We start from the raw sequence: 57,215 nt of genomic DNA, 5'->3' as shown, positions 1-57,215 counted from the left end.
CGAACAGGCGCGCCTGCAGCACGTTGCTGGCCAACGAGCCCAGGCGCAGCACCAGGGTCAGACCTAGCATCAACCCGATGTAGCCGAAGGGGGTTTCCCAGCCGCTAGGCAGGAAGCGGTCCATCACCTTCAGCGCGGCGTCGCCCTGCTTGAGCAGGACCTCGTCCACCAGCAGCGGCAGCAGCAGCGGAATCGGCACACTGCACAGGGTAGCCACCACGGCGATCAGGTTGGCCAGAATCAGGCCCTTGCGATGGCGTAGCGCCAGGCGACGAATCTCCGCCCAGGTCAAACGGTCAGGCATGGGCACGCTGCTCCAGCCAACGCCCCAGCAGCGGCGCCAGTGCCTCCAGCGGCTGATAGCCATTGGTCAGCAGGGCCAGGCGGCCATCGCGTTCGGCCAGCAGGGTTGGAAAGCCGGCGATGCCAAGGTCCTGCACCCAGGCGAAATCGGCCTCGGTAGCGGCCTGCATGGCCTGGCTGTCGAACGCGGCGGCGAACTCGATGCGCGGGATGCCGGCGCGCTCGGCCAGCTCCACCAGCACCTGGGCGCGAGTCACATCACGGCCCTCGGCATAGAAGGCTTCCTGAATCAGCTCCAGCAGAGGCCAGACGCTCTGCTCATCCAGGCCACGTGCGGTGATCAGGGCGCGGCAAGCAGGCTCTGTGTCGTAGACGAAGCCTTCGGGCAGCGCGTCGTTGAAGTTGAACAACTGGCCGGTGCCGGCGTTGACCGCCTGCCAGTGGGAGAGGATGCGCACGCGCGTTGCCGGGTCCAACGCCGCACGCTCGCGGCGCAGGCCGCCGAGCACCAGCTGCAGCGGCACCCCGGCCGCGCCGGCCTGTGCGGCCAGGGCCTGCACCACCGGGGCGAAGCCCCAGCACCAGGAACACATGGGGTCCATCACGTAGAGCAGGCGGTCTGGGCGCACGACGCAGATCCTTAGTCGGCAGGCGACAGGTGGGAATGGCTGCAGTGTACGTACAGAGCAGCCATTTGGGGCAGCGGTTCAGCCTTCCTGCAGTGCCTTGTAGTTGAAGCCGATCGGGTGCGGCAGGTTGCGCGCCTGAGCGATCTCGATCTGTTTCTGCCGTTCGCGGGCAGCCACGCGGGTCTTCTCTGGCAGCGAGTCCCAGCAGTGCGGGCAGCTGATGCCGGGCGAGTAGTGCTGGCTCTGCCGGTCCTCGACGGAAATCGGGTTGCGGCAGGCATGACACTGGTCGTAGTCGCCCTCGCTGAGGTCGTGGCGCACGGTCACCCGGTTATCGAAGACGAAGCAGTCGCCCTGCCACTTGGTCTGCTCCTGCGGCACCTCTTCGAGGTACTTGAGGATGCCGCCCTTGAGGTGGAACACCTCCTCGAAACCTTCGCCGAGCATGTAGCTGGAGGCCTTCTCGCAACGGATGCCACCGGTGCAGAACATGGCGACCTTCTTGTGCTTGGCCGGATCGTAGTGGGCCTTGATGTAGTCGGGGAACTCGCGGAACGACTTGGTCTTCGGGTCGATGGCGCCCTCGAAGGTGCCGATGGCCACTTCATAGTCGTTGCGGGTGTCGATCAGCAGCACCTCGGGATCGCTGATCAGGGCGTTCCAGTCCTGCGGCTCGACATAGGTGCCGACGCGCTGGTTGGGGTCCACGCCCGGCACGCCGAGGGTGACGATTTCCTTCTTCAGCTTGACCTTGGTGCGATAGAACGGCTGCTCGTCGCAATAGGATTCCTTGTGGTCGACATCGGCCAGGCGCGGGTCCAGGCGGAACCAGGCGAACAGCGCGTCGATACCAGCACGGCTGGCGGACACGGTGCCGTTGATGCCTTCCTCGGCCAGCAGCAGGGTGCCTTTGACATCGTTGTCGAGCAGGGTTTGCAGCAGGGGTTCACGCAGCGCTTGGTAGTCCGGCAGGGAGACGAACTTGTACAGCGCCGCGACGACGATCTTGTCGGTCATGCGGACTCTCTCCAGTGGTCGCCCTCGCAAAGGGCGGACCGGGGATGAAATGAAAACGCCGGCTGAGGCCGGCGCGGTGGAGATTCTACCTCAGGCGTGCCATTGAGGGCACGTCGCTGGGATCAATGGCCGGTGCACGCGCCCACAGATACCGCACGAGCGCCGGCCAGCTTAGCGGTTAATGCCCGTGTAGATCGTGCTTGCTGCCACCGCGGCAGGTCGGTGAATCCGGCGCCATGCCCTGCTGCATCCACTCCTCGGGGGTATAGGTGTGCAGCGCCAGGGCGTGGAACTGGCCCATCAGCTCGCCGAGGGTGGCATAGACCTTCTGATGGCGCTTGACCGAATTGAGACCGGTGAACGCCGGGCTGACGATCACCGCCTTGTAGTGGGTCTCCTGGCCACGGCTGTGCATGTGGCTCTCGTCCTGCACGTCCAGATGCTCGGGCTGCAGGTCGGCCAGGGCCTGGTGAATCTTTTCGCGCATGCTCATGTCCGGCGCTCCTTACTGCTTGGCGGGTTGAAGTTCGGCGGTCATCTCACCGAGCAGCTTGTCCACTTCCGGCACCGCCTGCTGCAGACGCTCCTGGGTCAACTGGGCAGCATGGGTCATCAGTTGCGGCATCTGTTCCAGCACTTTGCGGCCAACCGGGGTCTGGTAGAAGGCCAGCAGCTCCTTCAGCTCGGCCTCGGTGAAGGCATCGGTATACAGGCTGACCAGTTCCGACTCCAGCTTGCCCTTGCCGACCACGCGCTCAATGGCCGCATCGGCCTGGGCCTGGTAGCGCTCCAGCACGGCCTTCTTCGCTTCGCTGCCGCCGGCCTGGGCAAAACGCTGGGCGAACATCTGGCGCACCTGCATGTGCGCCGGTACGGCCAGCTTGTCGGCGCGGCTCATCTCGATGAAGCGCTTGGCCTCGGCGGCGTGGCTGGCAGGGGCTGCCATCCGTGTGTCGGCCAGCAGCGGGCCGCTGGCGACCAGCAGCAGGCAGGAAAACAGGGCGCGCAGGCGGGTCATGGGTTACATCCTCGGGAAAATCGCGGGCGGCCATTCTGCGCGCACCGCCCCATGGGCTCAAGTTCGCATTGAAGGCCAGAAGCCCGGCTCAATTGCCATGGCGCACTCCGAACGGAAGCCCTGCAATCCAGGCCAGCTCGTCGCCCCGCATCTCTGTCGGACGTACCAAGACTTGCCGGGAGAGCGGATATCTATGCATTCTTGTCATCCTTTGGAGCTACGGTCGGCGTTGCGGACGACCAGCCCAACACATGGATGTGGCAAATGAACAGTCTGAGCAATCCCCTTCCAGAGCTTCCCCAGCCATTGTGCGACAGCCGCGGTCAATTGGCCGAAGACGCCATCGGCTGGTCGAGCCGGCCTCGAGTGAACTGCGCCCTGCCCAGCCATTGGGGGCGTCGCAAACGCTGGAATCGCTGGTGTGTCACCACCCCGGACTGGATGTTGGCGCTGACCTTCGCCGATCTCGACTACCTGGGCTATGGCGCCGCCTATTTCCTCGACCTGCGCAGCGGCAAGTCAGGCAACCACACCCAGATACGCCCCTTCGGCCGCGGCTGTGACCTGCCCGACTCCCCCCTGGAAAGCCACGAGTTCAACCACAATCGCCTGCAGCTGCGCGCCGATGATCGCGGCAACGCCGTACGCCTCACCGTTGTGGCTCCGGATATCGGCGGCCAGCCTCTGCATGTTTCGCTGGACATCCAGCGCCCTCCGCACCTGGAGTCGGTGAATCTGGTCTGCCCCATGGGTCGGCGCACCTTTCACGCCACCAGTCGCCAGTTGGGCCTCCCCGTTTCCGGCAGCGTGCAACTGGGCAGCCAGCAGTACGCCTGCACGCCAGGACAGAGCTTCGCCGCGCTGGACTTCGCCCGAGGTATCTGGCCACTGAAAAGCCACTGGACCCGCGCCGCCTTCGCCGCGCCGGGAGGCATTGCCGGCAACTTCGGCAATGGCTGGTGCGACTACAGCGGCCTGTCGGAAAACGCGCTGTGGTTCGGCGGCGAGCTGCTGCATCTGGAAGAGCCGGTTCACATCGAGCAGGGGTCACAGAGTTCGCTGGAACCCTGGCGTCTGCATAGCGACGATGGCCAGGTCGATCTCAACTTCTCGCCTCGCCAGCTGCACCAGGCCTGCCCTCGACTCGGCCCCTTCTACGCCGATACACGCCAGTGGTTTGGCCACTTCGACGGCTTGCTGCGCGGCCCGCAGGGTGAGAAGGTCCCGGTCAACGGCGCCTGTGGCTGGCTCGGTTCGACCCACGCCCGCTGGTAGTCGTCTCGATAGAGATGCCGGGGAACCCGTCACACCTCCGGCGGCCTAAACTGCCGGAAACAGTCCGGAGACAGTCCATGAGCCGTATCGAAACCGACAGCATCGGTGCCATCGAAGTACCCGAAGACGCCTACTGGGGCGCCCAGACGCAACGCTCGCTGGTCAATTTCGCCATCGGCGACCAACATATGCCACTGGCCGTGGTGCATGCACTGGCATTGATCAAGAAGGCCGCGGCGCGGGTCAACAATCGCATCGGCGACCTGCCCCCGGACGTCGCCCGGCTGATCGAGCAGGTCGCCGACGAAGTACTGGCCGGCCAGCACGATACGCAATTTCCCCTGGTGGTCTGGCAGACCGGCAGCGGCACCCAGAGCAATATGAACGTCAACGAGGTGATCGCCGGCCGCGCCAACGAACTGGCCGGAAAAGGGCGCGGCGGCAAGAGCCCGGTGCACCCCAACGACCACGTCAACCGCGCGCAGAGCTCCAATGACAGCTTCCCCACCGCCATGCATATTGCTGCCGTGCAGGCCGTGCAGCACCAGTTGCTGCCAGCCATCGCCGAGCTTTCCGGCACGCTGGCGGAGCAATCGCACCGGCACATGCACCTGGTGAAGACCGGTCGTACCCACCTGATGGATGCCACACCGGTGACCTTCGGCCAGGAGCTGTCGGCTTTCGTCGCCCAACTCGACTATGCCGAGAAGGCCATCCGCGCCACCCTGCCTGCCGTCTGTGAACTGGCCCAGGGCGGCACAGCCGTCGGCACCGGGCTGAATGCCCCGAAAGGCTTCTCCGAGGCCATGGCCGCCGAGCTGGCGGCACTGTCCGGCCTGCCCTTCGTCTCGGCACCCAACAAGTTCGCGGCGCTTGCCGGCCACGAGCCGCTGACCGCGCTCTCCGGTGCGCTGAAGACCCTTGCCGTGGCACTGATGAAGATCGCCAACGATCTGCGCCTGCTGGGCTCCGGCCCACGCGCCGGCTTCGCCGAAGTCAAGCTCCCGGCCAACGAGCCGGGCAGCTCGATTATGCCCGGCAAGGTCAACCCGACCCAGTGCGAGGCGCTGTCCATGCTGGCCTGCCAGGTGCTGGGCAACGACAGTACCATCGCCTTCGCCGCCAGCCAGGGCCACCTTCAGCTCAACGTGTTCAAGCCGGTGATCATCCACAACCTGCTGCAGTCCACGCGCCTGCTGGCCGACGGCTGCCGCAACTTCGCCCAGCACTGCGTGGCCGGGCTGGAACCGGACGCCCGGCAGATGGCCGAGCACCTGGAGCGCGGACTGATGCTGGTAACGGCACTGAACCCTCACATCGGCTACGACAAGGCCGCCGAAATCGCCAAGAAGGCCTATGCCGAAGGGCTCAGCCTGCGCGAGGCAGCGCTAGCGCTGGGCCACCTGAGCAACGAGGAGTTCGATGCCTGGGTTCGTCCGGAAAACATGCTGGAGTCCGGACAGAATGGTTGACGAGGCGAAGAGCGGCGCGACTCCGCTGGAGGGGGATGGCAAGCGCATTCTGATGATTCTCGGCACGCCCAAGCAGGACAGTCTGTGCCACGCAATCGCCGAGGCGTACTCCAATGGTGCGCGCGGAAAGGGCCATGTAGTGCGCCAGATCCGACTCGGCGATCTGCAGTTCGACCCCATCCTGCGCGAGGGCTATGGGCAGAACCAGGCACTGGAGCCGGACCTGCTGGAGGCGCAGCGGCAGATCCACTGGGCCGAGCACCTGGTGTTCGTCTATCCGGTCTGGTGGGGCGGCATTCCCGCGCTGCTCAAAGGCTTCTTCGACCGCACTTTTCTGCCCGGCTTCGCCTTCAAGTACCGCAACCGCTCGCAGCTGTGGGACAAGCTGCTGACCGGTCGCACCGCCGACCTGCTGGTGACCCTGGATACGCCGCCCTGGTACTTCCGCTGGATCTACGGCGCGCCGGCGCACCGGCAGATGGTGCGCACCATTCTCGGTTTCTGCGGCATCAAGACACGCCGCCTGACCGAGTTCGCGCCGGTACGCCCCTCATCCGAGGAGCAACGCCAGGGTTGGTTGCGCAAGGCGGAGAGCCTCGGCGTCAGGGCCTGACGAAGGATGTACGGGCCCTGCGGGCTCGCCAGCCGGCCAGCAACGACGGGCCGAGGGCAGTCAGTGCCGAGCCCATCACCACCAGCAGCGCGCCACCGTAGCCGAGCAGATTGATCTGCTCCGGCTGCACGTGGTCCGGCCACCAGACGGCGGCCAGGGCCACGGCGACGAAGGTGACCAACGGGGTTATCGACAGGGTGGCGCTGACCCGCGACGCCTCCCAGTGCGCCAGCGCCTCGGCGAAGGCACCGTAGGCCACCAGTGTGTTCAGACAGCAGGCCAGTAGCAGCCAGCCTTGCAACGGACTGAGCTGCAGCACCTGCATGGGGTGCGCCCAGGGTGACAGCAGCAAAGCGCAGGCCAGATAGATCACCATCATGATCTGCTGCGAGCTCCATTGAGTCAGCAGCTGCTTCTGCGCCAGGCCGTAGAACACCCAGAGGAATGCTGCCAGCAGGATCACCAGCACACCGGCAGTGTAGGTGGTCAACGACGTGAACAGCTCTTCCAGACGCTGGTTGAAGAACAGGCCGAAGCCCAGCAGCAGGATGCCCATCCCGATGGCCTGCCCGACGCTGAAGGACTCGCGGAATACGATCAGGCTGGCGACCAGAAACAGTATCGGCGCCATCTGGATAACCAGTTGGGTAGTGCCGGGACTGAGCATGTTCAGGCCGATCAGGTACAGCACGTAATTGCTGGTCAGTCCGGCGATGGCCAATACCAGCAGACCGTGACCGCGGCGCCCCAACGGAGCGAAGCGCGGCAGGCGTCTGGTAGCGGTCAGCCAGACCAGCAACAGCAGCCCCGAGACCAGCAGGCGATACCAGGTGACGGTGACCGGATCCATCACCTGCAGCACTTCCTTGAGCTTGATCGGCAAGATGCCCCAGAGCACCGCTGTGGTCAGGGCGAGCAGCAGGCCATAGAGCCAGCGGCCGGAGGAAACGTGCATGACAGCCTCGAAACGCGACAGCGCAAAAGGCGACCATTGTAGGCGCAGGCACTACCAGCTCACAGCCACAGTTGACCTCGCGGACAAGAAGAAACTGTGCCGTGAGCGGAGAAAAGTGGCTAAAAAATGACCACCCGTCGTTTACCCCGATGCGCTCGACAGCCCCCACTACACTAAAAACAGTGCACCCTGACTACAGGAGGTTTCGTCATGTTCGGTCAACGTACCGTGGACCCCAGCCCAAGCACCCACTACCGAAGCGAACGGATCAGTGCCGTCAACGGCCAGTACTTCTTCGCCACCCGCGAGGGCACTCTAGAGGGGCCGTACTTCACTCGCATCGACGCCGAGCGGGACATCGCCCTCTACATCCGGCGCCAGCAGCAGGCCGACGACATCCTCGAAACCCGCGCCTACTGATCCTCAGTCGGCAGCGAAGGCCTTTTCCAGCGCATCGTTGATGGTGCGTAGTACCTTGCCCCGGGCAAAGCGCTTGTCGTTGGCCTCGACCAGGGTCCAGGGTGCGATGGAAGTACTGGTTCGGTCGACCATGTCACCTACCGCGTCGCGGTAGTCCCCCCATTTCTCGCGGTTGCGCCAGTCCTCGTCGGTTATCTTGAAGCGCTTGAAGGCTATCTGCTCGCGTTCCTTGAAACGCTTGAACTGTTCGTCCTCGTCGATGGCCAGCCAGAACTTCACCAGCACCACGCCGGCATTGGTCAGCTGTTCCTCGAAATCGTTGATCTCGCCGTAGGCGCGCAGCCAGTCCGCCGGCTCACAGAAGCCCTCTACACGCTCCACCAGCACCCGCCCATACCAGGAGCGGTCGAACACGGTGAACTTGCCACGCGCCGGGATGTGTCGCCAGAAACGCCACAGATAGGGCTGGGCACGCTCCTCTTCGGTCGGCGCGGCGATAGGCACGATGCGGTACTGGCGCGGGTCCAGCGCTGCCGCCACCCGCCGGATGGCCCCCCCCTTGCCAGCAGCGTCGTTACCCTCGAACACCGCAACCAGGGCATGTCGGCGCATTCGTTTGTCGCGCATCAACACGGCCAGGCGTGCCTGCTCGGCCTCGAGCATGTTCTTGTAGGCATCTTTTTCCAGCCGCTGCGACAGGTCCAGGCTGTCCAACAGGCCTCGGTGGTCGAGGTTGGCAACCATCGGTGCCAGGTGCGGATGGGAGACGATGCGAACCTTGCTCTTGAGCGCGGCCTGCAGGCCGTCCAGCAGAATGCGACCCACCGTCAGGTTGCGATAATTCTGGTCGCACCCCTCCACCACATACCAGGGCGCGAAATCCCGACTGCTACGACGCAACACCCGCTCGCCATGGCGCACGAACTTGTCGTAGGTCTTCGACTGCTGCCAGTCCAGCGGGCTGATCTGCCAGGCGCGCTGCGGGTCGCCGTGCAACTCCTCGAGGCGCTTCTTCATCTGCTTCTTGGACAGGTGAAACCAGAACTTGAAGACCAGTGCCCCCTCGTCACAAAGCATCTGCTCCAACGCCAGGGCACCATCGATGGCCTGATCCAGTACCGCATCCTTGAAGTGGCCGTGCACACGGCCCTGGATCATCTGGCTGTACCAGTTGCCGAAGAAGATGCCGATCCGCCCCTTGGGCGGCAACTGACGCCAGAAGCGCCAGGCAGGCGGCCGCGCCAGCTCCTCGTCGGTCTGCACATCGAATGTGCTGACCTGGATGAGCCGTGGGTCCATCCACTCGTTGAGCAGCTTGACCGTCTCACCCTTGCCGGCACCCTCGATGCCGTTGATCAGGATGATCACCGGAAAGCGCCCCTGCTGCTGCAGCTCGAACTGTGCCTCCAGCAACGCCTCGCGCAATGCCGGCACTTCTTTCTCGTAATCGTCCTCGTCGATCTTGTGCCCCAGTTCGGCGGATTCGAACATGCTTACCTCCGTGCGTCGATTTGCCCAGCCTAGCGGATCACCGCCGGTTTGGGCATGTCGTTACAATGCCGCACCTCCTGCCCGGGTACCCCGATGACCGACTCCCCGCATGCCCAGATCGACTGGGACGAACAAGGCCAGCCATTGTCACGCCAGTTCGGCGACGTGTACTTCGCCCATCACGATGGGCTGGGCGAAACCCGTCATGTATTCATCGCTGGCAATGACCTGGCCACACGCTTCGCCGCGCTGCCTGCCGATGGTCGCCTGGTCATCGGCGAGACCGGATTCGGCACCGGCACAAACTTCCTCTGCACCTGGCAACTGTTCGACCAACTGGCCCCCGCTACCGCGCAACTGCATTTCGTCAGCGTCGAGAAATATCCCCTGACGCCGACGGACCTGGCCCGCGCCCTGACCCTGTGGCCGGAGCTAGCGCCTTGGGCAGATCAGTTGCTGGAGCAGTACGTGGCGATTCATCCAGGCTTCCAGCGCCTGGTGCTGGCCGGTGGCCGAGTAGTGCTGACCCTGCTGATCGGCGATGTGCTGGAACAGCTGCCACAGCTGGATGCACGCATCGATACCTGGTTCCTTGACGGCTTTGCACCGGCGAAAAACCCGCAGATGTGGAACGACGAGCTGTACGCCCAACTTGCACGGTTATCCACCGCCGACACCAGCCTGGCAACCTTCACCAGTACCGGCCATGTACGCCGTGGGTTGATCGCTGCCGGTTTCGCCATGCAGCGAGTGCCCGGCTACGGCAAGAAATGGGAGATTCTCACCGGCCTCTACCAGGGCCAGGCCAGCAATGAAACCAAACCCTGGTATGCCCGCCCACCGCATCCCGCACGACGCGAAGCGCTGGTAATTGGCGCCGGCATGGCCGGCTGCGCTACCGCTGCCAGCCTCGCCGCCCGTGGCTGGCAGGTAACCCTGCTCGAGCGTCACGACCAGATTGCCCAGGAGGCTTCGGGCAATCCTCAGGGGGTTCTCTACCTCAAGCTCTCCGCCCACGGCACCGCGCTATCGCAATTGGTGCTGTCCGGCTTCGGCCATACCCGCCGCCTGTTGCAACGCCTGCAGCCTCAGGATTGGTCCGCCTGCGGCGTCTTGCAACTGGCCTTCGACGCCAAGGAGGCCGAGCGCCAGGCCAAACTGGCCGGGGCCTTCCCAGCAGATCTGTTGCAGTCACTGGACCAACAGCAGGCCGAAGCCATTGCCGGCATTGGCCTTTCTGCAGGTGGCCTGTTCTATCCGCAGGCCGGTTGGGTGCATCCACCCGCGTTGTGCCGCACACTGGCCAACCATCCGAATATCCGCCTGCAACTGCACAGCGAAGCCCTCGACCTGCGCCGTGTCGCGGGCCAGTGGCAGGCCCTGGACGGCGAGCGCCTGCTGGCCGCCGCACCCGTGGCGATCCTGGCCGGTGCCGCCGAGGTGCGGCGCTTCGCCGACCTGCCGCTCAAGCGCATTCGTGGACAGATCACCCGCTTGCCACAAACCGAAGCCAGCGCCGCACTGAACTGTGTACTGTGCGCCGAGGGCTACGTGGCGCCAGTGCGCCACGGTGAACATACGCTGGGCGCCAGCTTCGACTTCCACAGCGAAGAAACCACCCCCACTGCCGCCGAGCATGCGAGCAACCTCGATCTGCTGCGGGAAATCTCCACCGATCTGACCGAACGCCTGCAGGCCGACCGACTCGACCCCGAGCAGTTGGAAGGCCGTGCCGCCTTCCGCTGCACCAGCCCGGACTACCTTCCGATCGTCGGCCCGCTGGCCGATGCGGCCACCTTCGCCGAGGCCTACGCGGTACTGGCCAAGGATGCCCGCCAGGTACCGGAGACTCCCTGTCCCTGGTTGGAGGGCCTGTACGTCAACAGCGGCCATGGCTCGCGCGGGCTGATCAGCGCACCGCTATGCGGCGAGCTGCTGGCCGCCTGGCTGAACGATGAACCGTTGCCCGTGCCCCGCGCCGTTGCCGAAGCCTGCCACCCCAACCGTTTTGCCCTGCGCAAACTGATCCGCAACGCCTGAACCGCCGTGCCACCGGCAGGGGCTATGATCTAGCGCCTGGCGGTTGGCAATCGGGTCGATGGCTACCACGATCATTCGCTCCAGTGCTGCTTCCCAGCACCGTTGACCACAGGAATCTCCAGGAAACGTTTGCGTGCCAATCCGTACTCCCACAAAAGAGCCGGAATCGATGGGTATTTGTCTGCCAATGAAGCGCCACACCCGTGGGCGCCCCTCTACCGGCATCCGGGTCAAAACGCGCTGATGGAGGCGTTGTTGCTCGAAGCCATCGGCATCGGCGCCGTGCTCGGCCTGCTGCTCGGCCTGACGGGGGCTGGTGGCTCGCTGGTCGCCTTGCCACTGTTGCTCAGCCTGCACCTGCCCCTGCGCGATGCCATCGGTGTCAGCCTTGGCGCCGTGGCGCTTACCGCGCTGATCGGTGCCGTGCCGCGCGCCTGCCAGGGCCAAGTGGCCTGGCGACCTGTCCTGCTGCTGAGCGTCGCCGGCCTGCCCGGCAACGCCATCGGCCAATGGCTCGGGCAGTACATTCCCGAGGCCGCGCTGATTCTCGGCTTTTGCACCCTGGTGCTGTGGACAGCCTGGCGCATGTGGCGCAGCGCCAGCCTGGCACGCACCGGCAGCAGCACGCTGCGTAGCCTGCCACTGGTGGCCATCGGCCTCGGCGTGGGCGTGTTCTCCGGACTGATGGGCGTGGGCGGCGGCTTCATGGTGGTGCCAGCCCTGCTGGCATTCACCCCGCTCGGCATGCTGGCCGCCACCGCCACCTCGATGATGGTGATCGCGCTGGTGTCCGGCGGCGGCTTCCTGCTCTACCTCAGCGGCGCCCAACCCTCACTATCGTTGCTGGCCGGCCTGGCCCTGGGTGGCGCCGCTGGCGTCCTGAGTGGCAACGCCTTGTCCCAGCGTCTCGGCGGACGTCTTCTGCAACGCCTGTTCGCCCTGCTGCTGGTGGTGGCCAGCCTGTCACTTGCGACGCAGAAGCTGCTCGGCGGCGCCTGAGCGCACGGCTCGGCAGCGCGTAACTTCACCACCAGATGCCCAATCTAAAGCGGACCAGACCTGCACGAACGAGCACGACAGCGCCCGTCCGACAATATGGAACGCGCATTAGGGGCGCTCTTGTCGACAAGTTCCACATATAACAAATCGATCTAAACGATCCTAACCAATGCCTGTCGGAGAAATACTGCCCATATTTCAGGGCAGCCTCCCCAACGGCAAAACCGGTAAGGAACTATGTGCGGAATAGCTGGAGAATTACGTTTCGATCACCAACCGGCCGACCTGGCCGCTCTCGCCCGAATAACCCATCACCTGGCCCCTCGCGGCCCCGATGCCTGCGGCTTTCATAGCAGTGGATCACTGGCTCTAGGCCACCGCCGGCTGAAAGTCATGGACCTGGCGCCGGCCTCCGGCCAACCGATGGTCGACCAGCAGCTCGGCCTGGCCATGGTGTTCAACGGTGCCATCTACAACTACCCGGAACTGCGCGACGAGCTGCGCGGCCTCGGCTACCAGTTCCACTCCGATGGCGATACCGAGGTGCTGCTCAAGGGCTACCACGCCTGGGGCGAAAACCTGCTGCCGAAGCTCAACGGCATGTTCGCCTTCGCCATCTGGGAGCGCGATACGGAACGCCTGTTCCTCGCCCGCGACCGGCTCGGCGTCAAACCGCTGTACCTGAGCGAGAACGGCAACCGCCTGCGCTTCGCCTCGACCCTGCCGGCTTTGCTGCAGGGTGGCGACATCGACAAAGCGCTGGACCCGGTGGCTGTCGACCACTACCTCAATTTCCACTCCGTGGTGCCTGCACCACGCACCCTGCTGGCCGGGATCAAGAAGCTGCCGCCCGCTACCTGGCTGCGCATCGAGCGTGATGGCCGCCGTGAACAGAAATGCTGGTGGCAGCTGGACTTCGGCCCCCGCGCCGACGAAACAGGTTTGCAGCTAGACGACTGGAGCGAACGTGTACTGGATGGCCTGCGCCAGGCGGTGCAGGTGCGCCAGCGCGCCGCCCTGGATGTCGGCGTGCTGCTATCCGGCGGGCTCGACTCCAGCCTGCTGGTCGGCCTGCTGCATGAGGCTGGCGTGGACAATCTGTCCACCTTCTCCATCGGCTTCGAGGATGCTGGCGGCGAGCGCGGCGACGAGTTCCAGTACTCCGATCTGATCGCCCGCCATTACGGCACCCGCCACCATCAACTGCGCATCGCCGAGACGGAAATCCTCGCCGAGCTTCCCGCAGCCTTCCGCGCCATGAGCGAGCCGATGGTCAGCCATGACTGCATCGCCTTCTACCTGCTCGGTCGTGAAGTGGCCAAGCGATGCACCGTGGTGCAGTGCGGCCAGGGCGCCGACGAGCTGTTCGCCGGATACCACTGGTACCCGCTGGTGGACGGCGCTGCCGATCCCGAGGCCGCCTACCGTGTGGCGTTCTTCGACCGCTCGCGTGAGGAGACCCTGGCCACTCTGCGGCCCGAATGGCATGGCGCGGACTGGGCCGGTGAGTTCCTCCGCGACCACTTCGCCATGCCCGGCGCCGATGCTGCCGTGGACAAAGCCCTGCGCCTGGACAGCACCGTGATGCTGGTCGACGATCCGGTCAAACGGGTCGACAACATGACCATGGCATGGGGGCTGGAGGCGCGCACGCCGTTTCTGGACTACCGTCTGGTAGAACTGTCGGCACGCATTCCGGCGCGCTTCAAGCTACCGGATGGCGGCAAGCACGTGCTCAAGGAAGCTGGACGCAAAGTCATTCCACATGCCGTGATCGACCGCCCCAAGGGCTACTTCCCCGTGCCAGGGCTGAAACATCTGCAGGGCGCCACCCTGGGCTGGGTCCAGGAACTGCTGCTCGACCCCAGCCAGGATCGCGGTCTGTTCGAACCTGCCGTGCTCGATCGCCTGCTCAGCGATCCCGCGGGTCAGCTCACCCCTTTGCGCGGTTCCAAGCTCTGGCAGCTGGCCGCCCTCAATCTATGGCTCAGCGAACAGGGCCTGTGACCGACTCAAGGAGCTTCATCATGCGCGCATCTGCCTATAACCAACGCCTGCAACGTGGCCAGCCGCCGTCCTACCAGCGCCTGCAGGCTCACCTGGCGAAGGACGGCATCGAACAGCCGTCGCCACAGAGCGTCCATTGTGGCTGGGGCCGCCTGCTGATTGGCCATACCTATCCGGACCCGGAAGCACTCGCTGCCGATCTGCTGGAGGAGCGTCCGGGGGAGAGGGATATCGCTCTCTACGTGGCCGCGCCGCACCAGCTGCTCGCCCAGGCTCCGCAGCAGCTGTTCCTCGACCCTTCGGATACGCTACGCCTGTGGTTCACCGACTATCGCCCGGCTCGCGCCAGCTTCCGGGGCTTCCAGATCCGCAGGGTGCAGACCGACCAGGACTGGGAGGACATCAACGCGCTCTATCTGCAACGGGGCATGCTGCCGGTCGACACTGCACACATCACCCCTCGCGCGGAAGGTGGCCCCAGCTACTGGCTGGCGACGGATGATGCCGATGGCAGAGTAATAGGCACCGTCATGGGCCTGAACCATCGCAAGGCGTTTGCCGACCCGGAAGGTGGCAGCAGCCTGTGGTGCCTGGCGGTGGCCTCCAACTGCCAGCGACCCGGTGTTGGGGAAGCACTGGTGCGACATCTGGTCGAGCACTTCATGGGGCGCGGTCTCAACCATCTCGATCTGTCCGTGCTGCATGACAATGAAGGAGCCAAATCCCTCTACGCCAAGCTCGGCTTTCGCGAGCTGCCGACCTTCGCCGTGAAACGCCGCAATGGCATCAACCAGTCATTGTTCCTCGGACCCGGCCCGGAAGAGGATCTCAACCCCTACGCCCGTATCATTGTCGATGAAGCCCGTCGCCGCGGCATCGAAGTGCATGTGGATGATGCCGAAAACGGGCTGTTCACACTGAGTCAGGGCGGCCGGCGAGTCCGCTGCCGGGAATCCCTTTCGGATCTGACCAGCGCCCTCAGCATGACGCTCTGCCAGGACAAGCATCTCACCCACCGGGCTTTCGCCCGCGCCGGGCTCAGCCAGCCAGCCCAGCGCCTGGCGGGCAGCTCCGAGGAGAATGCAGCCTTCCTCGCGCAATGCCACCGGGTGGTGGTGAAGCCGGTCAATGGCGAACAGGGCCAAGGGGTCGCCGTCGATCTCCGAACTGACCAAGCCATGCAGCAGGCAATCGAGGAAGCCCGTCGTTTCGATCAGCGCGTATTGCTCGAGAGCTTCCACGAAGGTCAGGACCTGCGCATCGTGGTCATCGGTTTTCAGGTAGTAGCGGCGGCCATTCGTCATCCGGCCGAAGTGATCGGTGACGGCATACACACCATCGGCGCACTCATCGAGGCGCAGAGCCGGCGTCGCCAGGCGGCCACTGGCGGCGAGAGCCGCATCCCCCTTGATGCCGAGACCCAGCGAACCCTGCACGACGCAGGCTACGACTACTCCAGCGTACTGCCGGCCGGCACCCGCCTGGCCGTCCGCAAGACGGCCAACCTGCATACCGGCGGGACGCTGGAGGATGTCACCGCACGCCTGCACCCGACACTGCGCAAGGCTGCAATGCATGCCGCACGGGTGCTTGAAATACCCGTGGTGGGGCTGGACCTGCTGGTCAAGGCCGCGGATGAGGAGGACTACGTGATCATCGAGGCCAACGAGCGCGTGGGCCTGGCCAACCACGAACCTCAGCCAACCGCCAAACGCTTCGTCGATCTGCTGTTCCCCCTCAGCCGACAGCATCCCTGAGGAGATATCCCATGCCCCACTTGCCTGCACCCGACCTCACGTACCTGCGTCAGGTACTGCTGGAACTGCTGGCCATCCCCAGTCCGACCGGTTTTACCGATACGGTGGTGCGTTATGTCGCCGAGCGCCTGGAAGAGCTCGGTATTCCCTTCGAACTGACCCGCCGCGGTACCATCCGAGCCACCCTCAAGGGGCGCCAGTCCAGTCCGGACCGTGCCGTCTCGGCGCACTTGGATACCATTGGCGCCATCGTCCGCGAGATCAAGGACAGCGGCCGCCCGGCTCTGGCACCGGTGGGCTGCTGGTCCAGCCGATTCGCCGAAGGCAGCCGGGTCAGCCTGTTTACCGACAATGGCGTGCTGCGCGGCAGCGTGTTACCGCTGATGGCCTCCGGGCACGCCTTCAACACTCAGGTCGACAGCCTGCCGATCAGCTGGGACCACATCGAACTACGCCTCGACGCTCCCTGCTACAGCCGCACCGAGTGCGAGGCACTGGGCGTGTCGGTAGGTGATTTCGTCGCCTTCGACCCGCTACCCGAGTTCACCGAGAGCGGTCATATCAGCGCCCGCCACCTGGACGACAAGGCCGGCGTTGCGGCGCTGCTGGCCGCGCTGAAGGCGGTCAAGGACAGCGGTCTGGAACCACAGATCGACTGCCATCCGCTATTCACCATCACCGAGGAAGTCGGCTCCGGCGCCGCGGCCGCCCTGCCCTGGGACGTCAGCGAGTTCGTTGGCATCGACATCGCACCGGTCGCACCCGGGCAACAGTCAAGCGAGCATGCCGTGAGCGTGGCGCTACAGGATTCTGGCGGCCCGTATGACTATCACCTGTCGCGCCACCTGCTGCGCCTGGCCGACGAGGGCGACATCCCGGTACGCCGCGATCTGTTCCGCTATTACCACAGTGACGCCCAGTCGGCTGTGACCGCCGGTCACGATATTCGCGTTGCGCTGCTGGCCTTCGGCTGCGATGCCACTCACGGCTATGAGCGGACCCATATCGACAGCCTGGCCGCGCTGTCGCGCCTGATCGGCGCCTACCTGCTCAGCCCTCCAGTGTTCGCCAGCGACGCCCAACCCGCCCGTGAGCACTCGCTAGAGCGCTTCAGCCATCAGATCGAGCACGATGCACAGATGGCCAACGATACCCAGGTGCCAACCGTGGAGAGCGTGCTGGGGGCACGCAACGAGTCTTCCGACTAAGCTTCTGCGCAGAGCCGCACCTGGCTCTGCAACACTCTCTTGAAGCCTTGTCGGCAACTAGGCAAAGTGCTGGCAATACCAATAAGAAGCATGAGGTGGCAGATGCCTCGCTTGTGTCTGGCTATGCTGCTGCTCTGCCTGAGCGGGCCGCTGTGGGCGCTATCCCCCGCCCCGCTGGACCGCGATGAGCTTCGCCTGTCGCTCGCCCCGTACATGGGCTACTACCGCGACCGTGATGGCACACTCGATGCCGAAACCGTCCAGCGCCTGCCGGACAGCGCGTTCGAACAGGTTCACGGTGACCATGCCAATCTGGGCAAGAACGATTCGGCCTGGTGGTTCAAAGTACGCATGGTCAACAGCCGGCCGCAGCCGCTGAGTGGCTATCTGGAAGTCAACTACGCGCTGCTCGACCGCGTCGACATCTATCTGCAAGACGGTGATGGTCGCCTGCATCGGCAGTACAGCGGTGACAGCTTCGCCTTCGCCCAACGCCCGGTGCAGGTCCGCCACTTCTGGTTCCCAGTCTCCCTGCCTCATGGCAGCAATACCCTGCTGGTCCGTGTAGAGAGCACCAGCACCATCTTCGTGCCCCTGTTCTTCAGCACCTACGGTGCCAGTGCAGCGGCTCAGGAGAACCTGATGGGCATCAACGGCGCCTTTTATGGGGTGCTGTTCGCGATGTTCATCTACAACCTGTTTCTGTTCATCTCCCTGCGCGAGCGAGCCTACTTCTGGTACCTGGTCTACAACGTCAACGTCGGCCTGTTCGCCGCCTGCTTCGACGGCATGCTGTTCAAGCTGCTGCCCAACTATGTGGGCCTGCAGTCAGTGATCATCTATGTACTGATGTTCCTGCATTGCCTCAATGCGGCTCAGTTCAGCCGCCACTTCCTGCATGTCCCCCAACACTTTCCCAGGCTGGACAAGGGTCTGCGCCTGCTGATGCTGGCTATCGTCGGCTGCCTGGTATCGGTCCCTCTGATCGGTCTGGCTGCCTGGAACATCCTGGCCAGTGTGTCGGTACTTCTGGTCTCGCTCATCCTGCTGCTCACCGGCATCTACGCCTGGCGCCGCGGTGTACGCCACGGCTCGTACTACGTACTGGCATGGAGCGTGCTGCTGGTGGCGTTCATCCTGGTAACCAGTGGCTCCCTGGGGCTGGAGATCTTCGGCATCTACGGCTCGGCAGTGGTGAAGGTAGGCGTGACCATCGAGCTGCTCAGCCTCTCCATCGGCCTGGCCGACCGCATCAATCTGCTCAAGGAAGAAGGCTTCCGCTCGCGCCAGGCAGCCGAGCAGGCGGAGTACGAAAACCAGGCCAAGAGCCGCTTCCTGGCCAAGATGAGCCATGAGATCCGCACGCCACTCAATGGTGTGCTGGGCATGCTGCAGCTGCTGCGCGAGACGACGCTGGATCGCAACCAGCGCTTCTACGTCGACACCATCAGTAGCTCAGGCAGCTCGCTGATGGCAGTGATCAACGACATTCTGGACTACGCACGCATCGAATCCGGCAAGCTGAGTCTGGAAGAGATCGAATTCGACCTGGAACAGATGGTCTCCGAAACCCTGGCGCTGTTCACCGCACAGGCTCTGGAGAAGCGCATACGCCTGTACGTCAGCCTGGAAGGCGGTGTGCCGCGCAGGGTGCATGGCGACCCGACACGCCTCAAGCAGGTGCTGATGAACCTGCTGGGCAACGCCCTCAAGTTCACCCAGGAAGGCCACGTTGCGCTGACCCTCAGCCGCCGCAGCGACAGCCAAGGCCAGCTGCATCTGGTATTCGCCATCAGTGACAGCGGTATCGGCATTCGCGACGACTCGCTCACCCAGCTGTTCAAGTCCTTCGCCCAGGGCGATTCCAGCACCACCCGTCGCTACGGCGGCAGTGGCCTCGGTCTGGCCATCAGCAAGGAGCTGGTGGAGATGATGGGCGGCCGCATAGAAGTGCAGAGCACGCCGGGACAGGGCTCGCGCTTCGCCTTCGACATACCGCTGCGCCCAGGTATCGCCGGGGATGATCTGAGCGTACTGCTGGAGAACCGCACCGCTCTGCTCTGCTCGCTCGACGGGCAGGGGCTCGACTGTCTGGGCCACCTGCTGGGCCGCTGGGGCATGCGCACCCAGCGCTGCCATGATCCGGAGCGGCTGCAGGATTATCTGGAAGACTTCGCCAGCCCACCACTGCTCGTGCTGATGTCGCCTTGGCCGGGCAGCTGCGGGCACTGGCTGGACAGCCTGCACCCCTATCTGGAACAAGGTCAGCGTGTGCTGTTGCTGAGCCCACCGGAACAGCACCAGCAGTTGCCGGAGAGCCAGGGGTTGCGCCTGCTGCACTTGGCCCTTCCGCTGTCTGTGACGGGCCTGCGCGACACCCTGCTGGAGCTGTACAGCGAGCGCCGCCGCGAGGCATCTGTTCCCCCACCGGCACTGGACAAACGCGCCGGCGCTGCGCCCTGCATCCTGGTGGCCGAGGACAACCGGGTGAACCAGATGGTGGTGCAGGGCTTTCTGCGCAAGCGCGGCTACTCGGTGCGCATGGTGGCCAACGGACAGAGTGCCGTGGACGAGTATCGTCGTGACCCGAATGCTATCCAGCTGATACTGATGGATTGCGAGATGCCCGAGCTGGACGGCTTCGAGGCCACCAGGCAGATCCGGCGCCTGGAAACCAGCCGCCGCCTGTCGCCGGTGCCGATCGTCGCCCTTACCGCGCACATCCTCGAAGAGCATCGTGACCGCGGGCTGGCCGCCGGCATGGATGACTTCCTAGGCAAGCCACTGGATTGCCAGCAGCTCTACACCCTGCTAGACCGCTACCTGCTCGCCCAGGAGCGCGTGACCGATTAGCATGGGCGCCCGCGGCAGAGGCTGTTGATGCTTCCCGCGGTCGAGACGGAACCAGGCCCAGGAGCCGCCATGCTGATCCCCCACCAGATGCTCGAAGCCGACACACTCACCCGCCTGCTGGAAGACTTCGTCACCCGCGACGGCACGGACAACGGCGATGACACGCCGCTGGATATCCGCGTGGAGCGAGCGCGCCATGCACTGAAAAAAGGCCAGGCGGTGATCGCCTTCGACCCGGATAGCCAGCAGTGTCAGCTGATGCTGCGCGAGGAAGTGCCGAAAGAATGGCTGGAGGACTAATGGCTACTGAAGCGTGGACCAAGCAGGATGATGCCCGCGCCAATCAGGCACAGCACTGCGCCTAGCCAATCCGACACCAACGGTCGGGTCCGCTCGATCACCCCGAGCCAGAGCAACGAAGCCACTACGTAGACCCCACCATATGCGGCGTAGGCACGCCCGGCATAGGCCGCCTCTACGCGGGTCAGCAACAGGGCGAACAGCGTCAGGCTGAGCAGGCCAGGGACGACCCACCAGGCACTCTTGCCCAGACGCAACCACATCCAGAAGGCATAGCAACCCGCGATCTCGAACAGCGCGGCGAGGAAAAACCAGAAGTAGTTGAGCATCGCCTCTCCTTGGAGTCGATTGACCGAGCCCGTGAGCTAGATAAAAACAAGGCCTGCGGCCCGAAACAGATAATGACTCAGATAGGCACAGGTCAGCCGCGCAGACTGCCCTCGCGCTCCCACACACAACGAACCCGCAGATCTTCCTCCTGGGGTGTATGGAAACCGCTCTCGGATTCCCAGCGGAAGGTGTGCAGACCATTCAGCTCGGTCTCCAAATGCACTACCGCACTGGCCCAGTACAGGCGCTTGATCAGTGCCTCGAACTCCTTGACCCACAAGGCCCACTCGTACTCGATGGCCTGATAGCTGGCGCCGAAGTGGATCACCTGGGTCTGGTACAGCCCCTCGCCTTCGTTGCCGCAGAAGGAGAACATCTCGCGGCCGAGGAACGGCCATGCCTCCCCCAGGGGCAACTGCTCCAGCACCCGGCGATTGGTGCTGCGCCGCAGCTGGCGCTGCTCGCGATCACCCGACGGCCAGTCGCGGATACAGCCATAGACGATGGATTCGGACTCCACGCGGGTACTCCAGAAAGTGCAGGCTGCCTTCTAACACAGGGGCTCGCCGCTGCAAAGGAACCAGTACCCCACCCACGCAAAAACGCAGCGCGGCGAGTAGGCCCTAGCTAGCTTGCTTCGGTGTGCGCAGTGCCCAGGCGATCAGCGTCATCAGCACGCCCAGCCCAATCAGCACCATGAACGGCCCTTGGTAGTTACCAGCCAGGTCGCGACCCAGCCCAGCCAGAATCGGTGCCAGACAGGCCATGCAGTAGCCGGCACAGAGCATCATCGCGGTCCAGCGACTGACCGCCAGCGGGGTGTGCACTTCGTATAGCGGCAGCACCAGCGACAGCGCGAAGGAGCCGCTGAGGGCGAAGCCCATCAGCACCGCCCAGACCTCAGGCAGCAGAGTCGGCTGGAAGGTGATCATCGTCAGGCACAGGGTCAGAGCCAGGCCACAGGCCACCAGCAGCGGCTGACGGATATTGAAGCGCTGGGCCAGCCATGGCATCAACCACGAGCTGGGCAGGCCGACCAGCATGAACAGGCTGAACAGACCATTGCTGTACAACAGACTCAACCCTGCCTCGTGATAGCGCGCCACCAGCCAGGTGGCCATGGTGTAGAAGAATCCGGCCTGAATGGCAAAGAAACCGGTCACTAGCCATGCCCGAGGCTCACGCCATGGCAGGCCCTGGCCATCTCCAGCTGCGGCTTCCTCGGTACGATTCGGCAGGCGCAGCCAGAGCAGCCCGGCGAGCAGGGCGGGGAGAAACCAGGCGGCCAACCCCAGACTCCAGTCATCTCCCAGGCTCTGGGTCAAAGGTATGGTGAGCACAGCACCACCGGCCCCGCCGATGGCCATGCTGAAGGAATACCAGCCGACCACCTGACCGACATGATCGCGAAAATGGCGCTTGATGAAACCGGACAACAGCGGCCCAGCCACGGCGATCCCGGCGCCAAGCAACACGGCACTGCCGATCAGGAGCGGGCTGGTATGACCACCAATACGAAGAAGCAGGGCCAGCATGATCAGCCCCAGGCAACAGGTAATGGTGCGCTCCAGGCCGAAGCGCACGGCCAGGCGCGGTGCCAGCGGCGCCAGCAGGCCCATGCACAGTACTGGCAAGGCAGTGGTCAGGCTGATCAGGCCGCGGCTCAGCGACAGCTCGTCAGCAATGCGCTCGATCAGCGGGGCGAAGGAAGTGATGCCGGGGCGCAGATTGATCGCCGCCAACACCAGAGCAAGCATCAGCAAGGCCCGGGATACAGGTTTCACAGTACATCCAAACAGCATGGCGGCCGGGCTGGCCGGGGCAGCCACCCTACTCTCCCGATCCTCCTCAGGCAAGGTTCCACCCAGGAAAGCTAACCATCCGGACAACATCAAGTAACTGTTCTAAATATATGAAGGAAAGGCTGGGAAACAGGGACGCGACGGTAAATCGACGAAGGAAAACTCATAAATGGCCATTCGCCATTCATCCGACGCAAATGCCCGCTGGGCGTGGTATGGAGCAAAAAAGAACTTTCATTGATCTCGAACAACGCCAGAGCGCTGTATATAGTGCTACTTCATGTAAATAAATATTTCCTATGCTTAATCACTTATAAGAAAGCTGCCGCCAACAGCCAAGGGAATGTCGATAATGAAAAAAACTAAAGACGTAGATTCCACCGTATCCGAACCCCGCACCGTGGCTACACCCGAACTGGAGACTCCCCCAACCTCCATAGCACCGCCCGTCACGCAGGTCGGTGCAGAGCAGTACATGTATTTCACCGAGCGAGACATCGATCGAATCCTAGAGAACCTGGATGGTCTGCGTGAACGTGTATTCCCCAAGCTGCATGGCGATGACGCGCTCGATGCACGCCACGCTCAGAATTTTCCCTCTGTTTGTCTGATCGGACTCGGCCGCTGCGGCTCCAACATCGCCCTGGACGTTGCCTCGCTGGTGTATAACGCGCGGCGCTTCTACCTCAACGAATTCAGCAACCAGGACAAGAGCGGCGGCGAGCAGCGCCCAGCCGGCTGGCTGCGCAGCAACCTGCGCCTGTCTGGCAACCGCGGCACCAAGCCGGTGTTCCTGATAGAGCCACTGGTGATGCTGGGTGATCTTGACAAGGATATCGAGGGGCGCATCCGCTTTTCGCGCAAGGCCGAGACCAGCGGCTTCCTCGACGACTACAGCAAGATGAAGATCATGGACCTGTCCGAGGTCCACGCCGGTGGCGCCGGTAACGCGCCGATCCTCGGCCAGTACCTGGCCAAGATCATCCTCAACAAGGACACCCAGCGCTTCTCCAATGCCGACTGGAAGTTCATCCACAGCTACCTTATCGACTCTTGCGGCATCAAGGCCAACCAGTCGCGCCTGTATTTCTACATCTTCAGCGCCGGCGGCGGCACCGGCTCGGGCATGGCCTCGGAATTCGGCCTGGCCCAGCAATTCGCCTACATGAGCAAGACCTTCGAGACCAAGCAGGAAAGCAGCAGCGAGGACAACCGCGGCCACTCCTTCGTCTTCGAGCCGATCTTCACCAGCGGCATCTGCATCCTGCCGAACATCTCAGACCAGCGCATCGAGATGTCCGAGGCCCTGCACATCAACGCCGGTCGCCTGCTGTGCAAATACCTCGCCGAGGAGTGGGACTTCTCCTACAACTTCGACAGCGAGGAAACCGGCGAAGAGAGCGTGATGCGCCGTATCCGCCCGTGGAACGCCATGATGCTGATCTCCAACGACATCATGCGCTACGCCGAAGAAAGCGACGGCGGCAACGTACAGAACATCGACGTGAACGCCATGGAGCGCCACGCCAACCAGTATATCTCGCAGCAGATCTTCAACATTCTCACTGCCCAAGCGGTGACCACCGACTACGACCAGAACTACTTCCGTCGTGCCGGTATCGACATCGGCGAGACCATCCGCCTCGACGCCAACGACCTGTTCATGAGCCTGGCCGGCCCGGTGGCCGTGGCCTATGCCGAATCCGTGGTAGCCGAGCAAACACCGCCGACCACCACCGAGAAGTTCAAGGTGTTCGAGAAGGAGCAGCCCAAGCTCAATATCGACGACCTGTTCTTCCGCTCCATCGACCTGCCGCACTTCAACAAGGTGACCCATGCCATCGAGGGCATCAGCCTGCTGCCGATCGAGGCCAAGCGCTACCGCGCAGCCCTGGAGCAGTACAAGAAGTCCAACTTCGATGCCAGCGCCCTGAGCGACCTGCACTTCTTCAAGAACTGCTCCTCAGTGGTGTCCATCGTCTCCCTGCCGAAGGACTACAAGCTTTCCTACATGGACCTGAACCGGCTCAAGACCCACCTCAACAGCCTGTTCCCCAACACAACCCTGAAGCGCTATGCCCTGGTGATCGGCGCCTCGGCCAACCTGTCGCTGACCACCCTGATCGTCAAGAGCCCGTGCCTGTCGGACGACTTCCTGACCCTGATCGTCGCCTTCATCAAGCGCTGCTTCGCCCGCGACCAGTACCGCTATGACGAGAGCCTGGACAACGCCATGCTCGACTTCATCGTCTCCGAGGACTTCGACGAGGCACGCATCGAGGACATGCTCAACGAGTACGAAAACCCGGCAAAGATCCTCGACACCAACTGGTACGCGATCAAGCCGATGTACGAGAAGAAGTACCGCGAGCTGATCCACGACCAGGAAAAGTTCGTCTCGATCAACGACATCCGTCTGTCGCGCGACAGCGTGAAGAAAGCCATCAAGTACCTGCGCGAGATCTACCGCCACCGCGTCGGCAAGACTCGCGTCATCTCACTCAACGACTACGCCAGGGACTAAGAGCTCCTTGTCCCTGCTATCAGCGACGCCAATCGGCCAGCCATTCCAGGCTGGCTGAAGTATCGCCAGCTGGACGGTATTCCGCACCTAGCCATCCTTGGTACCCGGCAGCCTCCAAGGCGCCCAGCAAAGGACCAAATGCCAGCTCACCCGTTCCCGGGGCTCCACGCCCTGGGCAGTCGGCGAACTGCACATGGCCTACCCTGCTCTTCAGACGCACAATGCATTCAGCAATATTCAATCCCTGCCGGGCCATGTGATAGAAGTCGAGCTGAGCCATGCAGTTCGGATGATCCACCCGGCGCAGCAGTTCATCCAGTTGCTCCGCGGTATTGATCAGGAAGCCTGGCATATCCAATGGATTGATGGCTTCGCACAACACGCGAATACCCAGCGCCTGAAATCTCTCGGTGGTCTTGAGCAGATTGGCCTCCAGGGTGCGCAGTGCTTCCTCTTTGGGCACACCCTCGGCCAGCCGACCTGGCAGCACGTTGACGCACTGAGGTTGGGCTATCGCGGCATAGCTCAGCGCCTCCTGCAGCGCTGCATCGAACAGCTCTCGGCAAGCCGGCACTGCAGCTAACCCCGCCCCGCCGCTCATTAGATCGCCCGCGGGCAGGTTGATCAGCACCAGCGGCATCGAGCAGCGCTCCAGCTCCTCGCGTAGGAGCAGCGCCGGCACCTCATAGGGAAACTGGATCTCCACCCCATCGAAGCCTGCAGCGGCAGCCGCAGGTATGCGCTGTAACAGCGGTAGATCCCCGAACAGCAGCGACAGGTTGGCCGATATCTTCATGGCTGCGTCTCACGGAACAGCTGGATCAGCGTCGCCGGGTCATGATCAAGGTGACCTTGACTGCCATGTAGACGCATCAATTGAGCAGCCAGCCCGCTCATCGGGGTGGACCGCCCCTGCTCATGGGCCAGCTTGACCGCGGTATCCAGATCCTTCAGCAAGGTGCGCACATGCCACTTGATAGGTTCGAAGCGGCTTTCGGCCATCTGCGGAGCAAGTATCTGCAGCGGTTTGGAGTCTGCAAAACCACCCGCCAGTGCATCTGCCAGAAGATGGGTGTCGACGCCGGCGCGCTCCGCCAATGCGACAGCCTCGGCAATCACCAATGCGTTGCAGGCGACCAGCATCTGATTGCAGACCTTGGTCACCTGCCCCGAACCAGTCGCGCCCATGTGAGTCACGCGCTGGCCCAGATGCGCCAGCACCGGCCGCAGGAATTCCACGTCCTCAGGTAGACCTCCCGCCATGATGGCCAAGGTACCAGCCTCGGCTCCTTGTACACCTCCGGAAACGGGAGCATCCACCCAGCGCATCCCTGTCCGTCGCTCGAGCTCACATGCCATCTCGCGCGTGGCGGCTGGCTCCAGGCTTGAGAAGTCCAGCAACAGCTGGCCTTGTCTCGCACTTTCGCACACGCCTCCAGTTCCGAAAACCACCTGTCTCACCGCCGCAGTGTCGGATAAGCAGAGCATGATGATGTCCGAACGCCCACAGAGCTCAGAAGGGGTAGCCATCACACGGGCACCCTCCTGCTGCAGCGGGGCGCACTTGGCCGCCGACCGATTCCACACATGCAGGGTATATCCAGACTGCAGAAGCCGCCGCGCCATGCGCAGCCCCATCAGTCCGATGCCTGCAAATCCCAGGGTAGGTCGTATTGGCTGCACACGAAGACTCCACAAGCGATCAAAGTCGCGATTGTAGCGCCTCCAGAAATGAAAGAAGCCGGCCAAAGGCCGGCTTCTGAAGATCAGCGTTTCTCAGTTCACGCTCAGTCTGGCACGATTCTTTTCCAGGGTGGCCGGACCGATACCCTTGACTTCCAACAACTCATCCACCGAGGAGAACGGGCCGTTGGCGGTACGGTGATCCACGATCGCTTGAGCCTTGGTCTGCCCAATACCAACCAGAGCGGCTTCGAGCGTAGCTACATCTGCAGTATTGAGGTTCACCAAGGATACAGCGGGCTGTTGGACCTCTTTGGCCGGTGAGGCCTTGGATTCGACAGCCGCGGTGGCGTGCAGCGAAAAAGCGAGCAGGCAAGAGTAGACAAATGCAGCGACAGACTTCTTCAGCATGGCAAAACTCCTTTTTATGAATGAGCGTGAATCCAGTCACGCCCACGCAAGGCTAGCTGCCGTTGCCGGGGTGTCAAACCCGGATCATTGCAAGTCCGTGTATCGCTGCACATGAATCCAGTCGACTATTTCACCTTCTGGTGCATAGCCGCTGACTGTTTCCCTGAGTAGCTGACGAACCCTGTCGTAGTCGTCTCGATCAAGGGCTCCAAGCATGTTTTCCAATACCGACTTCAAGCGCTCCCAGGGCAGGCGCTCCTCACTGGCGCGCATGATCATGGGATGGTCAGTTGGCGTAACGTTATCGCCAATCAGCAGTTCTTCGTAAAGCTTCTCACCTGGCCGCAGGCCGGTGAACTCGATGGAAATGTCTCCGAGAGGGCTACGCTCCGAACGAATGCTAAGACCAGAGAGATGAATCATCTTCTCAGCCAGGTCAAGAATCCTGACCGGCTGCCCCATGTCCAGCACGAAAACGTCACCGCCCTGCCCCATCGCCCCGGCTTGGATGACTAGTTGTGCAGCCTCGGAAATCGTCATGAAATAACGGGTGATGGACGGGTGCGTAACAGTCACCGGTCCTCCTCTTTTTATCTGCTCTCGGAAAAGCGGGATGACCGAGCCCGATGACCCCAGAACATTCCCGAAACGCACCATGGTGAAGCGGGTCTTGTTAACCTGATGAACGCCACCCGGGTCATTGAACAGTACGGGCGCCGACTCTTTACTCAACGCCTGCAGAATCATCTCGGCAAGCCGCTTGGTGCCACCCATCACATTGGTAGGACGTACCGCCTTGTCGGTGGAGATCAGAACGAAGTGCTCGACTCCGGCCTTGAGCGCCGCCTGTGCCGTATTGAGGGTTCCCAGTACATTATTGCGAACCCCTTCGGCGATATTGTGCTCAACCATTGGCACGTGCTTGTAAGCAGCCGTGTGGTAGACGGTATCGACTCTCCACGCACGCATCACGTCCAGCATGTGGGCCTGTGACCGAACGGATCCCAGGATGGGTACCAGGCGAGTAGTCAGGGCCTCTCTCTGAAGAGAATCCTCCAGCTCGGAGTGAATGCTATAGAGATTGAACTCGGCATGGTCAATCAGCACCAAGGTTCTCGGACGACTGCCGATCAACTGCCGGCAGATTTCCGAACCGATGGACCCTCCCGCCCCAGTCACCATGACGACCTTGTCGCGGATGCAGCGCTCAAACAGCTCGATCTGAGGAGGCACGGCATCCCGCCCGAGCAGATCGGCAATGTCGACCTCCTGAATGTCATCGACACGCACACGGCCACTTGCCAGATCCATGATGGCTGGCACCGAGCGGATATGCAGGGGGAATGCTTCGAGATGCTGCAGAATCTCCTTGCGCCGAGCCCTGGTTGCCGAGGGGATGGCCAGGAGAATCTCCTGGGCCGCGGTCTCGTTGATCATCTGATCGATATGCTTGGGCTTGTATACCTTGAGCCCGGCAATGACTCGCGTGGCGATACTGTCATCATCATCGATGAATGCCACAGGACGCATGGAGCGCCCCATACGCAGTGCCGCGACCAGCTGATTGCCGGCAGTCCCAGCACCATAGATAGCTACTCGCGGGAGATCGTCATCCTTGCCAACAAGGCTCATGGCTGCCCTGACATTGAGCCAATTGCCCATGAAGTACTGGCGCATGAGCAGGCGAACGCCGCCCGCCATCAGCAGGCTGAGCCACCAGTAGTTGAACACGAGAGAGCGTGGCACCAGCGCCTGCACGTCTCGATACCAATACACGACCAACGCCAGAAGAAGCGCAGAGATCGTTACCGCCTTGAATATGCTGACCAGTGCGTCATTGCCGAGATATCGCAACACCGCCCTGTACATGCCGGAGCGAATGTAGACGGGAATCGCGATGGCAGGCGCTGCCAGGAACAACCAAAGATGCTCGTCGAAAGGATCAACGAGCCTGTCAGTCCCCAGCCTTACCCAAAATGCCAGCCACAAGGCCAGCCAGCAGATAAGCACATCGACACTGACCTGCAGAAGACGTTTGTAACGGCGTGGCCACTTCAACAACCATGCACGCAAATTCATGGGCTCCATGCCTCTCAACGAGGATAAATGAGGTACTACTCGGCCAAACCCGCGTGGTACTTGAATGCCAACCAAATCAACGGTGCGTAAGCCAGGGGCAGCACCAACCAAATATCGCCTTTGAGCGCCGCCCAGGAAGCCAGTGGCAACAACCAGAACAGATTGATCATCGCCACCGCCAGGGTAACCGGACGATGCCCTTTGAATCGGCGGGACGCATGCTGATAGGCATGCTCTCTATGCGCCTCGTATACCCGCACACCGCGCACCAGTCGACGTAACAGGGTGACGCTGGCGTCGACCAGAAACACTCCCAGAAGAATCAACCAGATCCAGACAAGCTGAGGGTCGACCCAGGCCATCTGTAACGACAGCAATCCCACCAACAGTCCGAGGAAACCGCTACCTGCGTCCCCCATGAAAATTTTCGCTGGAGGAAAGTTCCAGAACAGAAACCCCGCCACGGAAACGGCCAACAACAGTGGAAGCACCGCCTCTTGCCAGCGCCCCAACAAACCGCAAATCAGAACAACTGAAATACTGCTGGTCAGTGCTTCGACACCGGCAATGCCGTCAATGCCATCCATGAAATTGTATAGATTGAGCATCCAGACCAGATACAGAAGGCCAATCGGCAAGCCGAGCCATCCCCATTGAAACAACGTGTCGCCAATGGGGGTAGCCGGTAAACCTCCGAGCCAGTATAGCGCCCAAGATGCTGCCACGGCATGCACTAGGAGTCGCCAGCGCGCGGGAACATGCCGATGGTCATCAAGAAATCCGATGAAAGCGACCATACACCCTGCACCACCAAGTGCGAGGGCAGCATTGTCATCAATCCAGCCACCCCAAAACACGACAGGCAAAGCGACGATGAAACTCAGAACGATCGCTACCCCTCCACCTCGTGGGGTAGGCACGGCATGCGAGCTACGCTGATTCGGAATATCCAGAATGCTTCGTTTCAGCGCGTATCTACGCACCAACCAGGTTCCCGACCAGGACACGCAGAAAACAGCGGTGACTAGATAAAGCAAGGTCAGCATTTCGCTCTCTGCAGGAAGTACGCTGCGGTTTCTCGCAACGCCTCTTCACTATTCACGACAGGTCTCCATCCCAGCACTTCTCTCGTTAGCGCTATATCCAGCTGCAATGAGCCATACAAGCGCTGCACAAGGGACCGCCTGCCAGCCAGGAGAAGCAGTTTCCTGACTGCGCCAGAACCCCACAACCGAGCTGGGTGCCCCAAGGCGCTCCCAAGGCGAGCCAGCAGTTCCGAAGTCGATAAATCCTCTCCGTCACTGACCAGGAATGTCTGATTGGCCGCGGCGGGATGGTTCACACAACACACCAGTAGATCGACCAGATTATCCAGCGCCACAAGGCTGCGGCGGTTATCAATTCCTGATAGCGGCAGAGGAATACCCAGACTCAACCAACGCATCATGGTAAGAAAATTGGCACGCACCCCAGGGCCGTAGACTAACGGAGGACGAACGATGACCAGCTCCATGCCACTGTCGGCCGCGATCTTACGCAAGCCCATCTCCGCCTCGTATTTCGACTGACCGTAGGCGTCAGAAGGCATTGGATTGTCATCGGAACGAAAAGGAGCACCTGGGGCGCTCTCCTCGCCGTTTACCTTTGCAGAGCTAAGGAATACGAAGCGGCGGACTCCAGCTTGAGCGGCAGCCGAAGCCAGCGCCAGACTGCCCTCTACATTGACCCTGCGAAACTCACGTAGAGGGTCACCGGCGGAGTCGTTCATGACATGCACCCGAGCAGCCGCATGCACGAGTACCGACAGGCCCCGCAGCTGCAAAGGGTCGACCTTGAAGTCCTCAAGGCTCCCCAGCTCCAGATACTCGAAAGATTCTGGATTCGGGCATTCAGTAATACGGCGCACACCAGCTATAGGCTCTATACCGGCCTCAGCGGTGAGCCGATGCATCAACGCCCGCCCAACGAAACCGGACGCCCCTGTTACAAGCACCCGTCTCATGGGCAGATGTTCATCCGGTTCTTATCTCAATTGCAGAGCGTATGGACAGCGAAGGATAGGGTTAGTTGCTTTCGGAAGCCACGGGATTAATACGCATTTCTCGCTTCTCACGCGAGGAACGACGAACAACTCGCCAGATCAATGCCAGGCTAAGAAGAAGGGAAAAAATTACGCCAAGGAGAAATGTCGCAATCAGCACTACCGAAAAAGGCAGTTCCGGTGTTGTCCAGAGCAAGAGCTGAAATCGCGACTGCTGGCTATTCTGCAGAGTAAAGATCAGCACAAGCGCACCAATGCTTGCGAGCCCGGTGATCATTGCGAATCGTTTAATTTCGATCAACATATCCTGCCTCCCTGAGTCGCGCCCTTACTCATCTTCCTCGTTGACGCGGTCGCGCAATTCCTTGCCAGGCTTGAAATGCGGCACGTACTTGCCATCCAGCCGGACCGACTCACCAGTCTTCGGATTACGCCCCACACGCGGCGCTCGGTAATGCAGGGAAAAACTGCCGAAGCCGCGAATCTCGATGCGATCGCCGGTCGCCAATGCCTGAGACATCTGCTCCAGCATCGTCTTGATGGCCAGCTCCACGTCCTTGGAGGACAGCAGCCCCTGATGGGTGACAATGCGCTCGATCAACTCCGACTTGGTCATGGTTTTCCCTTCTTTTTCAAGCGGCTAGATCATCTAGTAGGGTGTTTTTAGCACGCCTGCCAATGTTTGGATAGCCCGAATGTCAAGAGGGGAAATGCCGCAGCGGAGGTGTTATGAGGCACAAACGAAAAAGGGCGACTGAGTCGCCCTTTTTTCAGAAGTACCTGAACTTAGTTCTGGTTCATCTGAGCACGGATCAGATCACCGATGGTGGTCGGACCAGTGGTTTCGGCTTCCTGCTTGTTACGCAGCTCTTTCATCGCGTCCTTTTCGTCTTCGACGTCTTTGGACTTGACGGACAGGCTGATAACGCGGGACTTGCGGTCGATGCTGATGATCTTGGCTTCGACTTCGTCGCCTTCTTTCAGCACGTTGCGCGCGTCTTCGACGCGGTCACGGCTGATTTCGGAGGCTTTCAGAATGCCTTCGATGTCGCCGCCCAGGCTGATCACGGCGCCCTTGGCGTCCACTTCCTTGACGGTACCGCGCACGATGGTGCCTTTCTCGTTCAGGGAGGCGTAGTTGGAGAACGGATCGTCTTCCAGCTGCTTGATGCCCAGGGAGATACGCTCACGCTCCGGATCAACGGACAGGATGACGGTTTCCAGCTCGTCGCCCTTCTTGAAGCGGCGTACGGCTTCTTCGCCCACTTCGTTCCAGGAGATATCGGACAGGTGAACCAGACCGTCGATGCCGCCGTCCAGACCAATGAAGATACCGAAATCGGTGATCGACTTGATGGTGCCGGAGATCTTGTCGCCCTTGTTGAACTGGCCGGAGAAATCTTCCCACGGGTTCGACTTGCACTGCTTGATGCCCAGGGAGATACGACGACGCTCTTCGTCGATGTCGAGAACCTGAACTTCCACTTCGTCGCCGACCTGAACGACCTTGGACGGGTGGATGTTCTTGTTGGTCCAATCCATCTCGGACACGTGCACCAGACCTTCCACGCCCTCTTCCAGCTCGGCGAAGCAGCCGTAGTCGGTCAGGTTGGTGACTTTGGCGGTAACACGGGTACCTTCCGGGTAGCGTGCTTTGATGGCGACCCATGGATCTTCGCCCAGCTGCTTCAGACCCAGGGAGACACGGTTGCGCTCGCGGTCGTACTTCAAAACCTTGACGTCGATCTCGTCGCCAACGTTGACGATCTCGGACGGGTGCTTGATGCGCTTCCAGGCCATGTCGGTGATGTGCAGCAGACCATCTACGCCGCCCAGGTCAACGAACGCACCGTAGTCGGTGAGGTTCTTGACGATACCTTTGACCTGCTGGCCTTCCTGCAGGGATTCCAGCAGAGCCTCGCGCTCGGCGCTGTTCTCGGCTTCCAGCACGCTGCGACGGGAAACGACAACGTTGTTGCGCTTCTGGTCCAGCTTGATGACCTTGAACTCCAGCTCTTTGCCTTCCAGATGAGTGGTATCACGCACCGGACGGACATCGACCAGGGAGCCCGGCAGGAACGCGCGGATGCCGTTGACGTCAACGGTGAAGCCGCCTTTGACCTTACCGTTGATAACGCCCTTGACCACTTCCTCAGCATTGAAAGCGGCTTCCAGAACCAGCCAGGACTCGGCACGCTTGGCTTTCTCGCGGGACAGCTTGGTTTCACCGAAACCGTCTTCCACAGCGTCCAGCGCAACGTGGACTTCGTCACCGACCTTGATGGTCAGCTCGCCTTGTTCGTTAAAGAACTGGTCAAGCGGGATGACGCCCTCGGACTTCAGGCCGGCATGTACGGTGACCCAGTCACCATCGATGTCGACCACGATGCCGGTGATGATGGCACCCGGCTGCATGTCGAGGGATTTCAGGCTTTCTTCAAATAGTTCTGCAAAGCTTTCGCTCATGTTGATTCCTGTTGATCAAGGGCGGGGATTCGCCCAAACCACACTCCAGACAGTGTGGGTTCGTTCATATAAAAAGAGGCCTGCGGGACAGGGACTGGGTCTCCCGCATGCCTCCTTGCGAGCCTTTCGACTTAAGACAGCCGTGGCTCATTGTCCGGCGAGATCGCGACTGGCGACCTCACCGAGAATTCTTTCCATTACCTGCTCGATGCTCAGCTCGGTGGAATCCAGCTGGATGGCGTCGACCGCTGGCTTCAACGGCGCCACCGCGCGTTGCATATCACGCTCGTCGCGAGCACGAATCTCGTCTAGCAGACTCGGCAGGCTAACACCTTCGACCTTGCCTTTCAACTGCAGGTAGCGGCGACGCGCGCGCTCCTCGGCGCTGGCGGTCAGGTAGATCTTCAACGGCGCGTCCGGAAACACCACGGTACCCATGTCACGGCCGTCGGCCACCAGGCCCGGCGCCTCAAGGAAAGCGCGCTGGCGCTGCAGCAGCGCCTCGCGCACGGCGGGCAGCGAGGCAACCATGGAGGCGCCGGCACCAACCTGCTCGTTGCGAATCGCGTCGGTCACTTCGTCGCCTTCGAGGATGATGCGCTTGTCGACGAACTGCACGTCCAGGTGGGCGGCCAGGGTCTTCAGCGCTTCCTCGTTGGTCAGGTCGATGCCGTGGTTGCCGGCAGCGAAGGCCAGCAGACGGTAGAGGGCGCCAGAGTCCAGCAGATTCCAGCCCAGCTTGGCAGCCAGCAGGCCGGCGATGGTGCCCTTGCCCGAGCCGCTCGGCCCGTCGATGGTGATGACTACGGCGCTCACTTGCCCTCCTCCGCCACGCGGATGCCGACCTGCGTGGCCAGACCGAGGAAGTTGGGGAAGGAAGTGGCGACGTTAGCGCAATCGTGAATGCGAATGGCGCCGCTGGCGCGCAGAGAGGCGACGCTGAAGGACATGGCGATACGGTGGTCACCGTGACTCCACACCTCACCACCGCCGAAGGCGCCGCCTTCGATGATGATGCCGTCCGGCGTCGGCTCGGCCTTGACGCCCAGAGCAATCAGGCCGTCGGCCATGACCTGGATGCGATCGGATTCCTTGACGCGCAGCTCTTCGGCGCCACGCAGCACGGTACGCCCTTCGGCGCAGGCGGCGGCGACGAACAGTACCGGGAACTCATCGATGGCCAGCGGCACCAGGTCCTCTGGGATATCGATGCCCTTGAGCTTGGCGGCGCGCACGCGGATATCCGCAACAGGCTCACCACCGACTTCGCGCTGGTTTTCCAGCGTGAGGTCGGCGCCCATCAGCTTGAGGATGTCGATCACGCCGGTGCGGGTCGGGTTGATGCCGACGTGCTCCAGCACCAGCTCGGAGCCCTCGGCGATGCTGGCAGCGACCAGGAAGAAGGCAGCCGAGGAAATGTCCGCCGGCACTTCGATATGAGTGGCGCCGAGCTTGTGACCGGATTCGACGGTAGCGATGTTGCCGTCCACGGTCACCGGATAACCGAAGCCACGCAGCATGCGTTCGGTGTGGTCGCGGGTCGGCGCCGGCTCGGTCACCGAGGTCTCGCCAGCGGCGTACAGGCCAGCCAGCAGCAGGCAGGACTTCACCTGAGCACTGGCCATCGGCATCTCGTAGCTCATGCCGGTCAGACGCTGACCGCCTTTTATGTGCATCGGCGGGCGACCTTCCGGACCGGTCTCGATCACCGCACCCATCTCACGCAGCGGCTTGGCCACACGATTCATCGGACGCTTGGACAGCGAGGCGTCGCCGGTCAGCACGGTATCGAACGGCTGCGCAGCCAGCAGGCCGGAGAGCAGACGCATGGAGGTACCAGAGTTGCCCAGATACAGCGGACCGGGCGGCGGCTTGAGACCATTCAGACCCACGCCGTGGATGGTCACCTTGCCGTGGTGCGGACCTTCGATCACCACTCCCATGTCACGGAAGGCCTGCAGGGTAGCCAAGGCATCCTCGCCCTCGAGGAAGCCCTCCACCTGAGTGGTGCCCTCGGCCAGCGAGCCGAGCATGATCGAGCGGTGCGAGATGGACTTGTCGCCCGGCACGCGGATGCGGCCGGAGACGGAGCCACCGGGATTGGCGAGGTAGATCAGATCATTCGAGTGCATGGCGTCCACATAGGCCCTGCGGGCCAGGATTTTGCTGAAATGCTCGCGGGCATGCCGAGCGCGAGTGAACACGCCCAACAACTGATGCCCGTCCCCAGCGTCGACCGCGCCGCGCAAGGCGTCGAGGTCGTCGCGAAATGCGTCGAGAGTGCGCAACACGGCCTCGCGGTTGGCGAGGAAGATGTCGTGCCACATCACCGGGTCACTGCCGGCAATCCGCGTGAAGTCGCGGAAGCCGCCAGCGGCGTAACGGAAGATATCCAGATTCTCGCTGCGCTTGGCGAGCGAATCGACCAGGGTAAAGGCAAGCAGGTGCGGCAGATGACTGGTAGCGGCCAGCACCTGATCGTGGTGCTCCACCTCCATGTGCTCCACATCCGCGCCCAGGGCGCGCCACAGACCGTCGATCAGCGTCAGCGCCTCGGCATCAGTGGAAGCCTGCGGCGTGAGAATCACCTTATGGCGACGGAACAGCTCTGTGTTGGAGGCCTCCACCCCGCTCTGCTCGGAGCCTGCAATGGGGTGACCCGGGACGAAGCGCGATACCTTACCGTCGAAGGCCAGGCGCGCCGCGCGCACCACATTACCCTTGGCGCTACCCACATCGGTGAGCACGGCGTTGCCCAGATCGAGCGCAGCCAGCTGGGCCAGCACCTTCTCCATGGCCAGAATAGGCACCGCCAACTGGATCACCGCGGCGCCCTGACAGGCGGCCGCCAGCTCGCTCTCGCAGCGGTCGACCACTCCCAGTTCCACGGCCAGGCGACGCGACTCGGCGTCCAGGTCCACGCCCACCACCTCATCGAACAGCCCCTTCTCGCGCATACCTTTGGCGAAGGAGCCACCGATCAGACCGAGACCCACCACCACCAGGCGGCCGAGTCTGCGCGAAGCTTGTTGCAGCGGCATTGCATCAACCACGGAGCACTTGCTCCAGCGCTTCTAGGAAGCGGCTGTTCTCCGCCTCGGTACCGATGGACACGCGCAGAAAGGTCGGCATGCCGTAGCCGGCCACCGGACGCACGATCACCCCGGCGCGCAGCAGCGCCTGGTTGATCGGCGCGGCATCGTGACCGAAGTCGACGGCAATGAAGTTGCCCTTGGAGGCAATCCAGCTCAACCCCAAGCGTCGGAAGCCATCCTCCAGCTGCGCCATGCCGGCATCGTTGGTGCGGCGACTGGCCGCCAGATAGTCGGCATCGTCAAGCGCCGCGCAGGCGGCGGCCAGCGCCAGGCTGTTGACGTTGAACGGCGCGCGCACGCGATTGAGCGTATCGGCCACCTGCGGCGAACTCAGCGCATAGCCGACGCGCAACGAGGCCAGGCCATAGGCCTTGGAGAAGGTCCGCGAGACCAGCAGATTCGGATAGCGCGACAGGTAATCGAGGCCATCCGGCAGCTCGTCACCTTCGGCGTACTCGATATAGGCCTCGTCCAGCACTACCAGCACGTTTTCCGGCACGCGAGCGAGGAAGGACTCCAGCGCAGCCGGGCCAAACCAGGTACCGGTCGGGTTGTTCGGGTTGGCGATGAATACCACGCGAGTGTTGGCGTCGATGGCCGCCAGCATGGCTTCCAGGTCGTGCCCATAATCCTTGGCCGGTACCGCCTTGCCCTGGGCGCCGACCGCCTGGGTGGCAATCGGATAAACGGCGAAGGCGTACTGGCTGAAAACGGCATTCAGCCCCGGCGCTAGCCAGGCGCGCGCGACCAGATCGAGGATATCGTTGGAGCCGTTGCCCAGGGTTACCTGGGCCACAGTCACGCCACAACGCGCGGCCAGCCTGGACTTCAGCTCGAAACCGTTGCCGTCCGGGTAGCGGGTCAGCTCGGCCAGTTCGGCGCGGATCGCCTCCAGCGACTTGGGCGACGGGCCCAGCGGGTTCTCGTTGCTGGCCAGTTTGACGATGCCGGCAGGGTCGAGATTCAGCTCGCGGGCCAGTTCATCGACCGGCTTGCCCGGCACGTAGGGCGAGAGTTTCTGCACGCCCGGCACGGCCAGGGCGAGGAAGTCGCAGCTCATGAGCTCTCCTCAGACAATCACGCGGCTCAAAGAACCGCTTTCGGGTAGGAACCCAGCACTTTCAGGGCGACGGCTTCGCCGTTGATCTTTTCCAGCACGTCCTTGATCAGCGGATCCTGGTGGTGCCCCATGAAGTCGATGAAGAACACATAGGTCCACTTGCCGCTGCGCGACGGACGGGTCTCGATACGGGTCAGGTCGATGCCATTGGTGTGGAACGGCACCAATAGCTCGTGCAGGGCACCTGGCTTGTTGCGCATGGAGACGATGACCGAAGTCTTGTCGTCGCCGGTCGGCGGCACTTCCTGGCTGCCGATGATGAGGAAGCGCGTGGAGTTGTCCGGACGGTCCTCGATCTTTTCCTGCAGCTTAGTCAGGCCATAGAGATTGGCTGCCATGTCGCCGGCGATCGCCGCCGAGTTCCACTCGCTCTTCACCCGCTTGGCAGCGTCGGCATTGCTGGAAACCGCCACGCGCTCGACGTTCGGGTAGTGCGCATCCAGCCACTTGCGGCACTGGGCCAGGGATTGGGCATGGGAATAGATACGGGTGATCTTGTCGGTCTTAGTGGTCTCGCCGACCAGCAGGTGGTGGTGGATACGCAGCTCCACCTCACCGCAGATGACCATGTCGTGCTCAAGGAAGCTGTCCAGGGTGTGATTGACCGCACCCTCGGTGGAGTTTTCCACCGGCACCACGCCGAAGTTGACCGCGCCGGCGGCCACTTCGCGGAACACCTCGTCGATCGCCGCCATCGGCTGGCTGATCACCGCATGACCAAAATGCTTGAGCGCCGCGGCCTGGGAGAAAGTACCTTCCGGCCCCAGGTAGGCGATCTTCAGCGGCTGCTCGAGGGCCAGGCAGGAGGACATGATCTCGCGGAACAGCCGCGCCATCTCCTCGTTGTCCAGCGGGCCCTTGTTCAGCTCCATGATGTGCTTGAGCACCCAGGCTTCGCGCTCGGGGCGGTAGAACACCGGCTTCTCGCCTTCGGGCAGGGAGGCCATCTTCACCCGGGCCACGTCCTGGGCGCAGCGCGCACGTTCGCTGATCAGCTCGAGGATCTTCTCGTCGAGGCTGTCGATGCGAACCCGCAGCGCCTTGAGCTGATCGGCGTCGCTCATCAGCCGTGCTCCTTCTCGAACTCGGCCATGTAGGTCGCCAGGGCCTCCACCGCATCCAGGCCGGTGGCGTTATAGATGGAGGCACGCATGCCGCCCACCGAACGGTGGCCTTTCAGGTTGAGCAGGCCGCGAGCGTCGGCGCCGGCCAGGAAGGCCTTGTCCAGCTTCTCGTCGGCCAGACGGAACGGCACGTTCATCCAGGAGCGGGCGCTCGGCTGGATCGGGTTGCTGTAGAAGTCGCTGGCGTCGATGGCCTTGTACAACAGGTCCTTCTTGGCCTTATTGCGCTGCTCCATCGCAGCGACACCGCCCTGCTCCTTGAGCCACTCGAAGACCAGGCCGGAGAGGTACCAGGAATAGGTCGCCGGAGTGTTGTACATGGAGCCGTTGTCGGCGGCGATCTTGTAGTTGAGCATGGTCGGGCAGACACTGCGGGCGCGCCCCAGCAAGTCTTCTCGGACGATGGCGACGACCAGGCCGCTCGGGCCGATGTTCTTCTGCGCGCCGGCGTAGATCAGGCCGAACTTGGACACGTCGACTTCGCGGGAGAGGATGTCCGAGGACATATCCACCACCAGCGGGGTATCGCCCACTTCGGGAATCCAGTCGAACTGCAGGCCGCCGATGGTTTCGTTGCTGGCGTAGTGCACGTAGGCGGCGTCTTTCGACAGTTGCCACTCGTTCTGCCCGGGAATGGCAAAGTAGTCGTAGCCCTTGGCGCTGGCGGCGACATTGACGTTGCCGTAGCGACGCGCTTCCTCGATGGCCTTCTTCGACCAGATGCCGGTCTCGATGTAGTCGGCGGTACCGTCTTCCGGCAGCAGGTTCAGCGGAATCTCGGCGAATTGCTGGCTGGCACCACCCTGCAGGAACAGCACCTTATAGTCCGCCGGAATGGCCATCAGATCACGCAGATCCTGCTCGGCCTTTTCGGCGATGGCCACGTACTCGTCGCTGCGGTGGCTCATCTCCATCACGGACAAGCCACGACCCTGCCAGTCAAGCATCTCAGCCTGGGCACGTTGCAGTACGGCGGTCGGCAGCGCGGCCGGGCCGGCGCAGAAGTTATGGGCGCGTTTGCTCACTTCGACTCTCTCACTCTTCGCTGTTGCCGGTCTCCGCGCCTTCTTCGGCCACGGTTACCGCTTCTTCGTTCGTATCAAAGGCTTCGCCTTCCAGCGCTTCCGACTCGTCCTCGTCGCCGCCGGATGGCTCCTGCACACGCTCCAGGCCGACCAAGGTCTCGTCGTCGGCCAGCTTGATCAGGATCACACCCTGGGTGTTACGGCCCGCACCGCGAACCTCATCGACACGGGTACGCACCAGGGTGCCCTGGTCGGAAATCAACATGATTTCCTCGCCATCCAGCACCTGCACGGCGCCGACCAGCTTGCCGTTACGCTCGTTGATCACCATGGCGATCACGCCCTGGCCACCACGGCCGCGACGCGGATAGTCGGCCAGCGGGGTGCGCTTGCCGTAACCACGCTCGGAGGCGGAGAGGATCTGTGCACCAGCTTCCGGGATCAGCATGGAGATGATGCGCTGCTCATCGGCCAGGCGCATGCCGCGCACGCCGCGAGCGATACGGCTCATGGTGCGCACCTTGCTTTCCTTGAAGCGAATCACCTTGCCAGCGTCGGAGAACATCATCACGTCCTTCGAGCCGTCAGTGATGGCGGCGGCGATCAGCGAGTCGCCCTCCTCCAGCTTCAGGGCGATCAGGCCGTTGGAGCGCGGCTTGGTGAACTGGATCAGCGGGGTCTTCTTCACCGTGCCGTAGGCAGTCGCCATAAAGATGTAGGCGCCGGTCGGCTCGTCCTGACTGAAGTCGGAGTCGTCGCCCTCTTCGGCTTCCTCCACTTCGACCACTTCAGCGACCTGCTCGGCAACCACGTCGTCGTCATCGTTCTCTTCGCCGGCGAAGCGGGCACGCACGGCTTCCAGGTCGATCTGCAGCATGGCGGTGATGCGCTCACCCTCGTCCAGCGGCAGCAGGTTGACCAGCGGACGACCACGCGCGGTACGCGAGGCTTCCGGAATCTCGAAGGTACGCAGCCAGTAGACCTTGCCCTTGCTGGAGAACAGCAGCAGGGTGGCGTGACTGTTGGCGACCAGCAGGTGCTCAATGTAGTCCTCGTCCTTCACTCCGGTAGCCGACTTACCCTTGCCGCCGCGACGCTGGGCCTGGTAGGCAGCCAGCGGCTGGGACTTGGCGTAGCCGCCGTGGGAGATGGTGACGACGCGCTCTTCCTCGGTGATCAGGTCAGCGATGGTCAGGTCGGTCTGCGAGGCCATGATCTCGGTACGACGGGCGTCGCCGAACTCGGCCTTGACCTTCTCCAGCTCCTCGCGAATGACTTCCATCAGGCGCTCGGGGCTGGTCAGGATGCGGATCAGCTCGCCGATCTGCGTGAGAATCTCCTGGTACTCGGACAGCAGCTTCTCGTGTTCCAGGCCAGTCAGGCGATGCAGACGCAGCTCGAGGATGGCCTGGGCCTGCTCAGGCGACAGGTAGTACTTGCCGTCACGCAGACCATACTGCGGATCCAGGTCTTCCGGACGGCAGGAGTCGGCACCGGCGCGCTCGACCATGGCTTCCACGGCGCTGGAAGCCCAAGCAGTGGCGATCAGGCGCTCCTTGGCATCGGCCGGAGTCGGCGAGGTTTTGATCAGCTCGATCACCGGATCGATGTTGGACAGGGCAACGGCCTGGCCTTCGAGGATGTGGCCACGCTCGCGGGCCTTGCGCAGCTCATAGACGGTCCGGCGGGTCACCACTTCGCGGCGGTGACGAACGAACACCTCGAGCATGTCCTTGAGGTTCAGCATGCGCGGCTGGCCGTCGACCAGGGCCACGACGTTGATGCCGAACACGCTCTGCATCTGGGTCTGGGCGTAGAGGTTGTTCAGCACCACCTCGCCGACTTCACCGCGACGCAGCTCGATGACTATGCGCATGCCGTCCTTGTCGGACTCGTCGCGCAGCTCGGTGATGCCTTCGATCTTCTTCTCTTTGACCAGCTCGGCGATCTTCTCGATCAGACGCGCCTTGTTCAGTTGGTACGGCAGTTCGGTGACGATGATCTGCTGGCGGCTGCCACCCCTCTCCATGTCCTCAATCGTCGCACGGGCACGCATGTAGATGCGGCCACGGCCGGTGCGGTAGGCCTCGATGATGCCGGCACGGCCGTTGATGATGCCCGCGGTCGGGAAGTCCGGACCTGGGATGTACTGCATCAGCTCGTCGACGGTCAGCTCGGGGTTGTCGATCAGCGCCAGGCAGCCGTCGATGACCTCGGTGAGGTTGTGCGGCGGGATGTTGGTCGCCATGCCCACGGCGATACCGCTGGAACCGTTGACCAGCAGGTTGGGGATCTTGGTCGGCATGACCGCCGGAATCTGCTCGGTGCCGTCGTAGTTGGGCACCCAGTCGACGGTTTCCTTGTCTAGGTCGGCCAGCAGCTCATGGGCCAGCTTGGCCATGCGCACTTCGGTGTATCGCATGGCCGCGGCGTTGTCGCCGTCCACCGAACCGAAGTTGCCCTGGCCGTCGACCAGCATGTAGCGCAGGGAGAAGGGCTGGGCCATACGCACGATGGTGTCGTAGACAGCCGTGTCGCCGTGCGGGTGGTACTTACCGATCACGTCACCGACCACACGGGCGGACTTCTTGTAGGCCTTGTTCCAGTCGTTGCCCAGCTCGCTCATGGCGTAGAGCACGCGACGGTGCACCGGCTTCAAGCCGTCACGCGCATCCGGCAGCGCACGCCCGACGATCACGCTCATGGCGTAGTCGAGATAGGACTGCTTCAGCTCGTCTTCGATATTGACCGGGAGGATTTCTTTGGCCAGTTCGCCCATGAGAAGCCTGGTTCCTTATTCTGGTGAAACCCCGTCACACCCTTCCTGGGCAAGACCGGAGTCCGCCGTAGTCGCCCCTGCTAGGCGGCGACTCACGACAAATCAACGAGTTAAGTCGGTTATTGGCACTATTGGAGCAGCCCGCGCGGGGCCACCCGAGAACTGCCGGAGCTTACCACAGTCACCCGTACAGACCTACCCCGCCAGGCAGCGCGACCACCGCCCTCAGTGCAGGCGTTTGCGGCACATGAGTTGCGCCATTTTCGCCGCATCAGGCCGCTCGACTATGCCCTTTTCGGTGATGATCGCGTCGATCAGGTCGGCCGGCGTCACGTCGAATACCGGGTTGATCGCATGCACGTCGGCGGCGATGCGCTGGCCGCCGACATCCAGCAACTCGCGACCGTCACGCTCCTCGATCGGGATGTCCTCGCCTTCCTCCAGGCTCATGTCGATGGTCGAGCTAGGCGCCACTACCATGAAGCGCACGCCATGGTGCATGGCGTTGACCGCCAGCTGGTAGGTGCCGATCTTGTTGGCCACATCGCCATTGGCGGTAATGCGGTCGGCGCCGACGATGACCCAGGTGATGCCCTCGGTCTTCATCAGGTGAGCAGCGGCGGAATCGACATTCAGACTGACCGGCACGCCCTCGCCCGCCAGCTCCCAGGCAGTCAGGCGCGAGCCCTGTAGCCAGGGCCGCGTCTCGTCGGCGTAGACCCGCTCGACCAGCCCGGCCAGGTGCGCGGCGCGGATCACTCCCAGCGCGGTACCGAAGCCGCCGGTGGCCAGGGCACCGGTATTGCAATGGGTGAGCAGCTTCTGCGGGCCGTCCTGATGCTTGCGGATCAGCTCCATGCCCAGTTGAGCCATGGTCAGGTTGGCCTCGCGGTCGCTGTCGAAGATGCCGATTGCCTCGGCCTCCAGCAGGGCCAGGGCATTTTCGCCATCCTTGAGGCGCTGCAGGCGCTCACGCATGCGATCCAGCGCCCAGAACAGGTTGACCGCGGTCGGCCGCGACTCGGCCAGCACCTTGAAATCTTCCTCCAGCGCCGCCCGCCAGTCGCCGCCAGCAGCCAGCCGCGCCCGCGCGCCCAGCAGCACGCCGAAGGCCGCGGCAATGCCGATGGCCGGCGCGCCGCGCACCACCATGCTGCGAATGGCCCCAGCCACCCCAGCAGCCGATTCGTAGGCCAGCCAGGTTTCCTCGCGCGGCAGTACGCGCTGGTCCAGCAGATACAACGTGCCTTCGCGCCACTCGATGGCTTTTACCTTCTCCGCCGCCAACAGTTTGTCGCGCATGACATCCCCACCAGGTGAAACGAAAAGCCGCGGATTATAGCGAGCCGCCCTAGACATGGCTCAGTTATACTGCCGCCACCTTTTTATTGCCCGGATAAATGCCATGCCCGAACCGCGCCAGCCGCTCGATCTGCTGCTCCTGCCCACTTGGCTGGTGCCAGTCGAACCCGCTGGCGTGGTACTCCGGGATCACGGCCTGGGCATTCGCGACGGTCGCATTGCCCTGATCGCGCCGCGTGCCGAGGCCCTGCGCCATCCGGCCACGGAAGTACGCGAGCTGCCGGACTGCGTACTTACTCCCGGCCTGGTCAACGCTCACGGCCACGCGGCCATGACCCTGTTCCGCGGCCTGGCCGACGATCTGCCGCTGATGAGTTGGCTGCAGGACCATATCTGGCCGGCAGAGGCCAAGTGGGTCGACGAGGAATTCGTCCGCGACGGCACCGAGCTGGCCATCGCCGAGCAAATCAAAGGCGGCATCAGTTGCTTCTCCGACATGTATTTCTTCCCGGAAGTGGCCTGCGAGCTGGTTCACAAGAGCGGCATACGCGCCCAGGTGACCATCCCGGTACTGGACTTCCCCACTCCCGGCGCCCGCGACGCCGAGGAAGCCCTGCGCAAGGGCCTGCGCCTGTTCGACGACCTCAAGCAGCATCCACGCATAAAGGTGGCTTTCGGCCCCCATGCGCCTTACTCGGTCAGCGACGACAAGCTAAAGAACGTGCTGATGCTGGCCGAGGAGCTGGACGCCGGCATCCACATGCACGTCCACGAGACCGCCTTCGAAGTGCAGCAGAGCCTGGAGCTGCATGGCATGCGCCCACTGCAGCGCCTGGCCGAACTGGGCCTGCTCGGCCCGCGCTTCCAGGCCGTGCACATGACCCAGATCAGCGACGAAGACATCGCCCTACTGGTAGAAAGTAACAGCAGCGTGATCCATTGCCCCGAGTCCAACCTCAAGCTGGCCAGCGGCTTCTGCCCGGTAGAGAAGCTCTGGCAGGCCGGGGTCAACGTCGCCATCGGCACCGACGGTGCCGCCAGCAACAACGACCTGGACCTGCTCAGCGAGACCCGCACCGCCGCCCTGCTGGCCAAGGCCGTGGCCGGCAGCGCCACCGCACTGAATGCTCACACCGCGCTGCGCATGGCCACCCTGAACGGCGCTCGCGCCCTGGGATTGGACGACGGCATCGGCTCGCTGGAACTGGGCAAGCTGGCCGACCTGGCCGCCTTCGACCTCTCCGGACTGGCCCAGCAACCGGTCTACGACCCGGTGTCGCAACTGATCTATGCCGGCGGCCGCAGCTGCGTGAAGCACCTCTGGGTCGGCGGCAAACAACTGCTCGACGACGGCCGCCTGACGCGCCTGGACGAGCAGCGCATCGTCGCCAACGCGCGCGCCTGGGGCGAGCGCATCGCCGCCAAACACTGAATTCGTTTTCGAGACTTTTTAAGAGCACGCCATGAGCAACGTCGACCACGCCGAAATCGCCAAATTCGAGGCCCTCGCCCACCGCTGGTGGGACCGTGAGAGCGAGTTCAAGCCGCTGCATGACATCAACCCTCTACGCGTCAACTGGATCGACGAGCGCGTCGGCCTGGCTGGCAAGAAGGTGCTGGATGTCGGCTGCGGCGGCGGCATCCTCAGTGAGTCCATGGCCCAGCGTGGCGCCAACGTCACCGGCATCGACATGGGTGAGGCGCCACTGGCCGTGGCCCAGCTGCACCAGCTGGAGTCCGGCGTGAACGTCGAGTACCGGCAGATCACCGCCGAAGCCCTGGCCGAGGAAATGCCCGGCCAGTTCGACCTGGTCACCTGCCTGGAGATGCTCGAGCACGTACCCGACCCGTCCTCGGTGATCCGCGCCTGCTACAAGATGGTCAAGCCCGGCGGCCAGGTGTTCTTCTCTACCATCAACCGCAACCCCAAGGCTTACCTGTTCGCCATCGTCGGCGCCGAGTACGTGATGCGCCTGCTACCGCGTGGCACCCACGACTTCAAGAAGTTCATCCGCCCCTCCGAGCTGGGCGCCTGGAGCCGCGCTGCCGGCCTGCAGGTCAAGGACATCATCGGCCTGACCTACAACCCGCTGACCAAGCACTACAAGCTGGAAGCGGATGTGGACGTCAACTACATGATCCAGACCCTGCGCGAGGAGTAAGGCGCATGGCCCTGCGAGCGGTTCTCTTCGACATGGACGGCACCCTGCTGGATACCGCGCCGGACTTCGTCGCCGTGTGCCAGGCCATGCGCGCCACCCGCGACCTGGCCCCGGTGGACGACCAACTGATCCGCGACGTGGTCTCCGGCGGCGCCCGCGCCATGGTCTCCGCCACCTTCGACCTGGAAGTCGGCGCCGAGGGCTTCGAGGCCCTGCGCCTGGAGTTCCTCGAACGCTACCAGCAACACTGCGCAGTACTCAGCAGGCCGTTCGACGGCATGCTCGAACTGCTCGGTGACATCGAGGCCTCGCGCCTGATCTGGGGCGTGGCCACCAACAAGCCGGTGATCTTCGCCGAGCCGATCATGCAGCAGCTGGCCCTGGCCGAACGTTCGGCCGTGCTGGTCTGCCCCGACCATGTCGAACGCAGCAAACCGGCGCCGGACATGCTCCTGCTGGCCTGCGAGAAGATCGGCATCGATCCCGCCGACGTCTTGTTCGTCGGCGACGACGCTCGCGACATCGAAGCCGGCCGCGCCGCCGGCTGCAAGACCGCTGCCGTCACCTACGGCTATATCCACCCCGACGACAATCCGCGCCACTGGGGCGCCGATGTAGTGGTGGACCATCCCCTGGAGCTGCGCGCCGTGCTCGACCGCGCCCTGTGCAGCTGCTGACCCTTTCACGCGACAACGAGATTCTGCCCATGTTCGACTACAGCGCCCGCCCCGACCTGCTCAAGGGTCGCGTGATCCTGATCACCGGTGCCGGCCGCGGCATCGGCGCCGCCGCCGCCAAGACCTACGCCGCCCATGGCGCCACCGTGCTGCTGCTGGGCAAGACCGAAGGCAACCTGAACCAGCTGTATGACGAGATCGAGGCCGCCGGCCATCCGCAGCCGGTGGTGATTCCGTTCAACCTGGAAACCGCCCTGCCGCACCAGTACGACGAACTGGCCGCCACCATCGAAGCCGAGTTCGGCCGCCTCGACGGCCTGCTGCACAACGCCGCCATCGTCGGTCCGCGCACGCCGCTGGAGCAGCTGTCCGGCGACAACTTCATGCGCGTCATGCAGATCAACGTCAACGCCATGTTCATGCTGACCAGCACCCTGCTGCCGCTGCTCAAGCTGTCGGATGACGCTTCGGTGGTGTTCACCTCCAGCAGCGTCGGCCGCAAAGGTCGCGCCTACTGGGGCGCCTATGGCGTGTCCAAGTTCGCCACCGAGGGCCTGATGCAGACCCTGGCCGACGAGGTCGATGGCGTGGCCAAGGTACGCTCCAACAGCATCAACCCCGGCGCCACTCGCACCGGCATGCGTGCCCAGGCCTACCCTGGCGAGAACCCGGCGAACAATCCGCTGCCGGAAGACATCATGCCGGTCTATCTGTACCTGATGGGCCCGGACAGTCAGGGCATCAATGGCAAGGCATTCGACGCTCAATAAGCCCTCTCGCGCAGCCGCCAGTTTTCCGACAGCAGCCAGCGCAGCGGCATCAGATTGCCAGCATCAGCGTCAACGTAGCGGCAATGGATTGCCGGAGAAACGCCTTAAAAAACACCTAACCAACTGAAACAAAAGCACTTTTATAAATTGGCACAGAATTCGCTCTACCTCTATCAACAAGGCGCTCAAGCGCCAGAGGTCGAGCAGCATGAATCCAACCCCACCTTCCAATACCGTCGATTTCGATGCCGCCAAACTGCAGCGCCTGGGCTATGCGAGCCGTGGCCAGCGCCTGCTCAAGCCAGTCAGCCTGGCCCAGTTGCGGCAACAGCTGAGCTTACAGCTGCAGACCTCCCTGGAAGTCGACCGCATCCTTGAGTTGTTCTTCCGCGAAGTACAGCGTCTGGTGCCGCTGAATGCCCTGAGCTACCAGCTGAGCGCCTGCGACCTGCGCCTGGAGTTGGGTGAGCGCGCCAATCATTCGGCCGCCTACCGCCTGAGCCACCAGGGCGAATACCTGGGCGAGTTGACCTTCCGCCGCAATCAGCGCTTCAGCGACGAGGAACTGGGCCAGCTTGAATCTCTCCTGGCCAGCCTGTTGTTCCCGCTGCGCAACGCCCTGCTCTACCGCGCCGCCTTGCAAAGCGCACTGCGCGACCCGCTGACCGACACCGGCAACCGCATCGCCATGAACCAGGCCATGCAGCGCGAAGTCGACCTGGCTCGTCGCAACATGCAGCCGCTGTCCGTTCTGATGGTCGACATCGACCACTTCAAGAACATCAACGACCGCTTCGGCCACGCCACTGGCGATGAAGTGCTGAAGGCCGTGGCTGGGGCCCTGAAGAACAGCCTGCGCAATATCGATATGGTATTCCGCTACGGTGGCGAAGAATTCCTCGTGCTGCTGGCCAACACCAGTCGCGAGGCCGCACAGATGGTTGGCGAGCGCTTGCGTCTGGCGGTGATGGGGCTGCAGTACCTAGAGGAAGGTCGCGCCCTGGAGCTGTCCGTCAGCCTTGGTTGCGCCACCATGTTGCCGGGCGAGTCCCCTGACAGCCTGCAGCGCAGGGCCGACAGTGCGCTGTACGTATCAAAGCGCGAAGGCCGCAATCGCCTGTCCATGGCCGGTTAGCAACGCTGGACAACAAAAAGGGGCTCCGCGGAGCCCCTTCTTCATTGCCGATGATCAGCGCTTGCGACCAAAGCCCGGACGCTGGCCATCGCCACTCGGGGGACGCTTGCTTGGCGCAGCCGGGCGCGGCTTACGGGCCGGACGATCCGCCAGATCCACCGCCGGGCGCGGCGCACGCTTCTTGTTCACCTCGGCCGGGCGCTCGGAGACCGGCGTACCACGCCCACCCTCACGGCGAGCGCCGGACTCCTGACGCGGAGCACGCGGTGGACGCTGCTCGCCGTCCTTACGTGGACCGCGCGGGGCGCGTTCGGCATTGTCGCCGCGCGGAGCACGTGGCGCTCGTTCGGTACCTTCACCACGCGGGGCACGCGCCGGGCGGGCAGCTTCCCCAGCCTCACCAGCAGGACGCAGCACGCGCTTGGGGCGCTCGTTGCGGTTCATCGGGCGCGAGGCTTTGCGCTGCAGGCGGTCGAGCTTGTCGCGCATCTTTTCGTTCATCGCCGGCAGGGCCATGGACTTGAGGCCAACCTCCTCGCTGAGGATGTCCAGCTCGCGCTGGCCCATCTCACGCCAGCGCCCCATCGGCAGATCGGAGGTCATGAATACCGGACCGAAGCGCACACGCTTGAGGCGACTGACCACCACACCTTGGGATTCCCACAGACGGCGCACCTCGCGGTTGCGGCCCTCCATCACCACGCAGTGGTACCAGTGGTTGAAGCCTTCGCCGCCAGGCGCTTCCTTGATGTCGGTGAACTTGGCAGGGCCGTCTTCCAGCATCACGCCGGCCTTCAGCTGCTCAATCATTTCCTCGGTGACCTCACCACGTACACGCACCGCGTACTCGCGGTCCATTTCGTAGGAAGGGTGCATCAGGCGGTTGGCCAGCTCACCGTCGGTGGTGAACAGCAACAAGCCGGTAGTATTGATGTCCAGGCGGCCGATGTTGATCCAGCGACCTTCTTTCGGCCGCGGCAGGCGGTCGAACACGGTTGGGCGGCCTTCCGGGTCGTCGCGGGTGCAGATCTCGCCTTCCGGCTTGTTGTAGATCAGCACGCGGCGTACGGTCTGCTGGATGTCTTCGCGCTTGAGCAACTGGCCGTCGACGCTGATGGCGTCGCGCAGTTCGACGCGAGCGCCGAGGGTGGCGACTGCGCCGTTGACCTTGACGCGGCCGTCGGTAATCCACTGCTCGATGTCACGGCGCGAGCCGAGGCCGGCGCGGGCCAGGACTTTCTGCAGCTTCTCGCCGCTGGGACGGGGTTCTAGTTCGGATTCACTCATCTGGGCACCTCCCGGTGTAACTGAGGATGAAAAAGGTCGCGCATCATACGCGGATCGCCAGCCATGCGCACGGCTGACTGACTATAGCCCGCTCAACGGCTTTTGCGCCGCCCCGTGGCCTGGAAGGCCAGCAGACGCATATCGGCCTCGGCCAACAGGGCAAAGCGCTCGCTCTTGTCGAGTTTCTTCCAAATCTTGATCTCGCGCTTGCTACGGCCGCAGCCGACGCAGACACCGGCGTCGAACTCATAAACCTTGATGCAGGGATTCTTGCTCATGACGACACCTGTCGGGGAAGGCGCCGCCAGCATAGGACGGGAGAGGCTCAGGCCGGGATTGAAAGTCTCAATCCCCTCAATGCAGGGAATCACCGGCGCCCTGGGTTTCGTCCTGCTCCTCGACTTCGAGTTCGCCCTCGGGCTCGTCCTCGGCTCGGGCCAGGTCGCTGAAATCGATCTTCAGGCCCTGTTCCATCTCATCCAGCTCGACCAGCAGGCTGCGGAAGCTGGTTTCTTCGCGCGGCTCGGCAGGCACGTCTTCACCCAGCTCGGCGTCGACCCGCGCCTGCAGGCCGGCCGGTACCGGCATGTCGTCGTCCAGCGCCAGCATCGGCTCGGGCTCCAGCTCGCGCAGGGCGGCCAGCGGAGGCAGCTCTTCCAGGCTCTTCAGGTTGAAGTAGTCGAGGAAGACCTTGGTGGTGGCCAGCATGGCCGGCTTTCCGGGCACATCGCGATAGCCGACCACACGAATCCAGTCACGCTCCTGCAGGGTCTTGACGATCTGGCTGTTGACCGCCACGCCGCGGATGTCTTCGATCTCGCCGCGGGTGATCGGCTGGCGGTAGGCGATCAACGCCAGGGTCTCGAGCATGGCGCGCGAGTAGCGCTGCGGGCGTTCTTCCCATAGGCGGCCGACCCAGGGAGCGAACTTCTCGCGCACCTGCAGGCGGTAGCCGGTGGCCACTTCCTTCAGCTCGAAGGCGCGGCCCTCGCAGGACAGGCGCAGCACTTCCAGGGCCTCGCGAATCTGCGCCGGCTCTGGCCGCTCGCCTTCCTCGAACAGTTCGCCCAGGCGCTCCAGCGACAACGGCCGGCCCAGGGCCAGCAGCCAGGCTTCGAGCAGGGAGGCAAGTTCTTGCGGGTCGGACAGGTTCATCTATTCGGCTCGGGCACGGACGTGGATAGGCGCGAAGGGCTCATTCTGCACCAGTTCCACCAGTTGTTCCTTGATCAGTTCGAGCACCGCCATAAAGGTAACGACCACGCCGAGGCGCCCCTCCTCCGCGGTGAACAGGCTGACGAAGGCCACGAAGCCATTGCCCTTGAGGCGCTCCAGCACTTCGCTCATGCGCTCGCGGGTGGACAGCGCCTCGCGCGTCACCTGGTGGCTCTCGAACATGTCGGCGCGGCGCAGTACCTCGGCCATGGACAGCAGCACTTCCTCCAGGCTGACGTCCGGCAGCAGCTTGCGCGCCCGCGCCTCGGGGGCGTCCAGGCGCGGTACGCTGAGATCGCGGCCGAGCCGGGGGATCTCGTCCAGGCCTTCGGCAGCGGCCTTGTAGCGTTCGTATTCCTGCAGACGGCGGATCAGCTCGGCGCGCGGATCATCTTCCTCTTCCTCCGCCTCGGCCGAGCGCGGCAACAGCATGCGCGACTTGATCTCGGCCAGCATGGCGGCCATCACCAGGTACTCGGCGGCCAGTTCCAGGCGCACCGACTTCATCAGCTCGACGTAGCCCATGTACTGCTTGGTGATCTCGGCCACGGGGATATCGAGGATGTCGATGTTCTGCTTGCGGATCAGGTACAGCAGCAGATCGAGCGGGCCCTCGAAGGCTTCAAGAAAGACTTCTAGGGCGTCCGGCGGGATATACAGGTCCAGCGGCAGCTCGGTGACCGCCTGGCCATAGACCAGGGCGAACGGCAGTTCCTGCTGGGCACCGGCCTGGCTGTCAGTCTGCTCGCTCACGCGGCGGAGTCTTGAAACGGCGTCGGATCGCCACAGCCGACGCGGATGACCTCAGGTTCGCCCTCGGCCAGGTTGATGACGGTGGAGGCCTCCAGGCCGCCGTAACCGCCGTCGATGATCAGGTCAACCTGATGCTCAAGAATCTGGCGCATCTCATAGGGGTCGCTCATCGGCAAGTCATCTCCGGGCATGATCAGGCTCACGCTCATCAGCGGCTCGCCAAGCTGCTCGGCCAGCGCCAGGGCAATAGGGTGGGCCGGCACTCGTAGGCCGATGGTTCGGCGCTTGGGGTGCAGCAACATGCGCGGCACTTCGCGGGTAGCACTGAGAATGAAGGTGTAGGGCCCTGGCGTGTGCGCCTTGAGCAGGCGGAAGGCACCGGTATCGACCTTGGCGAACAGGCCGATCTGCGAGAGGTCGCTGCACACCAGGGTGAAGTTGTGCTTGTCGTCCAGCTGGCGCAGGCGGCGGATACGCTCCACCGCACCCTTGTCGCCGATCAGGCAGCCAATGGCGTAGGAAGAGTCGGTCGGATAGACGATCACCCCGCCGCTGCGCAGGATTTCCACCGCCTGCTTGATCAGGCGCGGCTGCGGGTTTTCCGGGTGGACCTGGAAGAACTGGCTCATGAACTCTCCCTGCTCAGGCGGTAGTAGCACGTGCATGGTCGAAGCGCTCCCATAGAGGAGACAGATCTTCCGGCAATGGACGGTACATGCCCAGCTCCGACCAGTCGCCCGGGGCGTGAAAATCGCTGCCGACACTGGCCAGCATGCCGAATTCGCGAGCCAGGATGGCCAGGCCACCGACCTGCTCGGCTGGCTGCAAGCCGTTCACCACTTCCAGCGCATGCCCGCCAGCGGCAATGAAATCAGCCACCAGCCGGCGTCGTTTACTACGGGTGAAATCATACTGCCAAGGGTGCGCCAGGCTGATCCAGGCGCCAGAGGCCTTGAGCGTGCCGACCGTCTGCTCCAGAGTCGGCCAGTGCTGCTTGACGTCACCCAGCTTTCCCGAACCCAGCCATTTGCGGAACGCCTCGGCATGATCACGCACATGGCCGGCGCGCACCAGAAACTCGGCGAAGTGTGGCCGCGCGGGCGCATTGCCGCTGTCACCCAACCCCTGTTGCACGGCACGCGCGCCGTCCAGGGCGCCAGGCATGCCCTTGGCCGACAGGCGCCGATCAATTTCCTCGGCGCGCAGCCAGCGGCCCTGGTGCAGGTCGGCGATGGCCTGGGCCAAGGCCGGAGCATCGGCGGCGAAGGCATAACCGAGTACATGCACAGTCGCACCGCCCCAGGTACAGGACAACTCGATGCCGTTGACCAGACGCAGACCCAGTTCGTCCGCCTTGCGCCGCGCCTCAGGGAGACCTTCGAGGGTGTCGTGGTCGGTGAGCGCCAGGACTTCCACGCCTCGCGCATGGGCGCGCTCGACTACTACGGCTGGCGCGAGGACGCCGTCCGAAGCGGTGCTATGGCAATGCAGATCGACCTTCATGGCGCGTCTTTCGTTAATGAGGTTGTTTGTTATTATGCCGCCACATCCCGCTTCTGGCTGCCGTTGTGAAACAATTCATCGATTTCATCCCGCTCATCCTGTTCTTCATCGTCTACAAACTCGATCCCCGCGCCGTCGAACTGGCTGGCCAGGCTTTCGAGCTGGGCGGCATCTTCAGCGCCACCGCAGTACTGATCATCAGTTCGATCGTGGTTTATGGCGTCCTGTTCCTCCTGCAGCGCAAGCTGGAGAAGAGCCAGTGGCTGACCCTGCTGGCCTGCCTGATCTTCGGCAGCCTGACCCTGGCCTTCCATAGCGAAACCTTCCTCAAATGGAAGGCGCCGGTGGTCAACTGGCTGTTCGCCCTGGGTTTCGCCGGTAGCCACTTCATCGGTGACAAGGTGCTGATCCAGCGCGTTATGGGCCACGCCATCCAGCTGCCGCAGCAAATCTGGACCCGTCTGAACCTGGCCTGGGTGGCCTTCTTCATCTTCAGCGGTTGCGCCAACCTGTTCGTCGCCTTCACGTTCCATGACATCTGGGTCGACTTCAAAGTCTTCGGCAGCCTCGGCATGACCGTGCTGTTCCTGATCGCCCAGGGTGTCTACCTGTCGCGCCACATCCATGACGAAACCCCGCAGCAAAGCAAGGACTGACATGCTCTACGCCATCATTGCCAGCGACGCTCCCGAATCCCTGGAAAAACGCCTGGCGACTCGCCCGGCGCACCTCGCTCGAATCGAGCAGTTGAAGAATGAAGGCCGCCTGGTGCTGGCCGGCCCTCATCCGGCCATCGACAGCAACGATCCGGGCCCAGCCGGCTTCTCCGGCAGCCTGATCGTTGCCGAATTCGAGTCCCTGAGTGCCGCCCAGAGCTGGGCCGATGCAGACCCCTATCGCGCCGCTGGCGTCTACGCCAGCGTGCTGGTAAAGCCCTTCAAGCAGGTGTTGCCCTGATCTGACGACCCACGCAGGCCATAAGAATAATTCGGAAACCGGAGAGTTCCCCATGCATCGAGGCCCGCTCTACCTGCTGCTCACCGCGCTCTGCGTTTCCCCCGTTCTGCACGCCGAGGAGGCCCAGCCCCTGGCGCTCAATCCGGTGTCTTCCACCCCTAGCGCCACGTCTTCTACGCCAAGCAACGACAGTGCGGTCCAGATCAACGCTCTGCAGCAGCAACTGGCGGAAAGCCAGCGCCAACTCAGCGAGCAGCAGTCCGCCTCTGGCGAGCGCGAAACGGCGCAGATCGCTCGTCTACGCCAGGAGAATCAACGTCTCAAACTGCAGCTCAAACAGGCCCAGGCGGGCCAACCGCCACGCCTGCTCACCGATCAGCAATTGTGGTTCGCCATCGGTGCCGGCACTGCGCTGGCCGCTTTCGTCATCGGTCGCCTCAGCGCCGGCGGGCGGAGCAGGCGTCGCAGCGAGTGGGCCTGACCGCCAATACCATGAACCGATACTGCCATGGCTGATCTCCTGTTGATCGACGATGATCGTGAGCTCTGCGAATTGCTGGCCAGTTGGCTGCAACAGGAAGGCTTCAACGTGCGTGCCGCTCATGACGGGGTCAGCGCTCGCGCAGCACTGGCGGAGCAGGCGCCAGCCGCGATCATCCTCGATGTGATGCTTCCCGATGGCAGCGGCTTGGAACTGCTCAAGCAACTGCGCAGCGAGCATGCCGATCTGCCGGTGCTGATGCTCTCGGCCCGCGGCGAGCCGCTGGATCGCATCCTCGGCCTGGAACTGGGTGCCGACGACTACCTGTCCAAACCCTGCGACCCACGCGAGCTAACGGCCCGTCTGCGCGCCGTGCTGCGCCGCAGCCTGCCGGTCGCGACCCCATCGCGCCTGGAGCTGGGCGATGTCAGCTACAGCCCGCAGCGCGGAGTGGCCAGCCTCGGCGAACACGAGATCACACTGACACTGTCCGAGGGGCGCATTCTCGAAGCGCTGCTACAACAACCCGGCGAACCGCTGGACAAGCAGGCGCTGGCGCAGCTGGCACTGGGACGCAAACTAACCCTCTACGACCGCAGTCTGGACATGCACGTCAGCAATCTGCGCAAGAAGCTCGGCCCACACCCTGATGGTCGCCCGCGCATCGTTGCCCTGCGCAGCCGTGGCTATTATTACGCCCCTTGAGCGGTTCCGGCCTTTACCCAGCCTTTACCGTCCCCTGACCGCGCTTGACCTTGCCCTCCCTAGACTGAGCTCATCCGGTAACCCACCGGCCTCGAGACAAGGAGACACATCATGCGCAAGACCCTCACCGCCCTTACCCTGGCCGCCTGCCTGCCCGCCATCGCGATGGCCATGCCAAACGGCACTTCGGGCAAACATGGTGACTGCGGACACGGCATGCGTTCCGAGCACCGCGAGCACGGTAGTCGACTGTTCAAGGAGCTGGACCTCACTCCGGAGCAACGCCAGCAGCTCGGCAAGCTGATGAAAGAACACCGCGATAATCCGCGTGAGATCACCAAAAAATACCTGGAAAAGCTGCCCAAGGCCGATCAGGAGGCGCTCAAGAAAGAGCTGGAGAACAGCCGTCTAGAGCACGAAAAAGCCCTCCGCGCCGTTCTCACTCCTGAACAGCAGAAGACTTACGATGCCCAGAAGGCCGAGATGGCGAAGCATCGCGCAGAGCGCGAAGAATTCGAAGCCTGGAAGGCCGAAAAGGCCAAGCGGACCGAATAACACAAACCCCATCCACAGACCCGACCTAGCGTCGGGTCTTGCACGTTGAGGATTTACCATGCGTTCGATGTTCTGGCGCATCTTTGCCAGTTTCTGGCTCGCGGTCGCACTGGTATCGGGACTGTCGCTGCTGCTGAGCAGGGCCCTGAATCAGGACGCATGGGTACTGAGCCATCATCCAGCGCTGGCCAATCTGGCCGAGCGCTGGTCACAGACATTCGAAGAGCAAGGCACCGATGCCGCACAACGCCTGCTCGAAAAGCGCAAGAAGCGTTTCCGTGTCGACACGCAAGTGCTGGATGACAACGGGCAAAACCTCGTCAGCGGCACCTTCCCGGCACGCGCAGCGGCCTATGAGGCACGACAAAGCAACGACAAGCGCCTTCCCTGGCGCCGACTGACGGAGGAGTACACCAGCCCGAGCGGGGAAACGTACCTCTTCATCTACCGTATTCCCCACCCGGAGCTGATGGAGTGGCACCGCGGTAGCCTGTTCTGGCCGATCAGCGCATTGGGTATTGCCCTGATTGTCCTGACCGCGATCAGCATACTGCTGACCTTGTCCATCACTCGGCCGCTCGGGCGGCTGCGCAGTGCCGTCCACGACCTCGGACAGACCGCATACCAGCAGCACAGTCTGGAACGTCTTTCCAACCGGAGCGACGAATTCGGCGTGCTCGCCCAGGATTTCAATCGTATGGGCTCGCGATTGCAGGATCTGATCGGCAGCCAACGCCAACTGCTGCGCGACGTTTCCCACGAGCTGCGCTCGCCGCTAGCACGGCTGCGCGTCGCGCTGGCCCTGGCGGAGCGTGCCGAGCCGGCCCAGCGCGAACAGCTGTGGGGACGTCTCACCCAGGAATGCGATCGGTTGGAG

At 63.1% G+C, this 57,215-nt stretch carries 55 protein-coding genes (2 of these 55 running past the window's edge); 23 read left to right on the top strand and 32 right to left on the bottom strand.

Annotated elements, in window-relative coordinates; genetic code table 11:
• From IB234_RS09465 to IB234_RS09445, 5 genes are all read right to left on the bottom strand, one after another.
• A protein-coding gene (locus IB234_RS09465; protein WP_192316830.1) for an ABC transporter ATP-binding protein crosses the window boundary here: on the bottom strand, positions 1-304 show its beginning. It extends 1,475 nt beyond the left edge of the window; the window shows 304 of its 1,779 coding nt (coding positions 1-304); the start codon lies at positions 302-304; the stop codon falls past the left edge of the window.
• Positions 297-896: a DsbA family protein gene (locus IB234_RS09460; RefSeq protein ID WP_412547916.1), complete on the bottom strand. Its 600-nt coding sequence runs from the start codon at positions 894-896 to the stop codon at positions 297-299. The genes IB234_RS09465 and IB234_RS09460 overlap by 8 nt, the downstream gene beginning before the upstream one ends.
• Positions 897-1,010: 114 nt before the next feature.
• Positions 1,011-1,949, bottom strand: coding sequence for a rhodanese-related sulfurtransferase (locus tag IB234_RS09455; RefSeq protein WP_192316828.1), 939 nt, complete (start codon positions 1,947-1,949; stop codon positions 1,011-1,013).
• A 178-nt stretch (positions 1,950-2,127) separates the two neighbouring features.
• On the bottom strand, positions 2,128-2,442 hold the full coding sequence (locus IB234_RS09450) for a BolA family protein (protein WP_192316826.1): 315 nt from the start codon (positions 2,440-2,442) through the stop codon (positions 2,128-2,130).
• Positions 2,443-2,454: 12 nt separating this feature from the next.
• Entirely contained in the window at positions 2,455-2,967 is a 513-nt protein-coding gene (locus tag IB234_RS09445) for a DUF2059 domain-containing protein (RefSeq protein WP_192316824.1), read from the bottom strand.
• A gap of 264 nt (positions 2,968-3,231) precedes the next feature.
• Between IB234_RS09445 and IB234_RS09440 the strand changes: the two genes are divergently transcribed.
• The 3 genes from IB234_RS09440 (at position 3,232) to IB234_RS09430 (ending at position 6,327) form a co-directional block, all read left to right on the top strand.
• Positions 3,232-4,242 (top strand): DUF2804 domain-containing protein, encoded by a 1,011-nt coding sequence (locus IB234_RS09440; protein WP_192316822.1) that lies wholly within the window; start codon positions 3,232-3,234, stop codon positions 4,240-4,242.
• Between the two features lie 77 nt (positions 4,243-4,319).
• Entirely contained in the window at positions 4,320-5,714 is a 1,395-nt protein-coding gene (locus IB234_RS09435; protein WP_192316820.1) for a class II fumarate hydratase, read from the top strand.
• The gene (locus IB234_RS09430) at positions 5,707-6,327 is read left to right on the top strand and encodes an NAD(P)H-dependent oxidoreductase (RefSeq protein WP_192316818.1); all 621 of its coding nucleotides are present in this window, start codon (positions 5,707-5,709) and stop codon (positions 6,325-6,327) included. The genes IB234_RS09435 and IB234_RS09430 overlap by 8 nt, the downstream gene beginning before the upstream one ends.
• On the opposite strand, the gene IB234_RS09425 is transcribed toward IB234_RS09430, so the two are convergent.
• Positions 6,317-7,282: a DMT family transporter gene (locus IB234_RS09425; RefSeq protein WP_192316816.1), complete on the bottom strand. Its 966-nt coding sequence runs from the start codon at positions 7,280-7,282 to the stop codon at positions 6,317-6,319. The two genes, IB234_RS09430 and IB234_RS09425, sit on opposite strands and share 11 nt — an antisense overlap.
• A gap of 210 nt (positions 7,283-7,492) precedes the next feature.
• Here IB234_RS09425 and IB234_RS09420 point away from each other — a divergent pair, with 210 nt between their 5' ends.
• The gene (locus IB234_RS09420; RefSeq protein ID WP_192316814.1) at positions 7,493-7,702 is read left to right on the top strand and encodes a DUF6316 family protein; all 210 of its coding nucleotides are present in this window, start codon (positions 7,493-7,495) and stop codon (positions 7,700-7,702) included.
• Between the two features lie 3 nt (positions 7,703-7,705).
• On the opposite strand, the gene pap is transcribed toward IB234_RS09420, so the two are convergent.
• A complete protein-coding gene (gene pap, locus IB234_RS09415) occupies positions 7,706-9,193 on the bottom strand; it encodes a polyphosphate:AMP phosphotransferase (RefSeq protein WP_192316812.1) in 1,488 nt (495 codons plus the stop codon).
• A 93-nt stretch (positions 9,194-9,286) separates the two neighbouring features.
• On the opposite strand from pap, the gene mnmC reads away from it, so the two are divergent.
• From mnmC to IB234_RS09380, 7 genes are all read left to right on the top strand, one after another.
• Positions 9,287-11,233, top strand: a complete 1,947-nt coding sequence (mnmC, locus tag IB234_RS09410; protein ID WP_192316809.1) for a bifunctional tRNA (5-methylaminomethyl-2-thiouridine)(34)-methyltransferase MnmD/FAD-dependent 5-carboxymethylaminomethyl-2-thiouridine(34) oxidoreductase MnmC — start codon at positions 9,287-9,289, stop codon at positions 11,231-11,233.
• Between the two features lie 243 nt (positions 11,234-11,476).
• Complete coding sequence (locus tag IB234_RS09405) at positions 11,477-12,232, top strand: sulfite exporter TauE/SafE family protein (protein ID WP_192317789.1); 756 nt, start codon at positions 11,477-11,479, stop codon at positions 12,230-12,232.
• Positions 12,233-12,469: 237 nt separating this feature from the next.
• Positions 12,470-14,239: an N-acetylglutaminylglutamine amidotransferase gene (locus tag IB234_RS09400; protein ID WP_192316807.1), complete on the top strand. Its 1,770-nt coding sequence runs from the start codon at positions 12,470-12,472 to the stop codon at positions 14,237-14,239.
• A gap of 20 nt (positions 14,240-14,259) precedes the next feature.
• Positions 14,260-15,996, top strand: a complete 1,737-nt coding sequence (gene ngg / locus IB234_RS09395; RefSeq protein WP_192316805.1) for an N-acetylglutaminylglutamine synthetase — start codon at positions 14,260-14,262, stop codon at positions 15,994-15,996.
• A gap of 11 nt (positions 15,997-16,007) precedes the next feature.
• Entirely contained in the window at positions 16,008-17,204 is a 1,197-nt protein-coding gene (locus IB234_RS09390) for an osmoprotectant NAGGN system M42 family peptidase (protein ID WP_192316802.1), read from the top strand.
• A gap of 102 nt (positions 17,205-17,306) precedes the next feature.
• On the top strand, positions 17,307-20,057 hold the full coding sequence (locus IB234_RS09385; RefSeq protein WP_192316800.1) for a hybrid sensor histidine kinase/response regulator: 2,751 nt from the start codon (positions 17,307-17,309) through the stop codon (positions 20,055-20,057).
• Positions 20,058-20,126: 69 nt separating this feature from the next.
• Positions 20,127-20,357: a YheU family protein gene (locus tag IB234_RS09380; RefSeq protein WP_192316798.1), complete on the top strand. Its 231-nt coding sequence runs from the start codon at positions 20,127-20,129 to the stop codon at positions 20,355-20,357.
• On the opposite strand, the gene IB234_RS09375 is transcribed toward IB234_RS09380, so the two are convergent.
• From IB234_RS09375 to IB234_RS09365, 3 genes are all read right to left on the bottom strand, one after another.
• The gene (locus IB234_RS09375) at positions 20,354-20,686 is read right to left on the bottom strand and encodes a YnfA family protein (protein WP_192316796.1); all 333 of its coding nucleotides are present in this window, start codon (positions 20,684-20,686) and stop codon (positions 20,354-20,356) included. The genes IB234_RS09380 and IB234_RS09375 overlap by 4 nt on opposite strands.
• A gap of 92 nt (positions 20,687-20,778) precedes the next feature.
• Complete coding sequence (locus IB234_RS09370; RefSeq protein ID WP_192316793.1) at positions 20,779-21,207, bottom strand: hypothetical protein; 429 nt, start codon at positions 21,205-21,207, stop codon at positions 20,779-20,781.
• 103 nt (positions 21,208-21,310) lie between these two features.
• The gene (locus tag IB234_RS09365; RefSeq protein ID WP_192316791.1) at positions 21,311-22,471 is read right to left on the bottom strand and encodes a CynX/NimT family MFS transporter; all 1,161 of its coding nucleotides are present in this window, start codon (positions 22,469-22,471) and stop codon (positions 21,311-21,313) included.
• Between the two features lie 493 nt (positions 22,472-22,964).
• Between IB234_RS09365 and IB234_RS09360 the strand changes: the two genes are divergently transcribed.
• Entirely contained in the window at positions 22,965-25,013 is a 2,049-nt protein-coding gene (locus tag IB234_RS09360; protein ID WP_192317787.1) for a hypothetical protein, read from the top strand.
• A 19-nt stretch (positions 25,014-25,032) separates the two neighbouring features.
• Here IB234_RS09360 and IB234_RS09355 read toward each other — a convergent pair whose 3' ends face one another.
• The 16 genes from IB234_RS09355 to mtnA all read right to left on the bottom strand — a co-directional run bounded on the left by IB234_RS09355 (position 25,033) and on the right by mtnA (position 44,138).
• Positions 25,033-25,809, bottom strand: a complete 777-nt coding sequence (locus tag IB234_RS09355; RefSeq protein WP_192316789.1) for a hydroxypyruvate isomerase family protein — start codon at positions 25,807-25,809, stop codon at positions 25,033-25,035.
• Positions 25,806-26,696, bottom strand: a complete 891-nt coding sequence (locus IB234_RS09350) for an NAD(P)-dependent oxidoreductase (protein WP_412547915.1) — start codon at positions 26,694-26,696, stop codon at positions 25,806-25,808. Before IB234_RS09350 ends, IB234_RS09355 begins: the two co-directional genes overlap by 4 nt.
• Before the next feature lie 93 nt (positions 26,697-26,789).
• The gene (locus IB234_RS09345; protein ID WP_192316787.1) at positions 26,790-27,107 is read right to left on the bottom strand and encodes a ComEA family DNA-binding protein; all 318 of its coding nucleotides are present in this window, start codon (positions 27,105-27,107) and stop codon (positions 26,790-26,792) included.
• 84 nt (positions 27,108-27,191) lie between these two features.
• Complete coding sequence (locus IB234_RS09340; protein WP_192316785.1) at positions 27,192-29,186, bottom strand: polysaccharide biosynthesis protein; 1,995 nt, start codon at positions 29,184-29,186, stop codon at positions 27,192-27,194.
• 35 nt (positions 29,187-29,221) lie between these two features.
• Complete coding sequence (locus IB234_RS09335) at positions 29,222-30,229, bottom strand: MraY family glycosyltransferase (RefSeq protein ID WP_225580527.1); 1,008 nt, start codon at positions 30,227-30,229, stop codon at positions 29,222-29,224.
• Positions 30,226-31,188: a UDP-glucose 4-epimerase family protein gene (locus IB234_RS09330; protein ID WP_192316781.1), complete on the bottom strand. Its 963-nt coding sequence runs from the start codon at positions 31,186-31,188 to the stop codon at positions 30,226-30,228. The genes IB234_RS09335 and IB234_RS09330 overlap by 4 nt, the downstream gene beginning before the upstream one ends.
• Positions 31,189-31,249: 61 nt before the next feature.
• Positions 31,250-31,531 carry a lipopolysaccharide assembly protein LapA domain-containing protein gene (locus tag IB234_RS09325; RefSeq protein WP_192316779.1) on the bottom strand — a complete coding sequence of 94 codons (282 nt, stop codon included), beginning with the start codon at positions 31,529-31,531 and terminating at the stop codon, positions 31,250-31,252.
• Between the two features lie 24 nt (positions 31,532-31,555).
• Positions 31,556-31,843, bottom strand: coding sequence for an integration host factor subunit beta (ihfB, locus tag IB234_RS09320; protein ID WP_192316777.1), 288 nt, complete (start codon positions 31,841-31,843; stop codon positions 31,556-31,558).
• Between the two features lie 170 nt (positions 31,844-32,013).
• On the bottom strand, positions 32,014-33,693 hold the full coding sequence (rpsA, locus tag IB234_RS09315) for a 30S ribosomal protein S1 (RefSeq protein ID WP_043310839.1): 1,680 nt from the start codon (positions 33,691-33,693) through the stop codon (positions 32,014-32,016).
• A gap of 147 nt (positions 33,694-33,840) precedes the next feature.
• Positions 33,841-34,509 carry a (d)CMP kinase gene (cmk, locus tag IB234_RS09310; RefSeq protein ID WP_192316775.1) on the bottom strand — a complete coding sequence of 223 codons (669 nt, stop codon included), beginning with the start codon at positions 34,507-34,509 and terminating at the stop codon, positions 33,841-33,843.
• Positions 34,506-36,734, bottom strand: a complete 2,229-nt coding sequence (locus IB234_RS09305; protein WP_225580459.1) for a bifunctional prephenate dehydrogenase/3-phosphoshikimate 1-carboxyvinyltransferase — start codon at positions 36,732-36,734, stop codon at positions 34,506-34,508. The genes cmk and IB234_RS09305 overlap by 4 nt, the downstream gene beginning before the upstream one ends.
• Before the next feature lie 4 nt (positions 36,735-36,738).
• On the bottom strand, positions 36,739-37,848 hold the full coding sequence (gene hisC, locus IB234_RS09300; RefSeq protein WP_192316771.1) for a histidinol-phosphate transaminase: 1,110 nt from the start codon (positions 37,846-37,848) through the stop codon (positions 36,739-36,741).
• A 26-nt stretch (positions 37,849-37,874) separates the two neighbouring features.
• Complete coding sequence (gene pheA, locus IB234_RS09295; RefSeq protein WP_192316769.1) at positions 37,875-38,972, bottom strand: prephenate dehydratase; 1,098 nt, start codon at positions 38,970-38,972, stop codon at positions 37,875-37,877.
• On the bottom strand, positions 38,972-40,057 hold the full coding sequence (gene serC, locus IB234_RS09290) for a 3-phosphoserine/phosphohydroxythreonine transaminase (protein ID WP_192316767.1): 1,086 nt from the start codon (positions 40,055-40,057) through the stop codon (positions 38,972-38,974). Before serC ends, pheA begins: the two co-directional genes overlap by 1 nt.
• 10 nt (positions 40,058-40,067) lie before the next feature.
• Positions 40,068-42,836, bottom strand: coding sequence for a DNA gyrase subunit A (gyrA, locus tag IB234_RS09285; RefSeq protein WP_192316765.1), 2,769 nt, complete (start codon positions 42,834-42,836; stop codon positions 40,068-40,070).
• A gap of 225 nt (positions 42,837-43,061) precedes the next feature.
• Positions 43,062-44,138 carry an S-methyl-5-thioribose-1-phosphate isomerase gene (gene mtnA, locus IB234_RS09280; RefSeq protein ID WP_192316763.1) on the bottom strand — a complete coding sequence of 359 codons (1,077 nt, stop codon included), beginning with the start codon at positions 44,136-44,138 and terminating at the stop codon, positions 43,062-43,064.
• A gap of 103 nt (positions 44,139-44,241) precedes the next feature.
• On the opposite strand from mtnA, the gene IB234_RS09275 reads away from it, so the two are divergent.
• The 5 genes from IB234_RS09275 (at position 44,242) to IB234_RS09255 (ending at position 48,882) form a co-directional block, all read left to right on the top strand.
• Positions 44,242-45,570: a TRZ/ATZ family hydrolase gene (locus IB234_RS09275; RefSeq protein ID WP_192316761.1), complete on the top strand. Its 1,329-nt coding sequence runs from the start codon at positions 44,242-44,244 to the stop codon at positions 45,568-45,570.
• 31 nt (positions 45,571-45,601) lie between these two features.
• Complete coding sequence (ubiG, locus tag IB234_RS09270) at positions 45,602-46,300, top strand: bifunctional 2-polyprenyl-6-hydroxyphenol methylase/3-demethylubiquinol 3-O-methyltransferase UbiG (protein WP_192316759.1); 699 nt, start codon at positions 45,602-45,604, stop codon at positions 46,298-46,300.
• 5 nt (positions 46,301-46,305) lie between these two features.
• On the top strand, positions 46,306-46,977 hold the full coding sequence (mupP, locus tag IB234_RS09265) for an N-acetylmuramic acid 6-phosphate phosphatase MupP (protein WP_192316756.1): 672 nt from the start codon (positions 46,306-46,308) through the stop codon (positions 46,975-46,977).
• Between the two features lie 29 nt (positions 46,978-47,006).
• A complete protein-coding gene (locus tag IB234_RS09260) occupies positions 47,007-47,747 on the top strand; it encodes a YciK family oxidoreductase (RefSeq protein ID WP_192317783.1) in 741 nt (246 codons plus the stop codon).
• A gap of 208 nt (positions 47,748-47,955) precedes the next feature.
• On the top strand, positions 47,956-48,882 hold the full coding sequence (locus IB234_RS09255; RefSeq protein WP_192316754.1) for a GGDEF domain-containing protein: 927 nt from the start codon (positions 47,956-47,958) through the stop codon (positions 48,880-48,882).
• A gap of 54 nt (positions 48,883-48,936) precedes the next feature.
• Here IB234_RS09255 and rluB read toward each other — a convergent pair whose 3' ends face one another.
• The 6 genes from rluB to IB234_RS09225 form a co-directional block, all read right to left on the bottom strand.
• Positions 48,937-50,169 carry a 23S rRNA pseudouridine(2605) synthase RluB gene (gene rluB, locus IB234_RS09250; protein WP_192316752.1) on the bottom strand — a complete coding sequence of 411 codons (1,233 nt, stop codon included), beginning with the start codon at positions 50,167-50,169 and terminating at the stop codon, positions 48,937-48,939.
• A 92-nt stretch (positions 50,170-50,261) separates the two neighbouring features.
• Entirely contained in the window at positions 50,262-50,447 is a 186-nt protein-coding gene (locus IB234_RS09245; RefSeq protein WP_192316750.1) for a DUF1289 domain-containing protein, read from the bottom strand.
• A gap of 76 nt (positions 50,448-50,523) precedes the next feature.
• Complete coding sequence (scpB, locus tag IB234_RS09240) at positions 50,524-51,324, bottom strand: SMC-Scp complex subunit ScpB (RefSeq protein WP_192316747.1); 801 nt, start codon at positions 51,322-51,324, stop codon at positions 50,524-50,526.
• The gene (locus IB234_RS09235) at positions 51,325-52,083 is read right to left on the bottom strand and encodes a segregation and condensation protein A (RefSeq protein WP_192317781.1); all 759 of its coding nucleotides are present in this window, start codon (positions 52,081-52,083) and stop codon (positions 51,325-51,327) included.
• Positions 52,084-52,133: 50 nt separating this feature from the next.
• Positions 52,134-52,766, bottom strand: coding sequence for an L-threonylcarbamoyladenylate synthase (locus IB234_RS09230; protein ID WP_192316745.1), 633 nt, complete (start codon positions 52,764-52,766; stop codon positions 52,134-52,136).
• 13 nt (positions 52,767-52,779) lie between these two features.
• On the bottom strand, positions 52,780-53,640 hold the full coding sequence (locus IB234_RS09225) for a PHP domain-containing protein (protein WP_192316743.1): 861 nt from the start codon (positions 53,638-53,640) through the stop codon (positions 52,780-52,782).
• A 65-nt stretch (positions 53,641-53,705) separates the two neighbouring features.
• On the opposite strand from IB234_RS09225, the gene IB234_RS09220 reads away from it, so the two are divergent.
• The 6 genes from IB234_RS09220 to IB234_RS09195 all read left to right on the top strand — a co-directional run.
• Positions 53,706-54,296 (top strand): septation protein A, encoded by a 591-nt coding sequence (locus IB234_RS09220; RefSeq protein ID WP_192316741.1) that lies wholly within the window; start codon positions 53,706-53,708, stop codon positions 54,294-54,296.
• Between the two features lies 1 nt (position 54,297).
• Complete coding sequence (locus tag IB234_RS09215) at positions 54,298-54,597, top strand: YciI family protein (protein ID WP_192316739.1); 300 nt, start codon at positions 54,298-54,300, stop codon at positions 54,595-54,597.
• A gap of 52 nt (positions 54,598-54,649) precedes the next feature.
• Entirely contained in the window at positions 54,650-55,078 is a 429-nt protein-coding gene (locus IB234_RS09210; RefSeq protein WP_192316737.1) for a translation initiation factor 2, read from the top strand.
• 27 nt (positions 55,079-55,105) lie between these two features.
• Positions 55,106-55,783, top strand: a complete 678-nt coding sequence (locus IB234_RS09205) for a response regulator transcription factor (protein WP_192316735.1) — start codon at positions 55,106-55,108, stop codon at positions 55,781-55,783.
• A 111-nt stretch (positions 55,784-55,894) separates the two neighbouring features.
• On the top strand, positions 55,895-56,338 hold the full coding sequence (locus IB234_RS09200) for a Spy/CpxP family protein refolding chaperone (RefSeq protein ID WP_192316733.1): 444 nt from the start codon (positions 55,895-55,897) through the stop codon (positions 56,336-56,338).
• Between the two features lie 58 nt (positions 56,339-56,396).
• Positions 56,397-57,215, top strand: partial view of a sensor histidine kinase gene (locus IB234_RS09195; protein WP_192316731.1) — the 5' portion only. 501 nt of this gene lie beyond the right edge of the window; only the first 819 of its 1,320 coding nucleotides appear in the window; the start codon lies at positions 56,397-56,399; its stop codon lies beyond the right edge, outside the window.

Source organism: Pseudomonas sp. PDM16 (assembly GCF_014851865.1).
Taxonomy (GTDB): Bacteria; Pseudomonadota; Gammaproteobacteria; order Pseudomonadales; family Pseudomonadaceae; genus Aquipseudomonas.
The sequence above is the reverse complement of the archived record's forward strand: the minus strand, read 5'-3'. Positions and strand labels throughout refer to the sequence as shown.

Bases quoted from the DNA above. Each gene is read 5' to 3' on its own strand.
- IB234_RS09460 (WP_412547916.1), bottom strand. From the start codon at position 896: ATGTGTTCCTGGTGCTGGGGCTTCGCCCCGGTGGTGCAGGCCCTGGCC.
- IB234_RS09455 (WP_192316828.1), bottom strand. From the start codon at position 1,949: ATGACCGACAAGATCGTCGTCGCGGCGCTGTACAAGTTCGTCTCCCTG.
- IB234_RS09450 (WP_192316826.1), bottom strand. From the start codon at position 2,442: ATGAGCATGCGCGAAAAGATTCACCAGGCCCTGGCCGACCTGCAGCCC.
- IB234_RS09445 (WP_192316824.1), bottom strand. From the start codon at position 2,967: ATGACCCGCCTGCGCGCCCTGTTTTCCTGCCTGCTGCTGGTCGCCAGC.
- IB234_RS09440 (WP_192316822.1), top strand. From the start codon at position 3,232: ATGAACAGTCTGAGCAATCCCCTTCCAGAGCTTCCCCAGCCATTGTGC.
- IB234_RS09435 (WP_192316820.1), top strand. From the start codon at position 4,320: ATGAGCCGTATCGAAACCGACAGCATCGGTGCCATCGAAGTACCCGAA.
- IB234_RS09430 (WP_192316818.1), top strand. From the start codon at position 5,707: ATGGTTGACGAGGCGAAGAGCGGCGCGACTCCGCTGGAGGGGGATGGC.
- IB234_RS09425 (WP_192316816.1), bottom strand. From the start codon at position 7,282: ATGCACGTTTCCTCCGGCCGCTGGCTCTATGGCCTGCTGCTCGCCCTG.
- IB234_RS09420 (WP_192316814.1), top strand. From the start codon at position 7,493: ATGTTCGGTCAACGTACCGTGGACCCCAGCCCAAGCACCCACTACCGA.
- pap (WP_192316812.1), bottom strand. From the start codon at position 9,193: ATGTTCGAATCCGCCGAACTGGGGCACAAGATCGACGAGGACGATTAC.
- mnmC (WP_192316809.1), top strand. From the start codon at position 9,287: ATGACCGACTCCCCGCATGCCCAGATCGACTGGGACGAACAAGGCCAG.
- IB234_RS09405 (WP_192317789.1), top strand. From the start codon at position 11,477: ATGGAGGCGTTGTTGCTCGAAGCCATCGGCATCGGCGCCGTGCTCGGC.
- IB234_RS09400 (WP_192316807.1), top strand. From the start codon at position 12,470: ATGTGCGGAATAGCTGGAGAATTACGTTTCGATCACCAACCGGCCGAC.
- ngg (WP_192316805.1), top strand. From the start codon at position 14,260: ATGCGCGCATCTGCCTATAACCAACGCCTGCAACGTGGCCAGCCGCCG.
- IB234_RS09390 (WP_192316802.1), top strand. From the start codon at position 16,008: ATGCCCCACTTGCCTGCACCCGACCTCACGTACCTGCGTCAGGTACTG.
- IB234_RS09385 (WP_192316800.1), top strand. From the start codon at position 17,307: ATGCCTCGCTTGTGTCTGGCTATGCTGCTGCTCTGCCTGAGCGGGCCG.
- IB234_RS09380 (WP_192316798.1), top strand. From the start codon at position 20,127: ATGCTGATCCCCCACCAGATGCTCGAAGCCGACACACTCACCCGCCTG.
- IB234_RS09375 (WP_192316796.1), bottom strand. From the start codon at position 20,686: ATGCTCAACTACTTCTGGTTTTTCCTCGCCGCGCTGTTCGAGATCGCG.
- IB234_RS09360 (WP_192317787.1), top strand. From the start codon at position 22,965: ATGTATTTCACCGAGCGAGACATCGATCGAATCCTAGAGAACCTGGAT.
- IB234_RS09355 (WP_192316789.1), bottom strand. From the start codon at position 25,809: ATGAAGATATCGGCCAACCTGTCGCTGCTGTTCGGGGATCTACCGCTG.
- IB234_RS09345 (WP_192316787.1), bottom strand. From the start codon at position 27,107: ATGCTGAAGAAGTCTGTCGCTGCATTTGTCTACTCTTGCCTGCTCGCT.
- IB234_RS09340 (WP_192316785.1), bottom strand. From the start codon at position 29,186: ATGAATTTGCGTGCATGGTTGTTGAAGTGGCCACGCCGTTACAAACGT.
- IB234_RS09330 (WP_192316781.1), bottom strand. From the start codon at position 31,188: ATGAGACGGGTGCTTGTAACAGGGGCGTCCGGTTTCGTTGGGCGGGCG.
- IB234_RS09325 (WP_192316779.1), bottom strand. From the start codon at position 31,531: ATGTTGATCGAAATTAAACGATTCGCAATGATCACCGGGCTCGCAAGC.
- ihfB (WP_192316777.1), bottom strand. From the start codon at position 31,843: ATGACCAAGTCGGAGTTGATCGAGCGCATTGTCACCCATCAGGGGCTG.
- rpsA (WP_043310839.1), bottom strand. From the start codon at position 33,693: ATGAGCGAAAGCTTTGCAGAACTATTTGAAGAAAGCCTGAAATCCCTC.
- IB234_RS09305 (WP_225580459.1), bottom strand. From the start codon at position 36,734: ATGCCGCTGCAACAAGCTTCGCGCAGACTCGGCCGCCTGGTGGTGGTG.
- hisC (WP_192316771.1), bottom strand. From the start codon at position 37,848: ATGAGCTGCGACTTCCTCGCCCTGGCCGTGCCGGGCGTGCAGAAACTC.
- pheA (WP_192316769.1), bottom strand. From the start codon at position 38,972: ATGAGCGACGCCGATCAGCTCAAGGCGCTGCGGGTTCGCATCGACAGC.
- gyrA (WP_192316765.1), bottom strand. From the start codon at position 42,836: ATGGGCGAACTGGCCAAAGAAATCCTCCCGGTCAATATCGAAGACGAG.
- mtnA (WP_192316763.1), bottom strand. From the start codon at position 44,138: ATGCGCGACAAACTGTTGGCGGCGGAGAAGGTAAAAGCCATCGAGTGG.
- IB234_RS09275 (WP_192316761.1), top strand. From the start codon at position 44,242: ATGCCCGAACCGCGCCAGCCGCTCGATCTGCTGCTCCTGCCCACTTGG.
- ubiG (WP_192316759.1), top strand. From the start codon at position 45,602: ATGAGCAACGTCGACCACGCCGAAATCGCCAAATTCGAGGCCCTCGCC.
- mupP (WP_192316756.1), top strand. From the start codon at position 46,306: ATGGCCCTGCGAGCGGTTCTCTTCGACATGGACGGCACCCTGCTGGAT.
- IB234_RS09260 (WP_192317783.1), top strand. From the start codon at position 47,007: ATGTTCGACTACAGCGCCCGCCCCGACCTGCTCAAGGGTCGCGTGATC.
- IB234_RS09255 (WP_192316754.1), top strand. From the start codon at position 47,956: ATGAATCCAACCCCACCTTCCAATACCGTCGATTTCGATGCCGCCAAA.
- rluB (WP_192316752.1), bottom strand. From the start codon at position 50,169: ATGAGTGAATCCGAACTAGAACCCCGTCCCAGCGGCGAGAAGCTGCAG.
- IB234_RS09245 (WP_192316750.1), bottom strand. From the start codon at position 50,447: ATGAGCAAGAATCCCTGCATCAAGGTTTATGAGTTCGACGCCGGTGTC.
- scpB (WP_192316747.1), bottom strand. From the start codon at position 51,324: ATGAACCTGTCCGACCCGCAAGAACTTGCCTCCCTGCTCGAAGCCTGG.
- IB234_RS09230 (WP_192316745.1), bottom strand. From the start codon at position 52,766: ATGAGCCAGTTCTTCCAGGTCCACCCGGAAAACCCGCAGCCGCGCCTG.
- IB234_RS09225 (WP_192316743.1), bottom strand. From the start codon at position 53,640: ATGAAGGTCGATCTGCATTGCCATAGCACCGCTTCGGACGGCGTCCTC.
- IB234_RS09215 (WP_192316739.1), top strand. From the start codon at position 54,298: ATGCTCTACGCCATCATTGCCAGCGACGCTCCCGAATCCCTGGAAAAA.
- IB234_RS09210 (WP_192316737.1), top strand. From the start codon at position 54,650: ATGCATCGAGGCCCGCTCTACCTGCTGCTCACCGCGCTCTGCGTTTCC.
- IB234_RS09205 (WP_192316735.1), top strand. From the start codon at position 55,106: ATGGCTGATCTCCTGTTGATCGACGATGATCGTGAGCTCTGCGAATTG.
- IB234_RS09200 (WP_192316733.1), top strand. From the start codon at position 55,895: ATGCGCAAGACCCTCACCGCCCTTACCCTGGCCGCCTGCCTGCCCGCC.